The 52947-nt window shown below is 59.6% G+C and carries 65 protein-coding genes (1 of these 65 running past the window's edge); 29 read left to right on the forward strand and 36 right to left on the reverse strand.

What is annotated here, in order from left to right:
* The 9 genes from IE087_RS04905 to IE087_RS04945 all read left to right on the forward strand — a co-directional run.
* A protein-coding gene (locus tag IE087_RS04905) for a benzoate-CoA ligase family protein (RefSeq protein WP_189368142.1) crosses the window boundary here: on the forward strand, window positions 1-339 show its 3' portion. Its footprint begins 1188 nt before the window's first position; 339 of the gene's 1527 nt are visible here — the last part of the coding sequence; its start codon lies off the left edge, out of view; it ends in the stop codon at window positions 337-339.
* Window positions 339-1148: an alpha/beta fold hydrolase gene (locus IE087_RS04910; protein WP_189368143.1), complete on the forward strand. Its 810-nt coding sequence runs from the start codon at window positions 339-341 to the stop codon at window positions 1146-1148. Before IE087_RS04905 ends, IE087_RS04910 begins: the two co-directional genes overlap by 1 nt.
* 99 nt (window positions 1149-1247) lie before the next feature.
* Entirely contained in the window at window positions 1248-2906 is a 1659-nt protein-coding gene (gene boxC, locus IE087_RS04915; protein ID WP_189368144.1) for a 2,3-epoxybenzoyl-CoA dihydrolase, read from the forward strand.
* A gap of 54 nt (window positions 2907-2960) precedes the next feature.
* On the forward strand, window positions 2961-4409 hold the full coding sequence (gene boxB, locus IE087_RS04920) for a benzoyl-CoA 2,3-epoxidase subunit BoxB (RefSeq protein WP_229801264.1): 1449 nt from the start codon (window positions 2961-2963) through the stop codon (window positions 4407-4409).
* An 11-nt stretch (window positions 4410-4420) separates the two neighbouring features.
* Complete coding sequence (locus IE087_RS04925) at window positions 4421-4597, forward strand: hypothetical protein (protein WP_189368145.1); 177 nt, start codon at window positions 4421-4423, stop codon at window positions 4595-4597.
* A 10-nt stretch (window positions 4598-4607) separates the two neighbouring features.
* Window positions 4608-5069, forward strand: a complete 462-nt coding sequence (locus IE087_RS04930; protein WP_189368146.1) for a flavodoxin domain-containing protein — start codon at window positions 4608-4610, stop codon at window positions 5067-5069.
* Window positions 5066-5488: an acyl-CoA thioesterase gene (locus IE087_RS04935; protein ID WP_189368147.1), complete on the forward strand. Its 423-nt coding sequence runs from the start codon at window positions 5066-5068 to the stop codon at window positions 5486-5488. Before IE087_RS04930 ends, IE087_RS04935 begins: the two co-directional genes overlap by 4 nt.
* Before the next feature lie 99 nt (window positions 5489-5587).
* Entirely contained in the window at window positions 5588-6439 is an 852-nt protein-coding gene (locus tag IE087_RS04940; RefSeq protein ID WP_229801265.1) for a helix-turn-helix transcriptional regulator, read from the forward strand.
* Window positions 6436-6903, forward strand: coding sequence for a 3-hydroxyacyl-CoA dehydrogenase family protein (locus IE087_RS04945; RefSeq protein WP_189368149.1), 468 nt, complete (start codon window positions 6436-6438; stop codon window positions 6901-6903). The genes IE087_RS04940 and IE087_RS04945 overlap by 4 nt, the downstream gene beginning before the upstream one ends.
* 115 nt (window positions 6904-7018) lie before the next feature.
* Here IE087_RS04945 and IE087_RS04950 read toward each other — a convergent pair whose 3' ends face one another.
* The 5 genes from IE087_RS04950 to hmgA form a co-directional block, all read right to left on the reverse strand.
* Entirely contained in the window at window positions 7019-8686 is a 1668-nt protein-coding gene (locus tag IE087_RS04950) for an ABC transporter substrate-binding protein (RefSeq protein WP_189368150.1), read from the reverse strand.
* Between the two features lie 360 nt (window positions 8687-9046).
* Window positions 9047-10225 carry an amidohydrolase family protein gene (locus tag IE087_RS04955; RefSeq protein ID WP_229801266.1) on the reverse strand — a complete coding sequence of 393 codons (1179 nt, stop codon included), beginning with the start codon at window positions 10223-10225 and terminating at the stop codon, window positions 9047-9049.
* Between the two features lie 283 nt (window positions 10226-10508).
* A complete protein-coding gene (gene fahA, locus IE087_RS04960) occupies window positions 10509-11765 on the reverse strand; it encodes a fumarylacetoacetase (RefSeq protein ID WP_189368151.1) in 1257 nt (418 codons plus the stop codon).
* 107 nt (window positions 11766-11872) lie between these two features.
* The gene (locus IE087_RS04965) at window positions 11873-12043 is read right to left on the reverse strand and encodes a hypothetical protein (protein ID WP_189368152.1); all 171 of its coding nucleotides are present in this window, start codon (window positions 12041-12043) and stop codon (window positions 11873-11875) included.
* Window positions 12040-13395 carry a homogentisate 1,2-dioxygenase gene (gene hmgA, locus IE087_RS04970; protein WP_189368153.1) on the reverse strand — a complete coding sequence of 452 codons (1356 nt, stop codon included), beginning with the start codon at window positions 13393-13395 and terminating at the stop codon, window positions 12040-12042. The genes IE087_RS04965 and hmgA overlap by 4 nt, the downstream gene beginning before the upstream one ends.
* Window positions 13396-13463: 68 nt before the next feature.
* Between hmgA and IE087_RS04975 the strand changes: the two genes are divergently transcribed.
* The gene (locus tag IE087_RS04975) at window positions 13464-13901 is read left to right on the forward strand and encodes a MarR family winged helix-turn-helix transcriptional regulator (protein WP_189368154.1); all 438 of its coding nucleotides are present in this window, start codon (window positions 13464-13466) and stop codon (window positions 13899-13901) included.
* 2 nt (window positions 13902-13903) lie between these two features.
* On the opposite strand, the gene IE087_RS04980 is transcribed toward IE087_RS04975, so the two are convergent.
* Complete coding sequence (locus IE087_RS04980; RefSeq protein ID WP_189368155.1) at window positions 13904-14713, reverse strand: division plane positioning ATPase MipZ; 810 nt, start codon at window positions 14711-14713, stop codon at window positions 13904-13906.
* A 192-nt stretch (window positions 14714-14905) separates the two neighbouring features.
* Here IE087_RS04980 and edd point away from each other — a divergent pair, with 192 nt between their 5' ends.
* The 4 genes from edd to IE087_RS05000 all read left to right on the forward strand — a co-directional run bounded on the left by edd (window position 14906) and on the right by IE087_RS05000 (window position 19356).
* Window positions 14906-16720, forward strand: a complete 1815-nt coding sequence (gene edd / locus IE087_RS04985) for a phosphogluconate dehydratase (RefSeq protein ID WP_189368156.1) — start codon at window positions 14906-14908, stop codon at window positions 16718-16720.
* Window positions 16721-17365 carry a bifunctional 4-hydroxy-2-oxoglutarate aldolase/2-dehydro-3-deoxy-phosphogluconate aldolase gene (gene eda / locus IE087_RS04990; RefSeq protein WP_189368157.1) on the forward strand — a complete coding sequence of 215 codons (645 nt, stop codon included), beginning with the start codon at window positions 16721-16723 and terminating at the stop codon, window positions 17363-17365.
* A 126-nt stretch (window positions 17366-17491) separates the two neighbouring features.
* Complete coding sequence (locus IE087_RS04995) at window positions 17492-17902, forward strand: c-type cytochrome (RefSeq protein WP_189368158.1); 411 nt, start codon at window positions 17492-17494, stop codon at window positions 17900-17902.
* A 161-nt stretch (window positions 17903-18063) separates the two neighbouring features.
* Window positions 18064-19356: a PQQ-dependent sugar dehydrogenase gene (locus IE087_RS05000; protein WP_189368159.1), complete on the forward strand. Its 1293-nt coding sequence runs from the start codon at window positions 18064-18066 to the stop codon at window positions 19354-19356.
* Here the strand turns inward: IE087_RS05000 and IE087_RS05005 are convergent.
* The 7 genes from IE087_RS05005 to IE087_RS05035 form a co-directional block, all read right to left on the reverse strand.
* Window positions 19353-19739 (reverse strand): hypothetical protein, encoded by a 387-nt coding sequence (locus IE087_RS05005; RefSeq protein ID WP_189368160.1) that lies wholly within the window; start codon window positions 19737-19739, stop codon window positions 19353-19355. The two genes, IE087_RS05000 and IE087_RS05005, sit on opposite strands and share 4 nt — an antisense overlap.
* A gap of 125 nt (window positions 19740-19864) precedes the next feature.
* Window positions 19865-20086, reverse strand: coding sequence for a 50S ribosomal protein L31 (rpmE, locus tag IE087_RS05010; RefSeq protein ID WP_189368161.1), 222 nt, complete (start codon window positions 20084-20086; stop codon window positions 19865-19867).
* The gene (gene rplS, locus IE087_RS05015) at window positions 20083-20472 is read right to left on the reverse strand and encodes a 50S ribosomal protein L19 (protein ID WP_189368162.1); all 390 of its coding nucleotides are present in this window, start codon (window positions 20470-20472) and stop codon (window positions 20083-20085) included. The genes rpmE and rplS overlap by 4 nt, the downstream gene beginning before the upstream one ends.
* A gap of 260 nt (window positions 20473-20732) precedes the next feature.
* Complete coding sequence (locus IE087_RS05020) at window positions 20733-21203, reverse strand: GFA family protein (protein WP_189368163.1); 471 nt, start codon at window positions 21201-21203, stop codon at window positions 20733-20735.
* Window positions 21200-22021 (reverse strand): tRNA (guanosine(37)-N1)-methyltransferase TrmD, encoded by an 822-nt coding sequence (trmD, locus tag IE087_RS05025; RefSeq protein WP_189368164.1) that lies wholly within the window; start codon window positions 22019-22021, stop codon window positions 21200-21202. Before trmD ends, IE087_RS05020 begins: the two co-directional genes overlap by 4 nt.
* A 44-nt stretch (window positions 22022-22065) precedes the next feature.
* The gene (gene rimM / locus IE087_RS05030; protein WP_189368165.1) at window positions 22066-22572 is read right to left on the reverse strand and encodes a ribosome maturation factor RimM; all 507 of its coding nucleotides are present in this window, start codon (window positions 22570-22572) and stop codon (window positions 22066-22068) included.
* Window positions 22565-22702: a hypothetical protein gene (locus IE087_RS05035; protein WP_189368166.1), complete on the reverse strand. Its 138-nt coding sequence runs from the start codon at window positions 22700-22702 to the stop codon at window positions 22565-22567. The genes rimM and IE087_RS05035 overlap by 8 nt, the downstream gene beginning before the upstream one ends.
* A 302-nt stretch (window positions 22703-23004) precedes the next feature.
* Between IE087_RS05035 and IE087_RS05040 the strand changes: the two genes are divergently transcribed.
* Together IE087_RS05040 and IE087_RS05045 are read left to right on the forward strand one after the other, a co-directional pair.
* On the forward strand, window positions 23005-23466 hold the full coding sequence (locus IE087_RS05040) for a GNAT family N-acetyltransferase (RefSeq protein WP_189368167.1): 462 nt from the start codon (window positions 23005-23007) through the stop codon (window positions 23464-23466).
* Window positions 23467-23581: 115 nt separating this feature from the next.
* Entirely contained in the window at window positions 23582-23899 is a 318-nt protein-coding gene (locus IE087_RS05045) for a DMT family transporter (RefSeq protein WP_189368168.1), read from the forward strand.
* Here the strand turns inward: IE087_RS05045 and bluB are convergent.
* From bluB to IE087_RS05105, 12 genes are all read right to left on the reverse strand, one after another.
* The gene (gene bluB / locus IE087_RS05050; RefSeq protein ID WP_189368169.1) at window positions 23896-24522 is read right to left on the reverse strand and encodes a 5,6-dimethylbenzimidazole synthase; all 627 of its coding nucleotides are present in this window, start codon (window positions 24520-24522) and stop codon (window positions 23896-23898) included. The two genes, IE087_RS05045 and bluB, sit on opposite strands and share 4 nt — an antisense overlap.
* A gap of 15 nt (window positions 24523-24537) precedes the next feature.
* Window positions 24538-24927: a 30S ribosomal protein S16 gene (gene rpsP / locus IE087_RS05055; RefSeq protein WP_189368170.1), complete on the reverse strand. Its 390-nt coding sequence runs from the start codon at window positions 24925-24927 to the stop codon at window positions 24538-24540.
* Between the two features lie 41 nt (window positions 24928-24968).
* On the reverse strand, window positions 24969-25265 hold the full coding sequence (locus IE087_RS05060; protein WP_189368171.1) for a chorismate mutase: 297 nt from the start codon (window positions 25263-25265) through the stop codon (window positions 24969-24971).
* A 108-nt stretch (window positions 25266-25373) separates the two neighbouring features.
* Window positions 25374-25976 (reverse strand): GNAT family N-acetyltransferase, encoded by a 603-nt coding sequence (locus IE087_RS05065; RefSeq protein ID WP_189368348.1) that lies wholly within the window; start codon window positions 25974-25976, stop codon window positions 25374-25376.
* A complete protein-coding gene (locus tag IE087_RS05070) occupies window positions 25976-26539 on the reverse strand; it encodes a GNAT family N-acetyltransferase (protein ID WP_189368172.1) in 564 nt (187 codons plus the stop codon). The genes IE087_RS05065 and IE087_RS05070 overlap by 1 nt, the downstream gene beginning before the upstream one ends.
* Window positions 26536-27063, reverse strand: coding sequence for a GNAT family N-acetyltransferase (locus tag IE087_RS05075; RefSeq protein WP_189368173.1), 528 nt, complete (start codon window positions 27061-27063; stop codon window positions 26536-26538). The genes IE087_RS05070 and IE087_RS05075 overlap by 4 nt, the downstream gene beginning before the upstream one ends.
* The gene (locus IE087_RS05080; protein ID WP_189368174.1) at window positions 27060-27581 is read right to left on the reverse strand and encodes a GNAT family N-acetyltransferase; all 522 of its coding nucleotides are present in this window, start codon (window positions 27579-27581) and stop codon (window positions 27060-27062) included. The genes IE087_RS05075 and IE087_RS05080 overlap by 4 nt, the downstream gene beginning before the upstream one ends.
* Window positions 27578-28090: a GNAT family N-acetyltransferase gene (locus IE087_RS05085; protein WP_189368175.1), complete on the reverse strand. Its 513-nt coding sequence runs from the start codon at window positions 28088-28090 to the stop codon at window positions 27578-27580. The genes IE087_RS05080 and IE087_RS05085 overlap by 4 nt, the downstream gene beginning before the upstream one ends.
* On the reverse strand, window positions 28087-28608 hold the full coding sequence (locus tag IE087_RS05090; protein ID WP_189368176.1) for a GNAT family N-acetyltransferase: 522 nt from the start codon (window positions 28606-28608) through the stop codon (window positions 28087-28089). Before IE087_RS05090 ends, IE087_RS05085 begins: the two co-directional genes overlap by 4 nt.
* On the reverse strand, window positions 28605-28937 hold the full coding sequence (locus tag IE087_RS05095; protein ID WP_189368177.1) for an NIPSNAP family protein: 333 nt from the start codon (window positions 28935-28937) through the stop codon (window positions 28605-28607). The genes IE087_RS05090 and IE087_RS05095 overlap by 4 nt, the downstream gene beginning before the upstream one ends.
* Window positions 28934-30433, reverse strand: coding sequence for a signal recognition particle protein (ffh, locus tag IE087_RS05100; protein WP_189368178.1), 1500 nt, complete (start codon window positions 30431-30433; stop codon window positions 28934-28936). The genes IE087_RS05095 and ffh overlap by 4 nt, the downstream gene beginning before the upstream one ends.
* A gap of 678 nt (window positions 30434-31111) precedes the next feature.
* Window positions 31112-31510, reverse strand: a complete 399-nt coding sequence (locus tag IE087_RS05105) for a c-type cytochrome (RefSeq protein ID WP_189368179.1) — start codon at window positions 31508-31510, stop codon at window positions 31112-31114.
* Window positions 31511-31626: 116 nt separating this feature from the next.
* Here IE087_RS05105 and IE087_RS05110 point away from each other — a divergent pair, with 116 nt between their 5' ends.
* Window positions 31627-32187, forward strand: a complete 561-nt coding sequence (locus tag IE087_RS05110) for a DinB family protein (RefSeq protein WP_189368180.1) — start codon at window positions 31627-31629, stop codon at window positions 32185-32187.
* Here IE087_RS05110 and IE087_RS05115 read toward each other — a convergent pair.
* Entirely contained in the window at window positions 32184-32648 is a 465-nt protein-coding gene (locus tag IE087_RS05115) for a hypothetical protein (RefSeq protein WP_189368181.1), read from the reverse strand. The genes IE087_RS05110 and IE087_RS05115 overlap by 4 nt on opposite strands.
* Window positions 32649-32747: 99 nt before the next feature.
* Window positions 32748-33320, reverse strand: coding sequence for an FMN-dependent NADH-azoreductase (locus tag IE087_RS05120; RefSeq protein WP_189368182.1), 573 nt, complete (start codon window positions 33318-33320; stop codon window positions 32748-32750).
* A 122-nt stretch (window positions 33321-33442) separates the two neighbouring features.
* Here IE087_RS05120 and IE087_RS05125 point away from each other — a divergent pair, with 122 nt between their 5' ends.
* Both IE087_RS05125 and IE087_RS05130 read left to right on the forward strand, forming a co-directional pair.
* Entirely contained in the window at window positions 33443-34324 is an 882-nt protein-coding gene (locus IE087_RS05125) for a LysR family transcriptional regulator (RefSeq protein ID WP_189368183.1), read from the forward strand.
* Entirely contained in the window at window positions 34321-35208 is an 888-nt protein-coding gene (locus tag IE087_RS05130; protein WP_189368184.1) for a DMT family transporter, read from the forward strand. Before IE087_RS05125 ends, IE087_RS05130 begins: the two co-directional genes overlap by 4 nt.
* On the opposite strand, the gene IE087_RS05135 is transcribed toward IE087_RS05130, so the two are convergent.
* Window positions 35205-36104 carry a glycosyltransferase family 61 protein gene (locus IE087_RS05135; protein ID WP_189368185.1) on the reverse strand — a complete coding sequence of 300 codons (900 nt, stop codon included), beginning with the start codon at window positions 36102-36104 and terminating at the stop codon, window positions 35205-35207. The two genes, IE087_RS05130 and IE087_RS05135, sit on opposite strands and share 4 nt — an antisense overlap.
* Before the next feature lie 71 nt (window positions 36105-36175).
* A complete protein-coding gene (locus tag IE087_RS05140; protein ID WP_189368186.1) occupies window positions 36176-36511 on the reverse strand; it encodes an ArsR/SmtB family transcription factor in 336 nt (111 codons plus the stop codon).
* A gap of 355 nt (window positions 36512-36866) precedes the next feature.
* Between IE087_RS05140 and IE087_RS05145 the strand changes: the two genes are divergently transcribed.
* The 6 genes from IE087_RS05145 to IE087_RS05170 all read left to right on the forward strand — a co-directional run bounded on the left by IE087_RS05145 (window position 36867) and on the right by IE087_RS05170 (window position 40573).
* Window positions 36867-37769 carry a LysR family transcriptional regulator gene (locus IE087_RS05145; RefSeq protein ID WP_189368187.1) on the forward strand — a complete coding sequence of 301 codons (903 nt, stop codon included), beginning with the start codon at window positions 36867-36869 and terminating at the stop codon, window positions 37767-37769.
* A 186-nt stretch (window positions 37770-37955) separates the two neighbouring features.
* Window positions 37956-38291 carry an AtpZ/AtpI family protein gene (locus tag IE087_RS05150; protein ID WP_189368188.1) on the forward strand — a complete coding sequence of 112 codons (336 nt, stop codon included), beginning with the start codon at window positions 37956-37958 and terminating at the stop codon, window positions 38289-38291.
* 15 nt (window positions 38292-38306) lie between these two features.
* Window positions 38307-39062: a F0F1 ATP synthase subunit A gene (locus IE087_RS05155; RefSeq protein ID WP_189368189.1), complete on the forward strand. Its 756-nt coding sequence runs from the start codon at window positions 38307-38309 to the stop codon at window positions 39060-39062.
* Between the two features lie 58 nt (window positions 39063-39120).
* Entirely contained in the window at window positions 39121-39345 is a 225-nt protein-coding gene (locus IE087_RS05160) for a F0F1 ATP synthase subunit C (RefSeq protein ID WP_015496525.1), read from the forward strand.
* 111 nt (window positions 39346-39456) lie between these two features.
* Window positions 39457-39993: a F0F1 ATP synthase subunit B' gene (locus IE087_RS05165; RefSeq protein WP_189368190.1), complete on the forward strand. Its 537-nt coding sequence runs from the start codon at window positions 39457-39459 to the stop codon at window positions 39991-39993.
* A gap of 4 nt (window positions 39994-39997) precedes the next feature.
* Window positions 39998-40573 (forward strand): F0F1 ATP synthase subunit B, encoded by a 576-nt coding sequence (locus IE087_RS05170; RefSeq protein WP_189368191.1) that lies wholly within the window; start codon window positions 39998-40000, stop codon window positions 40571-40573.
* Window positions 40574-40717: 144 nt separating this feature from the next.
* Here IE087_RS05170 and IE087_RS05175 read toward each other — a convergent pair whose 3' ends face one another.
* The gene (locus IE087_RS05175; protein ID WP_189368192.1) at window positions 40718-41485 is read right to left on the reverse strand and encodes a FadR/GntR family transcriptional regulator; all 768 of its coding nucleotides are present in this window, start codon (window positions 41483-41485) and stop codon (window positions 40718-40720) included.
* Between the two features lie 250 nt (window positions 41486-41735).
* Between IE087_RS05175 and IE087_RS05180 the strand changes: the two genes are divergently transcribed.
* Window positions 41736-42140, forward strand: coding sequence for a hypothetical protein (locus IE087_RS05180; RefSeq protein WP_189368193.1), 405 nt, complete (start codon window positions 41736-41738; stop codon window positions 42138-42140).
* Window positions 42141-42268: 128 nt separating this feature from the next.
* Window positions 42269-45724: a chromosome segregation protein SMC gene (gene smc / locus IE087_RS05185; protein ID WP_189368194.1), complete on the forward strand. Its 3456-nt coding sequence runs from the start codon at window positions 42269-42271 to the stop codon at window positions 45722-45724.
* A 76-nt stretch (window positions 45725-45800) separates the two neighbouring features.
* Here the strand turns inward: smc and IE087_RS05190 are convergent, their stop codons facing one another.
* The 3 genes from IE087_RS05190 to cobD are packed head-to-tail and all read right to left on the reverse strand — an operon-like array spanning window position 45801 to window position 48816.
* Window positions 45801-46973: a lytic murein transglycosylase gene (locus IE087_RS05190; RefSeq protein WP_189368195.1), complete on the reverse strand. Its 1173-nt coding sequence runs from the start codon at window positions 46971-46973 to the stop codon at window positions 45801-45803.
* A complete protein-coding gene (cbiB, locus tag IE087_RS05195) occupies window positions 46961-47881 on the reverse strand; it encodes an adenosylcobinamide-phosphate synthase CbiB (RefSeq protein WP_189368196.1) in 921 nt (306 codons plus the stop codon). The genes IE087_RS05190 and cbiB overlap by 13 nt, the downstream gene beginning before the upstream one ends.
* On the reverse strand, window positions 47878-48816 hold the full coding sequence (gene cobD, locus IE087_RS05200) for a threonine-phosphate decarboxylase CobD (protein ID WP_229801268.1): 939 nt from the start codon (window positions 48814-48816) through the stop codon (window positions 47878-47880). Before cobD ends, cbiB begins: the two co-directional genes overlap by 4 nt.
* Window positions 48817-49001: 185 nt before the next feature.
* Here cobD and IE087_RS05205 point away from each other — a divergent pair, with 185 nt between their 5' ends.
* Window positions 49002-49361 (forward strand): response regulator transcription factor, encoded by a 360-nt coding sequence (locus tag IE087_RS05205; RefSeq protein ID WP_189368198.1) that lies wholly within the window; start codon window positions 49002-49004, stop codon window positions 49359-49361.
* On the opposite strand, the gene IE087_RS05210 is transcribed toward IE087_RS05205, so the two are convergent.
* The gene (locus IE087_RS05210) at window positions 49354-50337 is read right to left on the reverse strand and encodes a glutathione S-transferase family protein (protein WP_189368199.1); all 984 of its coding nucleotides are present in this window, start codon (window positions 50335-50337) and stop codon (window positions 49354-49356) included. The two genes, IE087_RS05205 and IE087_RS05210, sit on opposite strands and share 8 nt — an antisense overlap.
* Window positions 50338-50562: 225 nt before the next feature.
* Between IE087_RS05210 and IE087_RS05215 the strand changes: the two genes are divergently transcribed.
* Window positions 50563-50919 (forward strand): hypothetical protein, encoded by a 357-nt coding sequence (locus IE087_RS05215; RefSeq protein ID WP_189368200.1) that lies wholly within the window; start codon window positions 50563-50565, stop codon window positions 50917-50919.
* Window positions 50920-50994: 75 nt separating this feature from the next.
* On the opposite strand, the gene IE087_RS05220 is transcribed toward IE087_RS05215, so the two are convergent.
* Window positions 50995-51882: a sulfotransferase domain-containing protein gene (locus IE087_RS05220; protein ID WP_189368201.1), complete on the reverse strand. Its 888-nt coding sequence runs from the start codon at window positions 51880-51882 to the stop codon at window positions 50995-50997.
* 117 nt (window positions 51883-51999) lie between these two features.
* A complete protein-coding gene (locus IE087_RS05225; RefSeq protein WP_229801269.1) occupies window positions 52000-52854 on the reverse strand; it encodes a hypothetical protein in 855 nt (284 codons plus the stop codon).
* Window positions 52855-52947: the final 93 nt, after the last annotated feature.

Raw genomic sequence — 52947 nt, forward strand, 5'->3', positions numbered from 1 at the left:
GACGATGGGCGATATGTCTACTGCGGACGGACGGATGACATGTTCAAGGTATCCGGCATCTGGGTCAGCCCCTTCGAAGTGGAGCAGGCCATTACGTCTCATGCGTCCGTGCTGGAATGCGCCGTTGTGGCGATGAAGGATGCAGACGGGTTGGACAAACCCAAGGCCTTTGTGGTGCCGCATGGGCAGCGCCCCGAGGGCTTGGAAGAGGTGCTGAAGGATCATGTGAAGGACCGCGTGGGCAAGTGGAAGTACCCGCGCTGGGTCGAGTGTGTGGACAGCCTGCCCAAGACGGCGACAGGCAAGATCCAACGGTTCAAGTTGCGCGAGGATGTGTGATGGAGTGGTCGGCGGGTACGGTTTCGGTTGCGGGGCAAGTGTTGGACTATGCGTGTTGGGGACCTGCGCCCGGTGACGCACCGACGCTGGTGATGCTGCATGAGGGGCTTGGATCTGTCGGGCTGTGGCGGGGCTGGCCTGCCGAGCTGGCTGCGGCAACCGGCATGGGGGTGCTGGCCTATTCCCGTGCGGGATATGGTAGGTCTTCGACCGTCACTTTGCCGCGCCCGCTGGATTACATGAGCCGCGAGGCGGTGGATGTTCTGGGGCCGCTCATGGATGCCGCCGGGATCGAACACGCGGTGTTGCTGGGCCATTCGGACGGCGCGACAATTGCGGGCATCTATGCTGGCACGGTGTCGGATATGCGCGTGCGGGGACTGATCCTGGTCGCGCCGCACTTCTTTACAGAGCCTGAGGGGTTGGAGGCCATTCGCGCGGCGAAGGTGGCCTATGAAACCGGCGACCTGAAAGACCGGTTGGCGCGCCATCACGATGATCCTTACGTGGCCTTTTACGGGTGGCATGACGCCTGGACGGCTCCCGGCTTTGCCGCTTGGAATGTGGCGGATGCGATTGATCACTGGCGCATTCCGGCGCTGGTCGTGCAGGGGGCCGAGGATGCCTATGGCACGCTTGCGCAGGTGTGGGAGGTTGAGGAACGCGCCTATTCCCCCATTGAGGCGCTGATCGTGGATGGCGCGGGACATGCGCCGCATCAAGATGCGCCCGAGATCGTGACGCCTGCGGTAGCGGGTTTCTGCGAGACGTTGCTCGCACTGGAGGGCGCGCATTCGGAGGCGCACTAAAGTGCATTAAATAGCTGTATGTAGCGGCATATTGTGCATCTTCATCCCATTGCGGTGTAACATACTGCCACTTTCGACCTTGCAAGGCGCATGTGATTCATGACCCAGACCATCGATTTTCGCACTGACCCGTCCCGCTATCGCCATTGGCGTGTGGAGTATGACGGCCCGGTGGCGACCCTGTGGATGGATGTGGATGAAGATGGCGGATTGTTCGATGGGTATCAGTTGAAGCTGAATTCCTACGATCTGGGCGTCGACATCGAGTTGAATGATGTGGTGCAGCGGATGCGCTTCGAGCATCCAGAGGTGAAGGTGGTTGTGATGAAATCCGCCAAGGACCGGGTGTTTTGCGCAGGCGCCAACATCCGGATGCTGGGCGGGGCGGCGCATTCTCACAAGGTGAATTTCTGTAAGTTCACGAACGAGACGCGCAATGCCTATGAGGCGGCGGAGGCCGAGAGTGGGCAGAAATACGTGGCGGCTGTGAAAGGCGCCTGCGCCGGTGGCGGATACGAGCTGGCGTTGGCGTGCAATCACATCATGCTGACGGACGATTCCACGTCGTCCGTGGCATTGCCCGAGGTGCCGCTCCTTGCCGTGTTGCCGGGAACGGGTGGCCTGACCCGCGTGACGGACAAGCGGATGGTGCGGCGGGATCGGGCGGATGTATTCTGTTCGACCGAGGAGGGCGTGAAGGGCAAGCGCGCCGTGCAGTGGAAGCTGGTGGATGAGGCGGTGCCCAATGCCCGCTTTGACGAGGTTGTTGCGGCACGGGCGGCCGAGTTTGCAGAGGCTTCGGACAAGCCGGATGTGGCGCAAGGGATTGCATTGAGACCGATTGAGCGAACCGTGTCTGACGATGGCTCGGTGACCTATGGACTGGTTGAGGTCACGGTGGATCGCGCCGCGCGGCGGGCGGAGATTTTGATCAAGGGGCCGGAAGGCGATGCCCCTGCAGACGTGGATGCCTTGGTGGCTGAAGGTGATCAGTCCTACATCCTGCGGTTGGCGCGTGAGTTGGAGGATGCCATTCTGCACCTGCGCCTCAACGAAATGGAGGCTGGCCTGTGGGTGATTCGCAGCCAAGGCGATCCGGAGGCTGTTCTGGCGCATGAGGCGTTGATCCTGAACAACTCTGACCACTGGCTGGCCAACGAAATCCGGCACTACTGGAAGCGTGTGCTGAAGCGGGTCGATGTGACCTCGCGGTCATTGGTGGCGCTGGTCGAGCATGGGGGTTGCTTTGCCGGTGTGCTGGCCGAGCTGATCTGGGCTGTCGATCGTTCCTACATGATGGAGGACGAGTTCGAGGGAGACAATCGACCCCTTGCCACCATCACCTTGAGCGAAGGGAATTTTGGAGCCTACCCGATGAGCAATGATCTGACCCGATTGCAGACGCGATTCTACGGATCGGACGATGCCGCGGGGCTGCGCGATCAGATTGGTAAGGCGCTTGAGGCCGAGGAGGCTGATGAGACGGGACTGGTGACCGAAATCCTTGATGACATCGATTGGGAGGATGAAATTCGCATCTTCCTTGAAGAACGTGCGAGCTTCTCACCCGATGCCATGACGGGAATGGAGGCGAACCTGCGCTTTGCGGGACCCGAGACAATGGAGACGCGCATCTTTGGCCGTCTTACGGCATGGCAGAACTGGATTTTCAACCGCCCCAATGCGGTTGGCGAAGACGGCGCGTTGCAACGGTACGGGACCGGTGTGCGCGGAGATTTCAATATGGAACGTGTGTAACGGGCCTGAGATTTTTCGTACGAAAAATCTTTGGCTCCCGGAGGATATGAAGACATGACTGTGATGAACGTCAGCTATGACACCCAAATCCCCAACAATGTGGGGCTGAGCCAGGATCGCAAGGTGCTGAAGGCGCTGGAGAAATGGCATCCCGGGTATATCAATTGGTGGAATGACCTGATCCCGCAGAATTTTCAGGAAAGCATGGTTTATCTGCGCACCGCTGTGAGCGTGGATCCGAAGGGATGGGCCAAGTTCGACTATGTGAAGATGCCCGAATATCGCTGGGGTGTCCTATTGGCCCCCGCCGTCGAAGACCGGCGGATTCCCATGGGTGAGCATTACGGCGAACCCGCATGGCAGGAAGTCCCGGGCGAGTACCGTAACATGCTCAAGCGCCTGATCGTGATCCAGGGCGATACTGAGCCGGGGTCGGTCGAGCAGCAGCGCTTTCTTGGGCTGACTGCGCCGTCACTTTATGACATGCGCAACCTGTTTCAGGTGAATGTGGAAGAAGGGCGGCACCTGTGGGCCATGGTGTATTTGCTGCAGAAGTATTTCGGCAAGGACGGGCGTGAGGAGGCGGATGATATGCTGGTGCGCTCGTCCGGTTCGGACGAGGCACCGCGGATGCTGGGCGCGTTCAACGAGGAAACGCCGGACTGGTTGTCCTTCTTCATGTTCACCTATTTCACCGATCGTGACGGCAAGATGCAGTTGGAAAGCCTTGCGCAGTCCGGGTTTGACCCGCTTTCACGCACCTGTCGTTTCATGCTGACCGAAGAAGCACACCACATGTTCGTGGGCGAAACGGGTGTGACCCGGACCATTCAGGCGACCTTGGCCGCGATGCAGGAGAACGGGATCGATGATCCCTATGACATCGACAAAATCCGCGATCTGGGTGTCATTGACCTGCCTACAATCCAGAAAAAGCTGAACCTGCATTACACGCTGAGCCTTGACCTGTTTGGGCAAGAGGTCAGCACCAACGCCGCCAATGCCTTTAATGCCGGTATCAAGGGCCGCTACATGGAGCAGCGGATCGAGGACGATCACAAGCTGACAAATGACACCTACAAGGTGGCGAGCATCGTCGATGGCAAGATCGTCACCGAGGATGTGCCCGCCCTGACAGCCATCAACATGCGCTTGCGCGATGACTATGTGCGCGATGCCTCTGGTGGTTTGCGCCGTTGGAACAAGCAGATTTCGCGCACGGGCATCGACTTTGAATTGAAGCTGCCGCATGAGGGATTCCACCGGAAGATCGGCGTTTTTGCAAACCAGCCGATCACGCCGGAAGGCCGTTTTATCACTCAGGAAGAGTGGGATGCGCGTGCGCCTGAGTGGCTGCCGACCAAAGAAGACGGCGCCTTTATCCAGTCATTGATGAAGCCGTGCTATGAGCCTGGAAAATACGCAAGCTGGATTTCGCCGCCCCGTGTGGGAATCGACAACAAGCCAGGGGATTTCGAGTATGTTAAGCTGCATATGGCCTGATGGAGGATGTTATGCAGATCGACAGAACAGCCCTTACAGACGATGCACCGGTCCAGCGCCCGTTTTGCGCACTGGAATGCGACGGATGCACCGGAATGTGCCTTGCGCTTTACATGATGCTGACGCGGGACGAGCAAGACGAAATGTGCCGTCGGTACAAAGCCGCGGAACCCGAACGCGTGCATTAGGGAGCGTTGAATGAAAGTTGGAATTTACTACGGGTCCGAAACGGGCAATTCCGAGATGTTGTGCGAAGACATCGAGGCGGAACTGGGGGAAGGGTTCGACTGCGATATCCAGAGCCTTGCTGATGTGGACCCGGCGGCGATGGAGAAGGACACGTTCTACCTCATCGTCACCTCGACTTATGGCAATGGTGATCTGCCATCCACTGCGTTGCCTTTCGAAGAGGCCTTGAACGAAGGCAAGCCCGACCTGAGTGGCGTGCGTTTTGCGATCTTCGGTTTGGGCGACATGGTGTTCGCCGAGACGTTCAATCATGGCTCCATGAAGCTGAGCGAAATGCTGAAAGCACAGGGTGCTGTTCAGGTGGGCGAACGTGGTCTGCATGATGCGTCGGGTTTTGACATGCCCGAGGATGTGGCCTTGCCCTGGGTGCAGGGGATCATGGGCCTGATGGCAGCGGACAAGGCTGCTTGAGCGCAGCTTTCCAACATGAAACCCGGGTCACATGGGGCGATTGTGATCCGGCCAAGATTGCCTATACCGGTCGCTTACCGTGGTTTGCGCTCGACGCCATAAACGCGTGGTGGGAGGCTCATCTGGGCGGGGATGGCTGGTATCAGCTTGAGCTGGATCGCAATATTGGCACGCCATTTGTCCATATGAGCATGGATTTTCGGTCGCCCGTTACACCCCGTCACCGGTTGATTTGTTCTGTTTGGCCCAGCCGTTTGGGCGAAAAATCCGTGACGTTTCGTGTGGATGGACATCAAGATGGGGTGCTGTGCTTTGAGGGCACGTTCACGTGTGTTTTTGTTGTCGCTGACCAATTCAAGAGCTGTTCCCCGCCCCCGGCGCTGCGTGAAGTGATTGCCCCGCACATATGCGACGTTTGAATAGTTGATCAGTTGGGAATGCGCCCTACAACGTCCTGATAAGACCAAAAAAACGTGCGCATGACATCACCACGACCCATACCCGACGGAGCTGTTCCGATGATTGCCCGCCTTGCGACCCGCGTTCGTGCGGCACGTGAGGCGTTGGGCTTGCCGCGACGTGCATTGTCTGAACGCTCGGGCGTGTCCCCACGGTATCTGGCGCAGCTTGAGGCCGGCGAAGGAAACATCTCGGTTATTTTGTTGGACCGTGTCGCAACCGCTCTGAATCTTCGGATCGAGGATTTGTTATCGGAATCTCCGCCTATGGATGGGGACGTGGCGCGGGTGGCGCGTTTGTATCAAGCAGCGCCTGCGCAGGTGCAGGGTCGCGTGCGTGCTTTGCTTGCGCCGCAAAACCCCATGGCGTTACGCGCTCAGCGTATTTGCTTGGTTGGTTTGCGCGGGGCGGGGAAATCGACTTTGGGCCGTTTGGCCGCGGACAAACTGAAGATACCGTTCGTCGAGTTGAATCAAGAGATTGAAGCCAAGGCCGGTATGCCGTTGTCCGAGGTCATGGGCCTGTATGGGCAAGACGGATACCGCGCGCTGGAAGCTGAGGCCGTATCGCAAGTGGTGGCCCGGCATGACAAGCTGATCCTTGCCGTGGCCGGTGGGATAGTGGGGGACAAGGTGACCTATGACATGGTTCTGGAACGCTTTCACACCATTTGGGTGCGTACCAGCGCGGGCGAACATATGGCACGTGTGCGCGCACAGGGTGATCTGCGGCCTATGGAGGGCAACCCGGCGGCCATGGAGCAACTGAAAGCGCTCTTGACCACGCGCACGCCGGCCTATGAACGGGCCTTGGCGCAGGTCGACACGTCATCCAAGCCTGTATCCATGTCAGTGAACGAGTTGCTGGCCATCATCGCCAAGCATCGTTTCCTAGAAGGTTTGGGGGCGTGAGCGCAGTTGTCACGCCGTTACAAGATACATTCTGGCGGGTTTGCGAGCGGTTGCTGTATCGGCACACGACACCCTGGGAACTTGACGAGGCGCTGGTGGATTGGGGGTATCGTCTTGGCCCATGCGAAGCGCAAGATCTGATTGGCCTTGACGCTGTACTGCACGTCCGGGATGGGGCTGATGTGACACCGGTGTTGCCGCGTATGGTCGCCGAAGGGCGCATGGGAAAGCGGTTTGGCTGGGGATACTATCGGTATCCCGGTGGCGGAGGTGCAGTCACCGACCCGTTGATCGAGGATTTGATCTGCGAAGAGGCATGGTTCGCGAAAGCTGAGCGTACAGAGTTGAGTGCGGACGCCTTGGTCTTCCGACTGCATGAAGAGATGCGGGATGCAGTGCGTGCGGATATGGATGCCGCCGTGCGGCTCTTGCATTTTCCTGCGGATCGGTTGGCGGTGATCTGAGGACGCCGTGCGGACGCTGTTTGGCAGCGCCAAATGCGCCCCGCCCACCGTCCCTCTTTTCAATAAGAAAAGGGCCGCGCGATGGCGGCCCCTTTCCGTTCCTTGATCCTGCGGATCAGGTCCATGCGACCTGTGCCGGGCGGAATTCATAGGTGATGTGATGCCCCGCACCGACCAGACCTTCCTTGGTGTGGTTGGTCAGTGATCGCCAGTAGGGCTGGATCGTGACGCCAGCGTCCTGGATCATCTTCTGGCCAATAGCCATCAGCTTGCGGCGCTCTTCCACATCCGCCGTGGCCAGTGCCTTTTTCAGGTTCTCGTCGAACTCGGGGTTGGACCAGCCAAATTCGTTCCACGCTTCGCCGGAGCGGTAGGCCAGCGCCCAGATCTGGACACCGAGCGGACGGTGGTTCCAGTTGGTCGAGCTGAACGGGTACTTTGCCCAGTCGTTCCAGAAGGTTGACCCGGGCAGAACCGTCCGTTTGACATTGATACCTGCGTCGCGCAGTTGGGCTGCGACCGCGTCGGTGGTGTCCTTGCGGTAGCCATCGTCGATCGAGATCAGTTCGTGTTCGAAGTCGCCCATACCGGCTTCGTCCATCAGCGCCTTGGCGCCTGCAGGGTCCAGTTCCTGCGCGGGCAGCTCGGCGTATTCAGGGTGGAACGGGGCCACGTGGTGGTTTTCAGCCACTTCGCCCCGGCCACCGATGCCCAGTTCGAGCAGGATGTTGTTATCAACCGCCATGGTGATGGCGCGGCGCACGCGCTCGTCCTCGTAGGGGCGCTTGCCATCGACTTCGGCCAGCTGGTTAGGCCGGATCACGACGGTGGCAGCGGTCACGATGTCGTTCTGCACCATACCGTCGATGGACGAGATGAGATCAACGAAATCACCATCGACCGAGTAGTTCATGTCGACTTCATCCGCTTCCGATGCGGCCATCCAGGCTGCGGGGTCGGTGCCGTAGTCGATATACTCGATCCGCTCCATGTAGGGACCGCCATAAACCTCGGTGCCCCACCAGGTGTGATCCGTGTTCTTGACCAACACACCCTTTACACCCACCTCGAGCGACTCAGGCAGATAGGGCCCTGTGCCAATTGGGTTGCTGAGTGCAGTATCTGCTGTGTACGAGCTGTGCACGATGGCGGCCGGATAATCTGCCATGCCTGCAATCAACGAGATATCGGAGGCGGGCAGGTTCAGTTTGATAGTATGGCTGTCGACCACTTCGATTGCGCCATCGAGGGCCTTGTTCGTATCGGCGTCGATCAGGGTGTTGAAGCGACCGGCCATCGAGTTGCCTTCGAGGTCTTTTTCACACCAACCCGCGATGTTGCGCGCGACGTCCTCAGCGGTGAAGTCCTCGCCGTTGTTCCACTTGACACCCTTGCGGACGTTCAGGGTGTAGACGGTGGCGTCGTCATTGATTTCCCAGCTTTCAAGAAGCGAGGGCTTGAAGGTGCCGTCGTTTTCGTAGGTGACCAGATACTCCAGCCAGCCGCGTGAGAAGTTGGCGATCTGTGACCAGTCGTAAGTGCGCGGATCCTTGAGTGCGCGGACTTCGATCTGGTAGCGGAGCGTGCCACCCACCTTGTGCCCTGCGGCCTTGGCAGCGGGCGCGGTCAGGCCGAGCATGCCGTAAGCAACGGCGGCCGTGGCACCAAAGCTGCTGGCTGTTGCAAGGAATTCGCGGCGGTTGATTGGATCGGTGCCGACTTTACCAGCCGAATCCACGATGGATTTCGGCAGCGGCTTGCCGGTACGTGTTACAAAAGTCATGTTCTTCCTCTCTGTTGGCGTCGCGAACAGATGTTCGCGTCCTTATGTGGTCAGGGTGAGTGCCCGACCCTTTGGTGTTGCAGTTTCTCTGCGTTTTTTCGCCACCCCTTCCCGGGAGACGCCCGAAGTTCAAACGATCAGGCGTATGGCGTCAACCCCATCCTCGGGGGCCGTACCCATAGAAATAGTCGACAAGATTCCGATGTTTTTGTGATTCCACGTCGTTCTCGAGCCCAAAACCGCCTTTTGACTGAATATGAGTACGTTATTGGACGCTTCGTGGTCGAGTACGCGGACCGTCGCCAGGTATTGTTTGTTGTTGCGAGCGGGTTTGTGCTTGTCCACCGAGTGCGGTGTCGCTCACATGAGTGTGTCAGGCGCCGCACGAAGCGGTACACGACCAGACAGCAGATTGGCGGTATGCGTGACGTCGCATGTCAGCATGTCTGCCAAGTGAGCACCATCAACTGTAGCAGCGGTCGCCCCAAGAGCGCGTGCCGCATCCGTCGTAATGGCAGGAAGCCAATCGCCCATAGGTGGATCCAGATGTGCGGCGACGCATGCAAGTGCCAATGCGGCACGAGGATCATGCGCGCCAACAGGGCAGAAGGCGTCTGCGACATTATCGGAACCTACGACGACGGGTACGCCCGCGTCCCGCAGTTCTTTGAGCCGGGTGATCCCGCGCCGGTCTGGTGTGCCATCGGTGCGACCTTGCAGGTAGAGGTTGGTCATGGGCAGTGCACAAACGGTGATGTGCGCGCGGACGAGTTTGTCTGCGATGCGTTGTACCTCGTGCGACGGCTTGTCTATCAGGCTCACGCAGTGGCCACATAGGATTGGACGGTCAAAGCCTGTTTCCAGGGCGACATCGGCGATTTGTTCAAGGCCATGAAGCGCACCGAGCCCTTCATCCACGTGGAAATCCAGCATTAGATTGTGACGGATAGCGGTCGCAAAAAGAGCCTCCAGCCCAGCGCGTGTTTTTTCATGTCCGTGAACAAATGCGCCCAGAACGCCATCAGTAAATTCCAGAACCTTGCCAACCGTTTCGGAAAATTCCGGGTGGATCCACTGTTCAATGCTGGTCAGCGCCGATAGCTGAAGGCCGGAGTGGTCTTCGGCCAGTTCGACCAATACCGACCAAGAGAGTGGCGGTGCGGGTTCGTCGCCCCAGTCCACATGGCTTCTTATCAGTCCGCAGCCGTTCTCATGTGCTTCTTTCAGCCCTTTGGATGCGCGCGCGCGGATATCATCTTCGTCCCAGTGGACTTTATCAGCCCGCTGACTGGCCAGAGCGTGGTGCAAGTCGCCGCCAACATTTTTGAGCCGTTGGACAGTGTGGCATTTGTCGAGATGGCAATGCGGTTCAACAAGCCGGGGCAGCACCATCTTGGTTGCGGTCTGCGTTGGCGCATCAAGGGCGATCAATTGACCGTCCTTTACAATCGGTGTGCCATGCACGCAGTCACCGTGATCCACCCCGCCAAATCGATGCGGGTCCGAAATCATGGATTTGGGAACGAGAACGTCAGTCATGCACGTCAGATGATTTCAATCGTGACTGCACGTGTCGAACGTTGGACAAACAGGCTTGTCGATCGGTTCATACTCGGAGGCGTAACGGTGGCCCCGGCAAAAATACACGTGTTCATATCCGTCTCAGTCCACGCAATGGATACCCACAGCCCATGTCAGCGCACGCGCCAGGGTTGCACCGGGACGGTTTCAAATTTCGAACAACTGTTCAAGTGCGTCGGCGCCAAAAAGCAGTCGACACATCAGGTCATCAAGCGGGGGCTTTCACGCTGAACAGCAACCTTCAACATTTGTAGGGATCATCCAGCGCGGCAAGGATTGTTCCGCTGCAAGTGCCAAAGCCGACCCTGTATCCGTCACCTTTTGCGTGGCCGGTCAGTGTCAGCCTATCGTCGTCTTCGAGGAAGGTACGCGTATCGCCGGTGTCGAGCGTGACCGGCTCTTTGCCGCCCCAGCTGAGTTCCAGCAGGCTCCCGCGTTCAGATTTCGTGGGGCCAGAGATGGTGCCAGACCCCAAAAGGTCCCCCACATTCATCGGGCAGCCGGACGTGCTGTGATGTGCCAGTTGCTGGGCCGAAGAGTAGTACATCTCGCGGTAGTTGGTTTGAGCGATTGTTGTTGCTGTCTTTCCCTCGGGCGCAAGCGTGACGCTCAGATCTATGTCATAGAGCATCGGGCCGGTGTCCTTGAGATGGTCGAGCAGCTCAAATTCGCGGTCGGGCGTGGACGTGCGGAAGGGTTCCAGCGCCGCCTTGGTTACGATCCACGGGCTGATGGACGTTGCCGTTGCCTTGGCCTGGAAGGGGCCGAGCGGTTGGTACTCCCACGCCTGAATGTCGCGTGCGGACCAGTCGTTCAGCAGCACATAGCCAAAGATTGCGGCATCAGCCTCGTCCACAGTGATGGGGCCGTCCGAGGCCATGCCGACAATGGCACCCATTTCCAGCTCAAGATCGAAGCGCCGCGATGGCAGGAAGGCAGGCAGGTCGTGATCCGGCGACTTCAATTGCCCCCAAGGGCGGCGGATGTCGGTGCCTGAAACAACCACGGAAGAGGCGCGTCCATTGTAACCGATGGGGATATGCAGCCAGTTCGGCGGCAGTGCATTTTCTGGCCCCCGGAACATGGTGCCCACATTTGTCGCGTGGTGACGGCCCGCGTAGAAGTCGGTGAATTCGGACACGACCAGTGGCATATGCAGAGTGGCGTTCGCCATGGGGACAAGCAGCGGTTCGACAAGTGCTTGATCCTTGGACCCCTCAGCCAGCAGGTCAGTGAGCCGGTTGCGCAAGGCCGTCCAGACGGCGGGCCCTTGCTCCATCAATTCGTTCCAGAAGGGTACGTCGAACAAAGGTTCGTCCGTGAGGTCGATGATCCCCTGTTCCTCGGCTGCGTACATGTCAAAGATCATGTCCCCGATGGCCACGCCACAGCGAGCATCGAGCGTGTCGGTCGAGAAGACGCCGTAGGGCAGGTTGTTCAGCGGGAAGTCGGTCTCAGCACTGTTCGCACTGCTCACCCATGAAGAATTCAGCGGCATCGTAAGGTCCTACGTGAAATCAGGAATTGAAAGAGTTGAAGTTTGGGCGGGCGCGGTCAGTCCGAAGTGCAGCCAACCTGTTGACGAATGAGAAGACGGGCAGGCAATCAATCCGATCCGCCCCCGGCAACGTGATCCGATCCTTCGAGGCGTCGACCCGGTTGGGCGCGGGTGTGATCCAGTGGAACGATGTGATCCTTCTTGGATCGCCACGACCAAATGACGCCACCGACAAGACCCACAAAGACAGCAATAGCAATAAGGCCGGGGTCAATCATTTCTTGCCCGGCGTCCCATCGAACTTCTTCTCAATATCCGTCCAACAGTCGATATAATCGTCCTGCAGCGGTGCCTCTTGCGCCGCAAACAGGGTCAGGTGCTGTGGAAAGCGTGTTTCGAACATGAAGGACATCGTGTTGTCGAGCTTGTGTGGTTCAAGCTCTGCATTGCTGGCCCCTTCGAACGCGTTTTTGTCCGGCCCATGCGGCAGCATCATGTTGTGCAGGGACATGCCGCCGGGCACGAACCCTTTCGGTTTGGCATCGTACTGGCCGTAAATGTTGCCCATCAGCTCCGACATGATGTTCTTGTGATACCACGGCGGGCGGAACGTGTCTTCCGCTACCATCCAGCGTTCGCGGAACAACACAAAGTCGATATTGGCGACGCCCGGCTGGCCGGAGGGCGCGGTCAGCACGGTGAAGATCGACGGGTCGGGGTGGTCAAACAGAATGGCGCCCACAGGGCAGTAGGTTTTCAGGTCGTATTTCAGTGGCGCATAGTTGCCGTGCCATGCCACCACATCCAGCGGTGAGTGCCCGAGGTCTGTTTCATGGAACTGGCCGCACCATTTGATCGTGAGGGTCGAGGGGACCTCTCGGTCCTCGAAGGCCGCGACCGGGGCTTTGAAGTCACGCGGGTTTGCCATGCAGTTGGCACCGATGGGGCCGCGCCCGGGCAATTCAAACTTCGCGCCATAGTTTTCGCAGACAAAGCCACGTGCGGGGCCTTCAAGAACTTCGACCCGGTACACAAGACCACGGGGCAGGATTGCGATGTCCTGCGGCTCCACATCGATGATCCCCAATTCGGTGCAAAAGCGCAGCCGCCCTTCCTGCGGAACCACCAGAAGCTCACTGTCGGCCGAGAAAAAGTAGGCGTCCTTCATCGACGCGGTCACCAAGTAGATATGGCTGGCCATGCCCACCTGTGTGTTCACATCGCCCGCTGTCGTCATGGTGCGCATGCCGGTCAGCCATGTCAGATCCTGATCGGTGTGTGGCACGGGATCCCAGCGGTATTGACCCAGGCTGGTCACATCCTCCGGGATGTGCGGCGCGGATTTCCAATAGGGCAGGTCAATGCGGTTGTAGCGTCCGGAATGTTTGACCGAGGGGCGGATGCGGTAGCACCATGTCCGCTCGGGCCGCACATCCGTAAAGGCGGTGCCACTCAGTTGCTCACCATAAAGTCCGTAATTGCATTTCTGAGGTGAATTCATCCCCTCGGGCAGGGCGCCCGGCAGCGCTTCGGTTTCGAAATCATTGCCGAAGCCCGGCATGTACCCTTCGGTGATACCGGCCCCGGACGGGGCCTGGATCATGGAATGCGGCGCGGATTGGCGGTTCATGGCGATCCCTCTTGCGGAATTGGTTGCCGATGTAATAGTTGTTTTTGTAACTAACAAGCGATGTGCCCATGAAAACGACCAAAGACTTCGATGTCCGCCAGTTCCTGCCCTATCTGCTGAACCAGGCGGCCGAGGCGTCGAGCCTTGAGTTCCAGAAAGTCTACAAAGACAAGTATGGCATGTTGCGAAACGAATGGCGGGTGCTGTTCCACCTGGGCATCTATGGCCGCATGACGGCCAGTGACATCGGGGCGCGGGCGCAGATGCACAAGACCAAGATCAGCCGCGCAGTGCAAAGGCTGGCAGAGCGTCGATACCTGACCCGCACGCGCGCAGATACGGATCGACGCGTGGAATATCTGACACTGACATCGGCCGGGCAGCAGGTCTATCGCGACTTGAAAGGCATCGCGCAGGACTACGATGCCGCCCTGACAGACGGTATTTCAGCTGAAGAAGCGAAGATGTTGCGCGGCTTGCTGTTGCGTCTGGCGCAGCGAGACTAAGATCAGAAGTCGACCTCGATCTCGGGCAGGTTCAGGGCCTTGATCAGATCCCGCAACTCTTGTCGCGCCGCAACATTCGAGATGTTGAGTTGCTTGACCCCGATGTCTTTGAGATCGAGCAGGGTCAGCCCACGCGGGAACAACTCGCGGAAGATGACGCGTTCGGAAAAGCCGGGCGCGATGCGGAAGCCGATACGCTTGGCCAGCATCTTGATGGCGCGTTCCATCTTTTCCTTGTTGACCATGCGCTGGGCACCCATGCGGTTGCGCAGCACGATCCAGTCGATGGGCTTCAGGCCCGCTTGGGCGCGCAACTGGCGGGCGTTCCACACCATCTCGGAATAGACCGAGGGGCCAAGGATCTTCTCACCCGTTGAATCGATACGTGCCAGCAGGTCGAAATCGACAAAGCTGTCATTTAGCGGCGTGATCAACGTGTCGGCCAGCGAATGGGCCACTTGGCTGAGCCGGGTGTGAGAGCCGGGGCAATCGATCAGGATAAAGTCGTTGTCAGGTTCCAGCGTTGCAACGGCGGCGCTGAGCCTGTGGTCATAGATGTTTTCACCGGGCTTGAGTTGCGCAGCGTCAATTTCGGGCAAGTCGTGCACATCGGGTGATGGCAGGTCGAGGTCAGCTGACGCCAGAAAACTGCGGCGGTTTTCGACATAACGTCCGAATGTCCGCTGCCGCAGGTCAAGATCAAGTGCGCTGACTTTCTTGCCCGCACGTGCCAGTGCCGTGGCCACATGCATCGACACGGTGGACTTGCCAGCCCCGCCCTTTTCGTTGCCGACAACAATGATATGCGCCATGATTGTCCCCTTACCGCACATCCGCTTTGCGAATTTTGGGCCACTATATGTTGTGTTCACACCCATTGAAAGCGGGCAAGGAAACTTTCCTGCGGCACCGTGGCGCGGTGATTGCACATCGAAGTTGTTAGCGCTATCAGGCGCCGTGTGATAAGCTATGGCCAAACCGAGATGAGGAGATAGGAGAGCAAGATGCCCCTGCACTCTACACTTGAGCGCGTGACAGAGCGCGTGATCGAACGCAGCGCACCGACACGGCGTCGCTATCTGGATCGTATGGCCACTGCCAAGTCCCAAGGTCCGGCCCGCGCGCACCTGTCCTGCAGTGGTCAGGCCCATGCGTTTGCGGCCGCTGGCCCTGACCAGTCCCGACTGGCCGAAGCCAGCGTTGGCAATCTTGGGATTGTCACGGCTTACAATGACATGCTCTCGGCGCACCAGCCGTTCGAGACCTATCCGACCCTGATCCGCGACGCGATCCGGGCGGAGGGCGGAACCGCGCAAGTGGCAGGCGGCGTGCCGGCCATGTGCGACGGCGTGACCCAAGGCGAGGCAGGCATGGAGCTGAGCCTGTTTTCCCGCGATGTGATTGCGATGGCGACGGGCGTGGCGTTGTCACACAACGTGTTTGATGCTGCCGTCTTTCTGGGCGTTTGTGACAAGATCGTGCCGGGCCTGATCATTGGGGCGCAATCATTCGGCCATATGCCAGCCGTGTTCTTGCCTGCGGGTCCGATGACAAGCGGCTTGTCCAACGATGAAAAGGCTAAGGTGCGCCAGAAGTTTGCTGCGGGTGAAGCCACGCGCGAAGAGCTGCTTGCCTCGGAAATGGCTGCCTACCATGGCCCGGGTACGTGCACGTTCTACGGGACAGCCAACACCAACCAGATGCTGATGGAATTCATGGGCCTGCACTTGCCCGGTTCGTCCTTCGTCAATCCCAACACCCCACTGCGTGACGCGCTGACTGTTGAAGGGGCCAAGCGCGCGTTGTCCTTGTCAGCCTTGGGAAACAATTACACGCCAGTCTGCAATATCCTCGATGAGAAGGCGTTTGTGAACGGGATTGTCGGTCTGAATGCAACCGGCGGATCCACCAACCTGTTGATCCACTTGATAGCCATGGCGCGGGCCGGGGGCATTGTGCTGGATTGGGAAGACTTCTGTGACCTGTCCGAAGTGACGCCGCTGATTGCGCGCGTTTATCCCAACGGCCTTGCGGACGTGAACCATTTCCACGCAGCGGGCGGCCTTGGCTTCATGATTGGCGAGCTGTTGGGCGCAGGTCTGCTGCACGAAGACACACAAACCGTCGCGGGTGAGGGGTTGGAGAACTACACCCAGGAACCCAAGCTGATCGACGGCGCGCTGACTTGGAAGCCGGGTGCGGGCAAAAGCCTGAATGAAAAGATTGTGCGCCCGGCATCTGATCCATTCCAGAAAACTGGCGGGATCAGCCGCCTTGTGGGGAACTTGGGAACCGGTGTCATGAAAATCTCCGCCGTTGCACCGGAACACCGGATCGTCGAAGCCCCGGCGCGTGTGTTCCATGAGCAGGATGACGTGAAGGCTGCCTTCAAGGCGGGCGAGTTCAACGAGGGCGATTTTGTGATCGTCGTTCGGTTCCAGGGGCCGAAAGCCAATGGGATGCCGGAACTGCACAGCCTGACGCCGATACTGGGTATCATGCAGGGCCGCGGGCAGAAGGTGGCATTGGTCACCGATGGCCGCATGTCCGGCGCTTCAGGCAAGGTGCCGTCGGCTATCCACGTCTGCCCAGAAGCGCTGGATGGTGGTGTGATTGCGCAAGTGCAGGACGGCGATCTGATCCGTGTTGATGCCGAAGCCGGGCAGCTTGGAATTCTGACTGAAGGTGTGCTTGACCGTCCCCACGCCACCGCCGATCTTTCGGCCAATCATTGGGGGGTGGGTCGCGACATGTTCCATGCCTTCCGCAATACCGTCGGGTCCGCCAATACTGGCGCAACCGTATTTGGAGACTTTTGAATGCTGACTGCCAAAGCCGCTGCCGTGCGTGCCCGTGAAATCTGTGACCTTGCGCCGATTGTGCCTGTGCTTGTGGTGGACGATGTCGCCCATGCCCAACCCCTGGCCGAGGCATTGGTGGCAGGTGGATTGCCCGCGCTTGAAGTGACCTTGCGCACGCCAGCTGCATTGGACGTGATTTCAGCGATGTCCAAAGTGCCGGGTGGGGTTGTCGGCGCCGGCACGCTGGTCACGCCGGACGATGTGAAGGCGGCCAAGGAGGCCGGTGCGCAATTCGGGGTGTCCCCGGGCGCCACCGAGGCACTGATTGCTGCCTGTGAGGCCGAGGAATTGCCCTTGCTGCCGGGCGCCGCCACCGCGTCCGAGGCGATGGGGCTGTTCGAGCGTGGATATGACATGCTCAAGTTTTTCCCTGCCGAGGCTTCGGGCGGTGCGCCTGCCTTGAAGGCCATTGGTGCGCCTTTGCCGCAGATCTCATTCTGCCCGACCGGGGGGGTGAGCATGGCCAATGCCAACAGCTACCTGAGCCTTCCAAATGTGGTCTGTGCTGGCGGATCATGGGTGGCGCCCAAAGATAAGGTTGTGGCCGGAGACTGGGCCGGCATCGAGGCCTTGGCGAAAGAAGCTGCAGTCTTGTCCCGCTAGGAATAGCTGCGCTCAGGGTGATGTTCCTGATGTCGTGCAGCTTGTATAGCCTGTAGAAAATCGACGCTCCACCTATCTAAGCGCACGGCACACACCATCCGAACACGTTTCGGGCATGGCACGGAATTGGACGAACCACGCTTTACTCTCTACTACTGGGGGAGTGGTGGGCTGGGTGAGGAGACCGTGTCGATGTTCAAATGTTGCCTTTTGACCGTTGTGACAAGTGTTTGGACGGGTGCTCTTTGGGCGGACACCACGGATGAAAGCAGCGTTAGTGCGACGATTGATGTCGAAGCGGCAGAGGCGATCTTCCGAAAATCGTGCCGCGCCTGCCATGGCAACAAGGCGCAAGGCGCCTCCAGCTATCCTGCACTTGCTGATCTGGAGCCGGCTTACATCGCCACACAGCTTGAACGGTATCGCGCGGGTGAAAAGATCGGACCCAATTCGATCCTGATGATCTCTCACGCCAAGAGGCTATCTGACGAAGATATTGCCAATATCTCGGTCTATGTGGCGACGGCATTTGACTGAGCATACGTATACGAATGTCGCGTCGGCATAAAGTTGCCCTAACGTAAGTCAAACATTGACCGGCGTATGGTACCACCATACCGTGAAGGTCTGGCTTGTCCGGACATAAAAATAAAGAGCACCCCCCGGATGGCGAATGATACCATTTAAGGGAGGAAACTATGTCCGGATTTACCACACATTCCAAACTATCGGTCATTGCATCACTGCTTGCGGCGACGGCCATTTCATCCTTGCCGCTGCTGGCCCAGAGCGGCATGAACACCACCAGTCTGACGCACGAGGTTGTGCTGGACGGCCTTGATAATCCTTGGGACATGGCGTTCCTGGATGATGGCACGATGCTGTTTACCGAAAAGTGCAAGGGGTTGTCCGTGCGGATGCCGGATGGAACGGTGAATGCCCTCTATGGCGTTGCCGAAACAGCTGGATATGCTGCCAATGGCGCTGACCTGTTTTGCGAAGGGCAGGCGGGCATGATGGGTGTCGCCTTTGACCCCGACTTTGCTAACAACCGGGGCATCTATGTCTATTCCACATCAAACATGTCGGACCCGCACACCAACCGGCTGATGCGCTTTACGGTCAGCGATGATTTCGCCAGCGTATCTGACCGGACAGATATCATTGACGATGTGCCCTATAAGATGGCCGCGTCCGATCATCCGTTTGGTGGCCCCGGTGCCCATAACGGAGGTCGGGTGCGGTTTAGCGCGGATGGTGCGTTGTGGCTGACCACAGGCGACACCCATAATGGCGAGGTGCCGCAGAGCCCGACAATGATGGGATCGAAAGTGATCCGGATCGATACCGACGGCAATGCCCACGCTGACAACACCCCGCCCGAAGGCTTTGATGCACGGACCTATACCTATGGGCACCGCAACGTGCAGGGCATCGCGTTCCACCCCGTGACGGGACAGGCCATCACGGCAGAACATGGGCCGTGGCATTCGGACGAAATCACCATTCTGGAAAACGGGGGCAATGCCGGGTGGGATCCGCGCCCGAACATGGCTGGACGTGCCGATTGCCCGGACAACTACTGCGGTTATAGCCCCAATCAGGAGGAAGGCATGAACCGGTACGAACGTGCGGCTTTCATGCCGATGACTGATTTCGACACATATCCGGACGCCATGCCCCCGGTCTGGAACAACAATGGCTGGTCACAGGGCATGTCCTCGGCTGCATTCCTGGATGGGGACGCTTGGGGCGAATGGAATGGCGCGATGGTTGTCGGCATCATGGGGATCGGATTTGGCGGCACACCCATCGGCCAGCGCCTTGACGTGATCCATTTCAACGAAGATGTCACGGATGTGGAGGATGTGACCGAGATGACCCTGCCCATGGAGTCAGGTCGGTTCCGGTCGGTCGTGATGGGGCCGGATGGCAGCCTGTACACGTCCATTGACGAAGGTACGATCTACAAGCTGACACCCGGCGGCTAATCCGGGAAGACCAGCGTTTCGGGCAGTTCGAAGCGCTGGTCGTCTACGCGGATGTGGTAAGTGCCATTGGTCAGTTGCCATTCGGTATCCGTGCCGACCCCTGACATTGTCGCATTGCCGCGCAGGAATGCGCCGTCCGAGAATGTCAGGATGCGCGCAAAGCTGTTGGGAAAGGTCACAACCACTGCTGTCGATCCCGCGACGCGGGCGACGGAGGCGTCACAGGTGCCAAGAGCCTGTCCGACCTCTTGTGCACAGCGCACCTCGCCTTGTGCATCGAATTGACCGGACTTGGCCCGTTTGATGGCAGTTTTGCCGTCCGCTTGGGTCACGACCGGAGCGACCGCGATCAAGAGTGCAGCGATGAGTGGTGCGCGGCGCATCTTCGTCCCCCTGATGGATCGGGATACTATCGCGACCGCAGTGCCGTGCGGCAAGATGCCTTGGCGTGGTACGAAAAAAGCCGCCCCGGTTGGAGCGGCTTTGTCTTTTGCGTAGTGTGTGAGCTTTAGAAGCCCAGACCAGCGTATTTGTTCTTGAACTTGGACACGCGGCCGCCGGTGTCCATCAGGCGGGACGATCCGCCGGTCCATGCGGGGTGCACGGAGGGGTCGATGTCGAGCGACAGCTGGTCGCCTTCCTTGCCCCATGTGGATTTCATTTGAACCACAGTTCCGTCCGTCATCTTGACGTCGATGATGTGGTAGTCGGGATGCGTGTCGGCTTTCATGCTTCCGCTCCTTCGGACTTCTTGGGTTTGTAGTTAGAGACTTCCGCGATCCGGGCCGATTTGCCGCGGCGGGTGCGGAGGTAGTACAGTTTGGCGCGACGCACGCGACCGCGGCGAACCACGGTGATGCTGTCGATGTTGGTGGAAAACAGCGGGAACACACGTTCCACGCCTTCACCAAAGGAAATCTTGCGAACGGTGAACGAACCGGCAATGCCCGAGCCGTTGTTGCGGGCGATGCAGACGCCTTCGTAGTTCTGCACACGGGTACGCGTGCCTTCGGTCACCTTGTAGCCGACGCGGATGGTGTCACCGGCTTTGAAGTCGGGGATGTCTTTCCCCAGGGCGGCAATCTGTTCCGCCTCTAGCTGTGCGATCAGGTCCATTGACCATCACTCCTATCATGCTCGTGGTTTGCCCACGAAGGTTTGTCGCGCCTCAGAGCTCTGCGTCTTCACCGGGTCCGCCATTGCGCCCGCCAGAGGTCAGGTCATCATTCCTTGTCTCAACTCTGTTTGCCTTGCGATAAAGCGCCGAAGAAAGTGCCACAAGCCAAACACCCGATCAGGAAACCCTGAGTCGGAATGAGCGGTGTATAGGCGGGGCGTCGGGTTGGATCAAGGGGACAATGCCGTGACATGCGGCCTTAGCCGCGTCGATGAACCATTCCACGTATCAGTGCTGCACCAAAGGCGATCTGGCTCTGCATATAGCCACTGTAATTCGGTACGTCGTCATACATGTCGCGAACCCGTTTGTCATAAAAGATATGCAAGCCGGCGTCCGGCAAAGCCGAATGGTCAGTCAGATTTCGAGTGGGCACAATTGTCAGTTTGGGCATCAACGGCATGCTTACCTGCTCAATTGCCGGGAGCGTGCACACCGAACATTGGCCGCGCATGACAATAGCCGGTTTTTTGTGTGCCGTGTAGGTGACGTTTTTGTCGTCCTTTACCTCTACATCTTTGCGGTAAAAAACGGTCACGTCTGCAAAGTCGCTTTGGTTGAACCGTTGGCAGATGGTGCAGTGGCATATCGCGCGCACCAACGGCACACCTTTGGCCGCAAAGCGAGAGGAACCACAGCTACAGGTTATAGCGGTGCTTGCTTGCATCATTTGCCTTGATTGTCAGTGCGGTCTTTGTTCCGTCGCGTCTGATAGGCAGCCCACAAGTCGGGGCGACGGGTTTCGGTGAGGCGCTCAGCCATGGCATAACGCCATTCGGCGATCTTGCCGTGGTTTCCGGACATCAGCACCTCGGGAATGTCGCGTCCTTCCCATGTCGCCGGTCGTGTGTATTGCGGGTGTTCCAGAAGGTCGTTTGAATGGCTTTCCTCGACTGCGCTTTCCGCGTTGCCCAGAACGCCGGGCAAGAGCCGCACGGTGGCGTCGAGCATGGCCTGCGCCGCAATCTCTCCCCCGGTCATCACAAAATCGCCAAGAGACACTTCGGTGATCCCCCAGTGCTCAAGCACCCGCTCGTCGACTCCTTCGAACCGGCCACAGAGCATCGTGACGCCGTCGCAGCGCGCAAGATCGCGTGCCATGGTCTGATCAAACCGTTGTCCCCGCGGGGACATGTAGAGGATTGGCCATCGCCCGCGGGCGTGGACCTGTGCCTCGGTCAGTGCCGCGCTGACCACATCCGCGCGCAGCACCATGCCGGCGCCGCCGCCAGCGGGTGTGTCATCGACATTGCGGTGTTTGCCCACCCCATGCGCGCGCAGGTCGTGGGTGTGCAGTTGCCATTTGCCGTCCTGCAGTGCCTTGCCCGTCAGCGAAGCGCCCAGCACGCCGGGGAAGGTCTCGGGGAACAGGGTGACAATCCGGGCCTGCCAGACACCGACAAGATCGGGGGCTTCGTCCATCAGGGAAGACGGTTTCAGCGTTGGTCGGATGGCCTTGCGGCCATGGGATTTTGGTGGCGTGGACATAGCTGTCTGTTAAGCGATCCGGGCGGCAAGGGAAATGCCCGGTGTCAGAACAGCCCTTCGGGTGGGTCCGCCACGATGCGGCCCGCAGCCAGATCCACGGTTGGTACCGCGGCTTTGGTGAAGGGCAAAAGGACGGTTGTCGTCGCCCCCGGCATGTGCACCTCAAGCAGGTCACTGGCGCCGTGGTTCTGCACAGCTTTCACGAGACCCAAGGATGTGCCGCCTGTGTCGAACACGTCGAGTCCGACCAAATCGGTATAGTAGAATTCATCATCCGGCAGGTGCGGGAGCTGGTCGCGGCGGGCAAAGAGCTGTGTACCCTTGAGCGTGTCGGCCTCTTCCTTGGTTGCGACCTCGGCGATCCGGGCGACAAAGCCGTTTTTCATGGGACGTATGAGCGCAAGGGCAAAGGAGCGCTTACCATCTTCCGTCGTAAGAGGGCTGTAGGTTTCGATGTCCTCGGGCAGGGCGCAGAACGATTTCACCCGGACCTCACCATGTACACCGTAGGCACCGCTGATGGCGCCGACACAGATCAGGTCGTCACTCATTCCAACACACTCCATCACGCATCACGCCGCCTTGCTCTGTACATGCCTCTGCTCCCTGGCTGCGTTCGAACATCAGGCCCGCCACAAACGCGATCAGGATAAGGATGGGTGTGCGGATCAATCCGAACATGGGGCTCACTTTCTGCGGGGCGCTGGGCCGTTCAGGGCATTTGCGACACGTTGCCGTGTTTTGTCCAGTCCGCGCTTGCTTTGACGGCGTCTGGGCGGCTAGGTGCAGGGCATCCGTGCCAAGAGGCGCGGGAATGGAGATTTTATGCCGGTATAAACGGGCACATGCCCATGGCGTCGTGCAAACGATGCAAGCAGAAACACATCCGTCGCTTTCGCGGCGCCGTTGGCCTGTGCCCTGCCTTTCGTGTTCACGTGGTGTGAACCCTCTCAAATCATTCAATTCTTGACGAAAGGATGGCTATGCCAGACCTCTTTCAAACGCGCCCTGCGCGCGATACCGACATCCCTTTTCTTGCCCCCATTGCGGAGGCCACGCTGTTTCCGGGTGACATGTTGCTGGACATGATGGCCCCCGGCCTGAGTGGCGACAGCGATGACCTTTGGTGTGTGGTCGAACAGGATGGCGAGCCGGTCGGCTTTGCCTTTGTGCAAAGCGAGGCACTGACGGATCGCACGTGGAACCTGCGCGCGATTGCGACGGCCCCTGATCTGCATGGCAAAGGGGCAGGAACGGTATTGATACACGCCGTTGAAGCAGCCTTGGCCGATGCGCGGATGCTGGTGATCGACACCACCCAGACGCCGGACCAAGACCGTGCGCGCCGCTTCTACAACGCGCGTGGATACGATCATGTGGCGACTATTCCGGCGTTCTTTGGGCCGGATGAAGACAAGGTCACGTTTACCAAGATGCTGGCCTGACGGTTGGCATGGCATGCGCTGCGCTGTCTGCCCATGCCAATTCACTTTTCCCCTTGCATCTCGAAGGTGGTGATCTAGATTTGGAACCAATCAGTTCCAAAATAGGATGTTCGGAATGGCGTGGTTCTACCTTGGTCTGGCGGCCATTTTCGAAGTGACCTTTGCGATGAGCATGAAGTATGCGGATGGGTTCACAAATGCGCGGGCTTCCGTGTTGACCGTGGTGGCGGTGATCGCAGGGATCGGATTTCTAACTCTTGCCCTGCACGATCTGCCCGTCAGTGTGGCCTATCCGATCTGGACCGCTGTAGGGACGCTTGGAACCGTCGCCTTGGGCTATACGTTTCTGGGAGAGGCGCTCACGCCGCTCAAGGTGATTTCGGCCCTTGCCATTGTTGCCGGCGTTGCGGGGCTGAAAATCTCGGCTGGCTAGCGCGTCTCTATAATCAGGTTGTGCCGGTGTTCCCATCCGGCGCGTTCGAGTTCGGGCGTGTCGGATTGTTCCTCTGGCCAGCCGACACACATGTAGGCAACGAGTGACCAGCCCGTAGGAACGTTGAGATCGCGGCACAATTGATCGGGATCGAGGATCGACACCCAACCCATGCCCAACCCTTCTGACCGGGCCGCAAGCCACATGAGTGTGACGGCCCCGACCACCGAATAGCGGCGTGTCTCGGGCATGGTGGCAGCGCCCAACCCGTGGCCTTGCGCCGTGCGATCATCACAGAAAATAGCGAGGTGTTCAGGGGCTTCAACCATGCCAGACAGTTTGAGCTGGCTGTAGCTGGCCGCCTGATCGCCGTCATACCCGGCGAGGGCCTGGGCGTTGGCGACCTTGTAGTTTTCGAGAGCGGACGCGCGGGCCGCTTCGCTTTGCACGCGGATGATGCGCCAGGGTTCGGACAGCCCCACGGAAGGGGCCAGCCGAAAGGTGTCGAGGCAGCGCATCAGCACTGCCTCATCCACGGGATCGGTGCGGAAGCGGCGCACATCACGCCGCCACGCCATCAGGTTCAGAAGTTGGTCGCGAAACTCATTCGGGAATGTGTCCACGCGCCAACCCCCTGATTACTCTTCTGTTTCTTCAGCGGCGGCTTCTTCGGCAGGCGCTTCGGATGCTTCAGCGGCCTTGGCTGCTTTTTCTTCTGCGCGCTCTTTGGCTTTGGCGCCGGGTTCACCCTTGTTGGGGTTGTTGCGCTCTTTTTTCTCGAGCACGCCTGCGGCTTCCAGCATACGGCTGATGCGATCTGTGGGCTGTGCACCCTCACCCAGCCAGTACTGAACGCGTTCCATGTTCATTTTCACGCGCTCTTCGCTGTCCTTGGGCAGCAGCGGGTTATAGGTGCCCAGCTTTTCGATGTAGCGGCCGTCGCGTGGCATGCGGCTGTCAGCAGCCACGATGCGGTAGAAGGGACGCTTTTTCGAGCCACCACGGGCAAGACGGATTTTCATGGCCATTGTTTGTTTCTCCTTTAATGGCGGTCGCGGGCAAGTGCCCGTTATTCTTGAGCTTTCTTATGGTGCTGAATGACTTCAGCGATGATGAAGTTCAGGAACTTCTTGGCGAATTCGGGGTCCAGATCGGCCCGGTTTGCCAAATCTTCGAGCCGAGCGATCTGCGCGGCTTCGCGCGTGGGATCGGAAGGCGGAAGGTCGTGTGTGGCCTTGAGTTTCCCCACGGCCTGCGTGTGTTTGAACCGCTCGCCCAGGGTATAGACGAGGATGGCATCGAGCCGGTCAATGCTGGCGCGGTGGTCGGCAAGCACCTCGGCGGCGCGGGTAACAGCATCAGTCATGAGCGGTCCTTTCCGGGCCCAAAATGGCCGACAAACAGGGTGTCACCCCCGGTGCACCATCCGTACACCCCGTGTGCACCCCCACCGCGCAGGTGGTGTAAGGTTTCGTTAATCAAGTGCCCATCCTTTCGGCTTGAACATTGGGTCGGCGTAGTGGCCGATTTCCATTTCGATCCCGTGCGCCAGTTGCGTGCCATCAAGGGCGTCAGGCGAGGGGTGGCGGTAGACGGCGTCGGAGCCGTCGATGGTTTGCGCGGTCTTGTCCTTGGTCGCACCAAGCCGCTCGGCCAGCCGGATGCTGTCGAGGTTCATCGGGTCGAGGTAGCTGACTGCCCCGTCCCATCCGTTCGCGTAGTAGTGCGCGCGCACCGCGTGCGTGGCTTCGAGCGCGTAGCCCTTACCCGCCTTGTCGGGCCAGATGATCCAGGCGATCTCGCGTTCTGGCCAGCCAGCGGGCTGCCAGCCGCCAGCCATGCCGTAGGTGTCGTCGCTGTCCTTGTCGTGGATCATCCACATGCCGAAGCCGCGGATGTCCCAATGTCCGATCTCGGCGGCGTAGAGCATCCACGCCTCGTACGGATTGAGCGGTCCGCCCATGAAGCGGGAGCGGTAGGAGGCGAAGGTGGCCTTGAAGTTCGGGTAATCCTCGGGCTGGGGGCCGCGCAGGACAAGCCGCTGTGTTTCGATGGTGGGGATGGTTGTGTGGGACATCACATCACCTCCCGCACATAGCGGTAGATCAGCGTCGTTTCGCCATCTTCCGTGATTTCGCCATCAGGCAGGCCGCCAAGGCGCCTTGCCAGTTTGATGGAGCGCGCGTTGTCGGGGTCGATGTAGCTGACCAATGTGGACCAGCCGAGCGTGTCGAAGGCATAGGTGAGCGCTGCCTGTGCGGCTTCAAACCCAATCCCAACACCTTCGGCTTTTTGGGTGAGCACAAAGCCGAGTTCCGGTTCCTGGTCACCAGCTTCAAATCCCAGCAAGGCAAAGCCTGCAATGTCGCCCGCATGACCGATGGTCCAGAGGCCGTGGCCATGCAGAAGCCACGTGGAGGTCATCTGGGAGAAGTCGGTCCATGCGTCTTCGCGGCTCATTGGGCCGCCGATATGCTGACCCCGGTCGGAACAGGCGATCTGCGCATAAGTGTCGAAATCGGTGACGCGGGGCGCACGCAGAAGCAGCCGTTCGGTTGATAGCGTGGGCAGTTGGCCTTGCAGGGCGATGGCAAACAGGGCCGCCGGCCCGTCGCGTGGTGTTTCGCAGGGAAAAGTCATCCGCACGCCTCCGGTCCCGGGTGGCGCCACACCTGCATGTCACCAAAACGCTCATGCGTGAAATCACGGTCGTAGCTTGCACCCAGCCGTTCGGCCACACGGCGCGAGCCGTCGTTGCCCACGGCGATCAGGCTGGTGAGCGTTGTCCAGCCAAGCGTGCCATAGGCATAGTCGCGTGCCGCGCGCCCGGCCTCGGTTGCGTAACCTTTGCCCGTTGCGCCGTCGAACAGGTCCCAGCCCAGTTCGTTTTCCGGGAAACCCTCGGGATGCCAGAGGCCGACGATGCCCACGGTCGCCTTTGTCTCTTTCTCGATCACCGTCCAGCGGCCAAAGCCGCGCAGCACCCAATGTCCGGCTTCCAGTGCAAGCGAGCGCCAGCTGAGTTCACGGCTGAGCGGTCCGCCGACAAAACTGGCGCGGGGGGATGCGTAGAAGGCCGCAAAGGCGTCAAAATCCGACAGGTCCGGCGCGCGCAGGATCAGACGTTCGGTTTCGAGTTCAGGAGCTGAGAAGGTGACTGTCATGCCGCGGGCCTCGGGTGGCGGTAGACATAGGCCTCCTTGCCGGGATCTTCGGCTGTCTCATCGCGCAAAGCGCCCAGACGTTCTGCAAGCGCGACCGAGGCGTCGTTGCCGTGGGCGATGTAGCTGACGATGGTGTCCCATTTCAGTGTGTGCCACGCATGGTCGATACAGGCCCTTGCCGCTTCGAATGCGATGCCTTTGCCTTCGTGCTTGGCGTCGAAGAGGACCCAGCCGACTTCCTTTTCCGGCCATGTGTTCGGGTACCAGTGGCCCACGATGCCGAGGGGTGTATCGTCATCGTGATAGGTCACTACGAACATGCCAAAGCCATTCATCACCCAGTGGCCGATTTCCGTGCAGAAGAAATTCCAACCCTGTCGGTCGTTCATGGGGCCGCCCACGAATTGGGACCGGTCGGTCTTGTAGAACTCGATAAAGGTCGGCGCGTCCTGCGGTTGCGGGGCGCGCAGGGTCAGCCGCTCGGTTCTGAGGGTCGGGGTGCCGGTCAGGGTGATCATATCGCTACCTCTTGGGCGAGCTGGTAAACCACTGCGCCTTCGTACCAAGCGGGGGCTTGGACATCGGTTCGGATGGCCCCAATCCGCTCGGCAATGCCGATGGATCCGCTGTTGTCAGGCATGATATGTATGACCACTTGCGGCCAGCCGAGGTCGCCCAGCACGTGGTTGCGAACTCGATTTGCAGCTTCGGTTGCAAAGCCTTGGCCCTCATATGCGCCATCCCAGAGTGTCCAGGTGAGTTCGGGCGGCTGTGTATCATCCAGCTGCATGGGTCCGACATGACCGATGGGTGCCCCGTCTCGTTCCATGATATAGCGGCCGAAACCGCGCAGGGTCCAATGACCGGCGATGGCCGCCAACTTGTCGAAGGCTTTGGCCTGATCGAAAGGCCCCCCGACGAATTTCGTGCGGTCGGAGGCGCAATAGGTCGCATAGACCGACAAGTCGCCGGCTTGCGGCTGGCGCAGGGTTAACCGATCAGTACGGAGCGTAGGGGCAGCTTTCATGCACCCCTCCGATGACGGAAAACCGCCGTGTCTTGGGACGTTTCACCAGTGGGCAGGGGGGCATCCGGGTCATGGGTTGCGCCGAGTTTGGCTGCGAGTGCTTCGGAGCGGGTGTTGCCGGGTGTGATGTAGCTGACGACGCTTTCGGCGTTGGTATTCGACCAAAACCAGTTGCGTGCAAGAGTGGCCGCTTCGGCAGCATAGCCGTGCCCTTCGAATTCTTCGAGCAGAACCCAGCCCAGTTCCGGTTCGGGGAAGTGGTGCGGTTGGTTGATGCCGATCTGGCCCATGAACGCGCCATCGCTGTTGCGTTCAAGTCCCCAGCTGCCAAAGCCCTTGAGTTGCCAACTGCCTACTTCCGCGGCGATCCAGTACCACATCTGTTTGGCTGCAACTGGGCCACCCATGTACTGCGCGCGGTCAGATGCGAAGAGCGCGTAGAGCGGTTCGAAGTCCGACATCACGTGCGCGCGCAATGTCAGGCGGTCAGTCTTGAGGGTGGGGGCAAGGGGTGTCATAGGCCCAACTCCTGCAACGATGCGCCGTCGAGTACGGGGCGGGTGAAGGTGCGGTCGAAGCTGAGGATGCAGCCGGTGTCTTGCGCGTGTTTGTAGGCGCGTTGGCATTCGCCGTCCTGCGCCATTTCGGTGCGGTAGGCTTCGTAGGCCGCAAGCGATGGGAACGAGAACATCGCCCATGCTTTGTTGTTGGCCCCTTCGGAGGGCAGGAAATAGCCGTGATGCGTGCCGCCCATGCGGTTCACGAGGTGAATCCACGCACGCGCGTAGACCTCGAACGCATCGACCTTTTGAGGGTCGATCACATATGTGATCAGGGCGGTTATCATTTCTTCTTGCCGAACCCGCTCAGGCCCGGGGGCAGGGGCATACCGCCGCCAAGGCCCGGCAGACCGCCGGGCATCTTGCCGCCGAGTTGCTTGGCTGCCGCCTCAAGCTGGGCCTGATCCATGTTGCCCATGTCGGGCATGCCGCCGCCTTTGCCCATCATAGCCTGCATGGCTTTTTTCATCATGCCGCCTTTGCCCTTGCCGAGCTTTTTCATCATGTCGGACATCTGGCGGTGCATCTTGAGCAGCTTGTTGAGGTCAGAGACCTGCATACCCGAGCCTGCTGCGATGCGTTTCTTCCGGCTGGCCTGCAGGATTTGCGGGGCCGCGCGCTCTTTCTTGGTCATGGACTGGATCATGGCGATCTGCTGCTTGAGGATCTTGTCGTCGAAGCCCGCGTCCTGCACCTGTTTGGCCATCTTACCCATGCCGGGCATCATGCCCATCATGCCTTCCATGCCGCCCATCTTGATCATCTGTTCAAGCTGCATCTTCAGGTCGTTCATGTTGAACTGACCCTTGGCCATGCGCTTCATCATCTTTTCGGCCTGTTCGGCCTCGATGGTTTCCTGCGCTTTTTCGACAAGGCTAACGATGTCGCCCATGCCGAGGATGCGGCCCGCGATGCGTTCCGGCTCGAAGGTTTCGAGCGCGTCCATCTTTTCGCCTAGACCAACGAACTTGATGGGCTTGCCGGTGACGGCGCGCATGGACAAGGCGGCACCGCCGCGCCCGTCGCCGTCCATCCGGGTCAGGACCACGCCCGAGATGCCGATGCGGTCATCAAAGTTTTGTGCCGTGTTCACGGCGTCCTGGCCGGTCAGGCCGTCGACCACGAGGATGGTTTCGCGCGGGGTCGCCACGTCGCGGACCTGTTCGACCTGCGTCATCAATTCTTCGTCGATCGAGAGGCGACCGGCAGTGTCGAGCATGTAGACGTCGTAGCCACCCATGCTGGCTTGGGTCTTGGCCCGTTTGGCGATGGCGACAGGGTCTTCGCCCTTCACAATCGGCAGGGTGTCGACGCCAATTTGCGCGCCGAGGATGGCGAGCTGTTCCATGGCCGCCGGCCGGTTCACGTCGAGCGAGGCCATGAGCACCCGCTTGCCATCGCGTTCGGTCAGGCGTTTCGCCAGCTTGGCGGTCGTCGTTGTTTTACCGCCACCTTGCAGACCAACCATCAGGATCGGGGCAGGGGGGCTGTCGATTTTCAGCGCGCCGGGTTCGCCTTCGCCCTTGAGCGTGTCGACCAGCGCATCGTGCACGATCTTGACGACTTGCTGGCCGGGTGTGACGGATTTGGTGACGGCCTGACCGGTCGCCTGTTCCTGTACCGCTTTGACGAAGTCGCGTGCGACTGGCAGCGATACGTCAGCTTCAAGCAGGGCCACGCGGACCTCGCGCAGGGCGGTTTTGACGTCTTCTTCGCTCAGCGCACCCTGTTTGGTCAGCCGGTCGAAGACACTGGAGAGGCGTTCGGATAGATTTTCAAACATGGGCCTTCATCCTTTCGACCGTTGACGTTTGCCTGACAGGTAAGTGCAGGCGGTGCAGACCCCAAGGAAATGATCCAAACGAAAAGCACCCCCGTGGGCGCAACGCGCTGACGGAGGGCGATCCCGGGATATCCCAAGGGACCGGAAGTTTACAGACTCCCGGGTGTTGCGGGGGCAATAGGCTGCAAGTTGCAGTGAGTCAAGCTTTGCCGGGTCAGAACGGCGCAGTTCAGCAGGCGCGCTTTGCCTGTCTTTTTGCATTTCGACAGGTTGTCTGTGGTTTCGGCAGTCTTCTGGGCGTTTCGTCGCCGTTTGATCGCTGAACAGGTCTTTTGTTTGCCGGTGTTTTGCCAAGTTTGCTATGCGCGATCTTGGTTCAAAGTGGAATAGTACCGTGCCACCGTTCCGTTCGGGAAGCGATCTGCGTTGATTAAAGAAGCACAGCAGGTTCGACCACACCGTAAGCTGACGCCAGACAACGCGATCGAGGCGACGGCATGGGCGGTGCACAAACAAAAGAGGTTTCGCACGCGTGTTGGACCGCTTGCCAGCAGGTGCGATTAAATTTTGCCACATGGAGGTAGATGATCCGAGCGAGTTAGAGCAACGGATCATGTGGCGGATGTTCAGTCTTTGACGTCGAACCGATGCCACTCCTTAGCAAACGGGGCACACCCACTATTCCTGAATACTTTCCAGATATGCCATCAGGTCCACGATGGGTTGGCTGGTCAGGATCGGTTGGCCTGTTTCGGCTTTTATGGCTGTGTCTTCTCCTTCGAAATACCAGCCATAGACCGGCATAGGGGAGCCGTGGCTGACCAGCGGGTCGCGCCCGTCAATTCGCGACACCACACGTATGATGGGGAACGTACCGTCGTTGCGCGCGGCCAGGTCACGCAGGCTGGGCGGTTGCAGGAGGAGGGCCGGACGCATGGGGCCTTTGCCATCCGCATCGACCCCGTGACACGTTGCACAGTGGCGCTGGTAGAGCGTTGCACCTGTGCTTATGTCCTGAGCAATCGCGGTCAGTGGTGCAATGCATATAAAGGCGAAGGTGGCGATGAGGTGTTTCATGGTCCGTCTCCTGTCTGGTACTCTACTCAGGATAGGGGTCGGCTGAGTCTGCGCCGTGATCTCGATCAATTTTTTACAGAGTCTGCCAAGGCAGAGCTGGAAATGGACATTGCCAAATGACACCACTTTTTGCACCGCAAGCTTACAACAACGCATGGTCGAATTACCGCCTTCATCGCGCGTGTGCAGTTCTGGATATAAAGGAGCTGGAGGCCCGTCGTCCTTCCTTCTTTGGGTCCATCATAGCGACGCTGAATCACATACTGATTGTCGATCAGTTCTATGTATCGGCGCTTGAAGGCGCTTGCGTTGGCCCTGCCGCCTTTGCCGAGGAGGTGCCGTATCGCGACATGCCTGTCTTGCGCGCGGCGCAGCGTGACGTGGATCGGCGCCTGATTGCTGTAACCGAGGATGCAACATTGTCGGATCCGACACGCAGCGTTCAGATGGCCCGTGATCGTGGTGTTCAGGAGGAACGATTTGATCGCACCTTTCTGCATTTGATCCAGCACCAGATTCATCATCGTGGGCAGGTCCACGCTCTTTTGAGCATGACGACCGTTCCACCGCCGCAGTTGGATGAGTTTTATATGGCCTGGGCCGACGACGCGCGGCGCCGGGCGCCGGACTTGAATGATATGGGGTTGAGCGAAGCTGATATTTGGGGCGGACGCTAGGGAATACGTCGGTAGGATTTGAGCCAGCTGTTGATTGCATCTGCCGCTCGGTGTGGGCCATTGCCGGAGTTGTAGGCCTCGACCAGCGGATAGGGCGGGTGGGCATCATGGAATGTCAGGATCGCGCGGGCCGTGTCCGAGACATTGTCGATATCGGCACGGCGTACTGTATCAAGCTTGTAAACAGCGTTTTGGTATTTGAAGACTGTGCGGCGCTGAACTGTGACGGTTCCAGAATGTACGTCAAAGATGACTTGATCGCGCTTGATGGCTATTGCGAAAATCCCCAGCGGTACACCTGCACCCAATAGCACAATCAGTAAGCCGCTGCGTTCTCCGGCAGTTATAAGGACAAGACCTGCCGCCGCGCAGGCGACGATGCAGATAATCAATCCGCCGCCAAGCAGCCAGGGTGCATGTGCCAGAATCAGTTGCGTGGGTATGTTGCGTACGATGACCATATCGTGACGCTATCTGCACCGTCATGTGGTGGACAATGGGTGAACCCGCCCTGCTGCTGATACGTAGGGGCGGGTGAATGGCAAACAGGCGCCTCGTCTCTAGGCCGCGAGCCTTTCGATCTCGGCTTTGGCGTCTTTGACCGCCTCCTCGCCTTGCGCCATGACACGGTCTGCGGCGATCACTTCAACATCATGGATGCCTATGAATCCCAGGACGTGTTTCAGGTGGCCTGTGGCAAAGTCAATCTCGCTGCCAACGGCTGTGCCGCCTGTGGCTACGGCGATGATAGCACGCTTGCCCTCAAGCAGGCCGACCGGGCCGGTTTCGCTGTATTTGAAGGTCAGTCCGGCCCGCGCGACCAAATCAACCCATGCTTTGAGTGCTGCAGGAATCCCGAAGTTGTAAACAGGTGTGCCGATGACGATGATGTCTGCGGCCTTCAGCTCATCGACGAGGCTGTCGGAGAGAGCAAGCGTGTCGCGTTGGGCCGCGTCCCGATCATCGGCGGGGGTGAAATTGGCGTTAACCCAGCTTTCCGTGATCTGTGGCAGGGCTTCGATCAGGTCGCGGCGGATGACATCACCACCCAGTTTCGCAACGATGTCGGTTGTCAAGTCACGGGTCACGGAGCCTTGAGTGCGGGCGGAGCTGTCAATATGCAAGATGGTCATTGGTCGGGTCCTCTTATGGGATGTGAATGTCGTGTGCCGTTAGAATTGGCTCTTGCAAATTCGAACGCAATTCCTGAAACTCAACAGCATCTGTTAGGATTTGCACAAAGAGCTTTTGACCGATGGACAATTGGGACGAGATCAAGACCGCCTATCAAGTGGCCCGCATGGGCACGGTTAGCGGGGCGGCCGAAGTTCTGGGCGTTCATCATGCGACCGTCATCCGTCATATTGATGCACTTGAAGGGCGGCTTGGCGTCAAACTGTTTCAACGCCATGCGCGGGGTTATACCCCCACCGAGGCGGGTGATGATCTGTTTCGTGTAGCGCAAGCCACGGATGACCAGTTCAGTCAGCTGGTCGGACGTATCAAGGGGCGTGGCACCGAAGTGTCGGGCGAACTGGTGGTGACGTCCTTGGTCACGATGGCACCGCGGATGGCACCTGTCTTGACCGAGTTCCAGCAAAAGCACCCCGATGTTGTCGTGCGCTATCTGACGGGTGAGCGGCTGTTTCGCCTTGAATATGGTGAGGCGCATGTAGCAATCCGCGCGGGCAACGCTCCAGACCAGCCGGATAATGTCGTGCAGCCCTTTGTGCGGCAGTCGATGGGCCTCTATGCCACAAGGTCATACATATCCGAACATGGGCATCCCGAAGATATTGGATCGGCCGATGGCCACCGTTTCGTCAGCCATGACGCTGCTGACAATCGTGCACCTTTTCACAAATGGTTGCGCAGCCAGGTGAAAGAGGATGACATCACCTTCCGGTCTACTGATGTTCGTGCGCTGGAACAGGCCGTTCTCGCGGGGGCTGGCATAGGGTTTCTTCCGGTGATGGAGGCGCGGGCAAACCCCGATCTGGTTGAGATTGTAACCCCGCGAGAGGATTGGTCATCACCGTTGTGGCTGGTGACACATGTTGACCTGCATCGCACGAACAAGGTGCAAGCCTTCCTCACGTTCCTCAAGGAAAAGTCAAAGGACTGGCACGTCTTGTGAGCGCCGGACTGCGCGGCCATGCGGCCATGTTGCTGTTTTCGGCGCTGGTTGCCGGATCGTTTTCGCTGGGCGCCATGGCGGCCAATGAAATCGCGCCCGCCGCCCTAAATGCGGCGCGCTTCTGGATCGCGGCCCTTGTCATTGGTGTCGCCGTGGTGATGCGGGGTGGTGTGCCACGATCCGCCTTGCAGGCACCGTGGCGCTATGCGCTGTTGGGCGGGCTTTTTGCCATATATTTCGTACTCATGTTCGAGGGGCTGAAGACTGCGGCACCTGTCAGTGCAGCGGCTGTCTTTACGCTTACCCCGGTCATGTCGGGCGTCTTTGGCTATGTTCTGTTGCGCCAGGTCACGACACCCCGTATGGCGTTTGCCCTTGCTGTTGGGGCTGCCGGTGCGCTTTGGGTGATTTTTCGAGCTGACCTGTCGGCGTTTTTGGCCTTCGACGTTGGCCGTGGCGAGATCATCTATTTCTTCGGCTGTGTAAGTCACGCGATCTACACCCCGATGGTCCGCAAGATGAACCGGGGTGAACCGGCGGTCGTGTTTACCTTTGGCATGTTGATTGCGGGGGCCGTGTTGCTGACGCTGTGGGGGTGGCGCGATCTGATGGCGACGCCATGGGCGGATTTGCCGAGGATCGTTTGGATTACGCTTCTATACGTGTCTGTCTTTGCTTCAGCTGCAACGTTTGTCCTGCTCCAATTTGCGACGCTGCGCCTGCCGTCTGCCAAGGTCATGGCCTATACCTACCTGACCCCCAGCTGGGTCATTTTGTGGGAGGTTACGCTTGGCAACGGTGTCCCACCAGGCATTGTGTGGGCGGGCGTTGGCCTAACTATTTTAGCGTTGTCCTTGCTGTTGAGGGACGAAGAACGCGCTTAGAGAAATCCGTTGTCTGTCAGCATGGTCCGAAGTTCGTCCAATGACAGAGGGGCGGGGGTTTCACCGGTCAACGGGCGTTGACGCGGATCGATCAAAAGTGGTGACGGACCCGCAAAGCTTTTTATCTGGGTGGAGAGGTGCCGCAACATCTCGGGCCGGTTGCGGCGCATAAAGATCGCCACACTCGCATCCGACCGCATCACAAAGGACGCAAGGTGAAACGCTGACCCGTCCGAGCCAACGATGGTTCTTGCGGCGCGCAGGATCCCGAGCTGAACTTCAAGGTGGTGGTCTTGAGGGTGGAAAATGAAGTAGCCCGCATCTTCCATCATCGCCTCGATCTCGTCTTCGCGGTCGACGCGCTGGTGTCCGCGCTTCAAACCCCTGCGTGAGACATAGAGCTTTTCCGGCCCGTCTACTTTTACTCTTGCGAACCTCTTTTGGGTGTAGGCACGGAACTCTGGTGTACCGTTCAGCCATGGTCCATGTCCAAACCCGGCTGTGGGCAAAACCAGCCTGTCGACCCGTGTTGGCGCCCTTATGACCCTTAAGGGAACCCCATCGCAGAACCGGTCAACCACCGGCGCGAGGCTGTTTTCCAGAGCTGGTTCCATGTACATGTGCGCTCGTGTGGGGATGACCAAGCCGTCCAGTGGAGTTTCGAGATGGTCGAGCGCCCACAGACGCACGAGGCTTTCCAGCATGAAATGGCCAAAATGCGAATGCCCAAATCCAGCATAAAGATGTGTGCCGGGCAGGTGTTCCGTCGCCTGCTCTCGATTGGGGGCTATGCTCAGCCGTCGCCGAGACAGCCGTGCCTGCGACAAGGGTAAGAAGGAGCCACGTCTGTCAAAAACGCCGTGGGGTGCATTGTCTCCTGCAGCGGCGTTGGGCATGACAATGGCACTTCTGACAATGCGTATGCGCGCAGGTGGAAGTGTGTCCGGCAGTTTCGTTGCAACATCGATCAGAGCGGATCACCCTCTGATAACTCCGCCGCCAGAAACCGCTCGAATGCATCCATGTTCACAGGCTCGAACTGGCCAAATCCCTGCATCCAGACCGACGCCCCACGCATCGCGTCCGGGTCCAGCTTGCACCATTTCACGCGCCCGCGCTTTTCCTGCTGGATCAGTCCGGCGCGTGTCAGGATGGTCAGGTGCTTGGAAATTGCAGCAAGCGACATCTCGAACGGTTCGGCCACGTCGGTGACGGCCATGTCGTCCTCGAGCAACATCGTCAGGATCGCCCGCCGCGTGGGGTCGGCAAGTGCGGAAAAGACGGTGTCGAGCGGATCGGCCATGGCCTGTCATACCGGGCGCCGGGGCCAAGGGGAAGCGATCAGAGGTACGGATGCCTGCTTTCGCGGGACGGCCAGCGATGGGACATGATTGCGCGTTGATGCGGTGTAAGCCCGATATCCCGCGCAATCTGATCGGTCATTGGGGGCAACGCGGTGCCCTTGGTTGGCCTTATCTTGTGCTTGGGTTGCATGAAATTTGCACAAGTTGAGAGTGCGCGCAAAAGCGCGTTTCGACGAATGGTAAGCATGAAGAGCCTCGTGTGTTGAGGAATGCTTGCAGTTTGCCCGAACTTCGGCATTGCCACAAACAGAGTTCCCTGACATCACTTGTGCAGTTTTTGCACAGGTCAGCGCCATGTCCCGTACTTTGCCCCCGCTGAACGCGTTGCGCGCATTCGAAGCAGCCGCCCGCCATGAGAGCTTCAGCCGTGCGGCAGAAGAGTTGGGGGTGAGCCATTCTGCCATCAGCCGCCATGTCCGTGGTTTGGAAGCACGGCTTGGTGTTCAACTGTTCCGGGACGCCTCACGTGGTGTCGCGCTGACGGCTGAGGGTGGGCACTACATGCAGCGCATCCGTCCGGCTTTTGATGTGATTGCAGAAGCGACCGAGGGCCTGGCGGATACGCCAACTGGGCGCGTCGTGGTCAACAGTGAACCACTGTTTGCAACCAAAGTGATCGCGCCGCTGATGCGAAAGCTGCAGAAAGATCTGCCCGAGATCGAGTTACGTTTAATTGCCTCGGATCAATTGGCGGATTTGGACAGGTTCGAGGCGGATATGGCTATTCGCTTTGCCCACAAGGGCGTTTTGGACGTGCCATCGGACTTGATCAGTGATGCAAAGCTGTTTCCCTACGCCGCCCCGGGGCTTGTCCCCGGCAATCGCATCCGCACTGAACACTTGGGCCAGTATCAACTGTTCAGAGATCGGCACGAACTTGTCTGGTCAAAATGGTGTTCCATCGCAGGGTTTGATCCCACTCTTGTCAACGAAGGGGAATGGCGCGCGCGCATGCCTCTTGCGTTTGAGGCGGCGATACACGGCGCAGGTCTGTATATGGGGTCTGCGGATTGTGCCGCGGTCGAGGTGGCGGCCGGGCGTCTGGTTCGCTTGTCTGATGTCGGTTTCAGAATGGGGTCTTTCCATCTTCTGACCAGTGGGCAAGCCGGGCGTCGCAAGGCTGTCAGATCCGTGCGTACATGGCTGCTTGATCACACACGAGCGCTGCGCTCAGATGAAAATCAACCAAATGGTTGAATGACGGAATTGGCTCAATTCACTAGTTTCGGAAGGTGCGGCGGGTTGTCCTGTGTCGAATGGAATCCAAAAATATGCAATTAAAACAAAGGTTAGCGCAGAGTTTTCAGCACGCTCGCCCTGCGTTGACTCACGTCGCCCCGCGCCATATCCAACCCTCGAACCAAATGACGGGATGAAAGGCGCGTGACCGACCCCGAAGACGCAGATCGACTGAAGGCCCTGAGCGCCAAAATCGACGCTGTTAAGGAAGAGCACGCCCCGAAACCCCGCACACCGGATCATCACTCTCAGGCACAACTGGCCTGGCGCATGGTGATCGAGTTGGTGGCCGGTCTGGTGATCGGGTTTGGCATGGGATACGGGCTGGACGCGCTGTTCGGCACTTCTCCGTTTCTCATGATCATATTTATCTTTCTGGGCCTCGCGGCCGGCATCCAGACGATGATGCGCAGCGCGAAAGAGGTTCAGAGCATGCGAGAGGCCGAAGAGGCCGACAAGGATGACGCCCCGCGGGGCTAGGACGGAGAAAGCCGGATGGCAGACGAAGCGCACGGTGAAGGTGGTGGCCTTTCATTCCACCCGATGGATCAGTTCGAAGTCAAACCGTTGTTCGGTGGCTACGACGTGCATTGGTACACCATCACCAACGTGACACTGTGGTTGGCACTGGCGATCCTTGCGATCATCGGCCTGATGGTTCTGACCACGTCCAAGCGCGCCACCGTTCCGGGCCGCGGCCAATCCATCGCCGAGCTGATGTATGGCTTTGTCTACAAGATGGTCGAAGATGTGACGGGCAAGGACGGGATCAAGTATTTCCCTTACATCATGACGTTGTTCATGTTCATCCTCTGCGCCAACTTCCTTGGCCTGATCCCTATGTCGTTCACCACGACCTCGCATATCGCCGTGACTGCGATCCTTGGCTTCGGCGTGTTCATCGCTGTGACCGTTCTGGGCTTTGTTAAAAACGGTGCTTCGTTCCTCGGCTTGTTCTGGGTGTCGAGCGCGCCACTGCCACTGCGTCCCGTTCTGGCGATCATCGAGATCATTTCGTATTTCGTGCGCCCCGTCAGCCACTCCATTCGTCTGGCAGGCAACATGATGGCGGGCCATGCGGTTCTGAAGGTGTTCGCTGGCTTTGCTCAGGTGGCAGCCATTGCACCGGTCGCCATCATCGGCGTCATGGCGATCTACGGGCTCGAAGTGCTGGTGTCGGCCATTCAGGCCTACGTCTTCACAATCCTCACATGCGTGTACCTCAAGGACGCACTGCACCCGCATCACTAATGTTTGGTGGGCAAGACCGCCCATCCTACGCAAACTTCCAATCGTAAGGAGAATTCTCATGGAAGGTGAACTCGCACACATCGGCGCAGGCCTGGCAGCAATCGGTTCCGGCGCAGCCGCTATCGGTGTGGGCCACGTCGCTGGCAACTTCCTCGCCGGCGCCCTGCGCAACCCATCGGCAGCTGCCGGTCAAACCGCGACCCTGTTCATCGGCATCGCCTTTGCAGAAGCCCTGGGGATCTTCTCGTTCCTCGTCGCTCTGCTGCTGATGTTCGCCGTCTAAGCTTCTCTGGCGACATTCCTTACGGTCGGGCGGCGTGATACAGTCACGCTGCCCGATGTATGGCTCGCAATTCGGCCCTGATCGCAGGGCTACCTCAGGGGAACGACTGTTATGGCAGACAACACCAATGCGGCAGCCGAAGTGGCCGCAGGCACACAGGCGGGTATGCCGCAACTGAACGTGGGTACGTTCGACAACCAGATCTTCTGGTTGCTTGTGACCCTCGTCGTTATCTATTTCGTGCTGTCGCGCGTGGCCCTGCCGCGGATCGCAGCCATCCTTGCCGAACGGCAGGGGACCATTACGAATGACATCGCCGCGGCTGAAGATCTGAAGGCCAAGGCGGAGGCCGCCGAGGCGGCCTATGACAAGGCGCTGGCAGACGCTCGTGCCGAGGCGCAGCGCATCGCGGGCGAGACCAAGGCGGCCATTCAGGCCGATCTGGACGTTGCCATCGAAAAAGCGGATGCCGAGATTGCAGCCAAAGCCGCCGAGAGCGAAAAGGCGATTGCCGACATTCGCGCAGGTGCGCAGGACGCCGTCAAAGAAGTGGCCAAGGACGCTGCCAAGGACATCGTCGCCCTCATGGGTGGCAAGGCAGATGCCAAGTCCATCACGGCGGCTGTGACAGCCCGGATGAAAGGTTAAGATCATGCGTTATCTCACCCTGACATCACTGGCTGTTCTGGCTGCTGGTCCGGCCATGGCCGCATCCAAAAACCCGTTCTCGGCAGACTTCTGGAAGCTGAGCAACACGGACTTCATCGTCCTGGTTGCCTTCATCCTGTTCATTGCCGTTCTGTTCTACTTCAAAGTGCCTGGCATGATCTCGAAAATGCTGGACGACCGCGCAAGCGGCATCCAGTCGGAGCTCGACGAAGCCCGCGCCCTGCGCGAAGAGGCGCAGACGCTGCTGGCCTCTTACGAGCGCAAACAGAAGGAAGTGCAAGGTCAGGCTGACAAGATTGTCGAACAGGCCAAGAAGGACGCGGAAGCGGCCGCCGAACAGGCGCGCGCTGACCTGAAAACGTCCATCGAACGCCGCCTTGCTGCTGCCAACGATCAGATCGCTTCCGCCGAAGCAGGCGCCGTGAAAGAGGTGCGCGACACCGCTGCCATGGTCGCCGTACAAGCGGCCCGCGATGTGATCGCAAAACAGATGACGGCAACGGACGGCAACAAGCTGATCGACGACGCCATCACCGAGGTCGACGCACGCCTGCACTGATTGATCAGACGTGCAACCAATTGAAAACCCCGGGCATTTGCACCGGGGTTTTTTGTTTCTTCTGACCTGAAATACCACGGGGGAGGCGCGGATGCGCCGGGGGCAGCGCCCCCTGGTAAATGTCGTCGCGCAGCGACCTTGGGATCAACGCCGGGTCTCGTGATCCAGCCGTTGGCGTGCGATCTCTTCGTTATGCTCCGCTTTTTGCTGATCGCGCAGCGCCCGCTCCACATAGTCCAGATGGGCGTGCACAGCCGCTCTGGCTGCGTCCGGGTCGCGGCTTTGCAGGGCCTCGTTGATCTGGCGGTGTTGGTCCAGCAGCGCCTGTCGTGTTGTGCGTTGCTTGAACATGACCTGTCGGTTGTAGAAAACACCATCCCGCAGCAGTTGGTACATTGACCGCATCATGTGCAGCATGATGACATTGTGGCTGGCCTCGATAATCGCCATGTGGAACTGCGCATCAAGCTGTGCTTCTTCTTCGCCATTGCGCTTGGGATGGGCGGCTTCCATCTTTTCGAACACCTTTTGCACAACGGCCAGATCGGTGTCCGAGGCGAGACGTGCGGCGCGTTCTGCAGCCAGCCCTTCCATGTCCCTGCGGAAGCTGAGGTAGTCGAAGACCGCTTCGTCGTGGCGAGCAAAAAGTTCTGTCAAAGCAGGTGCAAAGGCCGATCCCAGCACGTCGGCGACGTAGACACCTGCGCCCGGTTTCGCCACCAGCAGGCCCGTCTCTTGCAGCGTGCCAATGGCATCGCGCAGGGAAGGTCGAGAGACACCCATGCGCTCGGCAAGCTCACGTTCAGGGGGCAGCCGTTCGCCGGGCCGCAGGATGCCGCGCAGGATCAGTTGCTCGATCTGCCGGATCACGGCGGCGGACAGTTTGTCGGGTTGGACGGGGCGAAAGGGCATGAAGACTCCGGTCGAATTGGTAAAATCATATGACCAATGACCCTGGCGTGCAATTGTGCGAATGGCCTCTGAGTAGATGGGCGCATTCACCTTGTTTTCATAGAGATTGACGCCGAACACAGGGTGTCACCCCCCGTGCACCATCCGTACACCCCCTGTACACCCCCAACGGACGCAGAAGCGGTGGTTAACGCAACGCACGCAGCATGCGTTAATCCATTCTTAACCGTGGGCCTGCTCATGTGCGCATATGCGTTGGATACTGCCCTTGCTGATGGTGTTGGCCGCCTGCAACACGCCCGGCCCCCATTTTCGCGGCTTGCCAGCCACGACAGTGACGGTAGATGGATCAACTTTTGACGTGCGCGTCAGGGGACGTTTGGCCGAGGCACTGCGCACCAACATGGAATACGCCCCGCGCTTTGGCCCCATCCGCCAACGCGCTGCCATGGCGATGGAGATTGTGAGCGGCTGCAAGGTCAAGGAGGTGCGGGGTGATCAGGCCCTTGCCACTGGCATCCTTGACTGTGGCAAGGGCGGACCAGCCATTGATCGATCCCTGCCGCATGACGAGCTGAGCTGCTACACGCTGGACAGTTACATCAGCCCCGCCACGGGTGAATTGGTGCTGGATGTCGATTGCACCCCGATCTGAAGCTGCAAACCGCAATATCTTGTGGATAACCTGCGGCTTCCCGCACATTCTGGGGTGTTGGCGTTGACAGGGCTGCGGAACACCGTCCACGATACCAGTCCAGTGAGACTCAGGCCAGAGGTGCGCGCTTGCGCTTTTCGAAACTCAGACTGACGGGCTTTAAGTCCTTTGTGGATCCCACCGATTTGATCATCGCGGATGGGCTGACCGGCGTTGTAGGGCCGAATGGCTGCGGCAAGTCGAACCTGCTCGAAGCGCTGCGCTGGGTGATGGGTGAAAACCGCCCCACGGCGATGCGCGGTGGCGGGATGGAGGATGTGATCTTTGCGGGGGCCTCGACCCGTCCAGCCCGCAACTTTGCTGAGGTCAGCCTGCATATCGACAACTCGGAGCGTCTGGCCCCTGCGGGGTTCAACGATCAGGATGCGCTTGAGATCGTGCGCCGCATCACGCGGGATGTGGGCAGCGCCTATAAAACCAATGGCAAGGATGTGCGGGCGCGCGATGTGCAGATGCTGTTTGCTGATGCGTCCACCGGTGCGCACTCGCCCGCGCTTGTGCGGCAGGGGCAGATTGCGGAGCTGATCAACGCCAAGCCCAAGAACCGGCGCCGCATATTGGAAGAGGCGGCGGGCATCTCGGGCCTGTATCAGCGTCGGCACGAGGCCGAGTTGAAGCTGAAGGGTGCAGAACAGAACCTGGCCCGCGTTGATGATGTGATTGAGCAATTGGCAGCGCAATTGGCACAACTTGCCCGTCAGGCCCGTCAGGCCGCCCGCTATCGCGAGATTGGCGACAGCCTGCGCAAGGCCGAAGGTCAGTTGCTGTATCGCCGTTGGCGCGAGGCGGACGATGCGCGCGCCGCTGCGGATGAGGAATTGAAGGGCCGGACCACTGCGGCTGCGCAGGCGCAGGGCGCTGTGCAGGTGTCGGCCAAGGCGCGGGCTGCGGCCGAAGATGCGTTACCTCCCTTGCGCGAGGAAGACGCAATTGCGGCGGCTGTTTTGCAGCGTTTGGCTGTTCAGCGCGACACGCTGTCGGATCAGGAGCAGCAGGCGGAGCAGGCCATTGAGACCCTTGAAAGCCGGATTGCGCAGCTTGCCCGCGACATCGAGCGTGAGGGCGGGCTGAACAAGGATGCGGGCGAGACCATTGAGCGTCTTGAGTGGGAAGCGGCCGAGATCGCCAAGGCCAGTGAGGGCCACGAAGGCGTGTTGGCGGCGGCCGCTGAGGCTGCGCGCGAGGCCGGGCAGGTGTTGCAGGCTCGCGAAGGCGATCAGTCCGACAAGACCGAGGATGTGGCGCGTTTGGCAGCCCGCCATGGCTCTGCCCAGCGTTTGCTGGAGGACAGCCGAAAGGTTGAAGCCAAATCCGAGGCCGAAGCCGAGAAGGCGCGCGCCGCGGTAGCGACCAGCCGCGCGGCACTGGACAAGGCAGGTGCGGATTTCGAGGCGGCACAGGTTGCCGCGACCGAGGCCGAGGCCACAGCGAAACGTGCCGATGCCGCCCTGATTTCAGCCGAGGAAGCGCGCGCTGAGACCCAGTCGCGTGAGGCGGATGCTCGGGCAGAACGGTCCGAAGCCGAAGGCGAGATGAACGCCTTGCGCGCCGAGGCCGGTGCCTTGGCCAAGTTGGTGGAGCGCGACACGGCGGAGGGGGGCCAGATTCTCGACCGCTTGCAGGTGCAGCAGGGCTTTGAAAAGGCGCTGGGTGCGGCGTTGGCCGACGATCTGCGCGCACCTGAGGTCGATGCGGATGGCCCGTCGGGCTGGGCCGTCTTGCCGCCCTATGACACGGATCAGCCTTTGCCTGATGGCGTGACGGCCCTGACCCAGCACGTGTCTGTGCCGGATGTTCTGGTCCGCCGGATGTCGCAGATCGGTCTTGTCGATGCCGATGACGCGGCCCGTTTGCAGCCCTTGTTGAAACCCGGTCAGCGTCTGGTGTCTCAGGAAGGTGACGTGTGGCGCTGGGATGGGTTCCGTGCCTGGGCCGAGGATGCGCCAAGTGCGGCGGCCCTGCGCTTGCAGCAGTTGAACCGGTTGGAAGAGCTGAAACAGTCCTTGGAGCGAGCCACGTCCCGTGCGGACGGGGCGCGGCAGGCGCATGAGGCGTTGACCTCGCGCATGGCCGAGCTGACCGAGGCCGACAAGCAGGCTCGCAATGCCCGCCGCGAGGCGGACCGGATGGTTGCGGATGCCGCCCGTGCCCTGAGTCGGGCCGAGGCCGATCGCAATCTGGCAGAGGGGCGGTTGGAGTCCCTTGGTTTGGCGGTGACCCGCCATGAAGAAGATGCGATGGCGGCGCGTGCCCGTGTGTCCGAGGCCGAGACCGCGCTGGCTGATCTGCCCGATCTGGAGGCGGCCCGGGCCGAGGTCGAGGATCTGCGGATGACCGTCGAGGCGGCCCGCATCACCATGATGTCCCGCCGGTCGGCCCATGACGATCTGCGCCGCACAGGAGAGGCGCGTGTGAAGCGGGCGCAGGAGATCACCAAGGAAGTGAGCGGCTGGAAGCACCGTCTTGAAACAGCCGAGCGCCGCACGGCAGAGCTGGTGGACCGGAAGGTCACGTCTGAGGCGGACTTGAAGACGGCGCAAGCGGCGCCTGCCGAGTTGGCCGCCAAGCGCGAGGCGTTGAGCGAAGAGATTGCCCGGGCTGAGGCGCGCAAGGCGGAAGCGGCCAATACGTTGTCGGAGGGTGAAGGTCGTTTGCGTGATGCTACGCTGGCGGAGCGTGAGGCGGAACGGTTGGCGTCTGAGGCGCGTGAGGCCCGCGCCCGATCCGAGGCGCGGGCGGAGGCGGCGCGCGAGACCGTATCCTATGCCGCCGAGCGGATTGCCGAAGAGCAGCAGATGACCCCGAACCAGTTGCTGACGGCACTGGATGTCTCGCCTGACCAGATGCCGGGAGCCGAGGCGTTGGAAACCGAGGTCGGTCGCCTGAAGCGTCAGCGTGATGCGCTGGGTGCCGTGAACCTGCGGGCCGAGGAAGATGCCAAGGAAGTGCAGGAAGAGCACGATACGCTGGTGGGGGAAAAGGCGGACCTTGAGGAAGCCATCAAGACCCTGCGCAGCGGCATTGCCAGCCTCAACCGGGAAGGGCGCGAGCGGTTGCTGACCGCCTTTGAGCAGGTGAATTCGAACTTCTCGCTGCTCTTTACCCACCTTTTTGGGGGCGGTGAGGCGAACCTGGTTATGGTCGAAAGTGAGGACCCGCTTGAGGCGGGGCTTGAGATTATGTGCCAGCCGCCGGGCAAGAAGCTGTCGACCCTTAGCCTGTTGTCTGGTGGTGAGCAGACGCTGACCGCCATGGCGCTGATCTTTGCCGTGTTCCTGGCCAATCCGGCGCCGATCTGTGTGCTGGACGAGGTGGACGCGCCGCTCGACGATGCGAACGTGACCCGCTTCTGCGACCTGCTGGACGAGATGTGCCGCCGCACCGACACACGATTCCTGATTATCACGCACCACGCGGTTACGATGGCGCGGATGGACCGGTTGTTTGGTGTGACCATGGCCGAGCAGGGTGTAAGCCAGCTGGTGTCTGTGGACCTGAAGAAGGCTGAGACACTGGTTGCGTAATGGGGTGCGCTGTGCGCGTACCCATTCGACTTTGAACTGGGCTTTGGCTATGGCCTCAAATGTAGACCATTGGCAGTCAGAGCCGGTCCAGCAACGCTGGCGTTGGCCAAGCGTCAGCAGGTAGCCCCAACCGCGCCTGCTCAGCCTGTACCGCGGCGCGTGTGCCGGCGCCAAGGATGCCGTCGATCTTGCCCACATCGTAGCCACGCGCCTGCAATTTGGTCTGCAACCGCTTCATCTGGTCCGCCCCAAGCCCAGGCTCAGGATTGCCCGCGTCATAGACCTGTGCGCCGCCCAGCCGCGTTGCGAAGTAAGCTGCGGTCAAGACGTAGGTGAAGGACTGGTTCCATTCAAAATAAACATCGAAGTTCGGATAGGCGAGGAAGGCAGGCCCCTTGCGCCCTTGCGGCAGGATCAGGGAGGCTGGCAGGTCGCTCAGAGCGCCGCTGCGCGCCTCGACGCCCATGGCTTGCCATTGTGCAACGCTTTGCGGTTTGCCTGCCCCGCTCAGGCTCCAATCCATGTCGGCGGGTACGGTGACTTCTTGCAGCCAAGCCTCACCCGCACGCCAGCCGAAATGCTTGAGCATCTTGCCGCCGGACAGCAGGGCATCCGGTGCGGAGGACTTGAGCCGTACGGCCCCGTCGCCATCACCATCCACGCCGTTTTCGATGATGTCGGCGGGTAGCATTTGCACCATGCCAATCTCTCCTGCCCAAGCACCTGTCGTGCGTTGCGGGTCAAAGTCGCCCTGCGCAAACAACTCCATGCCTGCGAATACTTGCGGGCGGAATAGCTCGGGTCTGCGGCAGTCATGGGCCAGTGTGACCAGTGCGTTGGCGGTGTTGAAGTCGCCCTGAAACGCGCCGTAGTCTGTCTCAAACGCCCAGAAGGCCAGAAGGACGTTGCGGTCCACGCCATGGTCCTGTTCGACCCGGTCAAAGACAGAGTCCCATTGTTCGGCCTTGGCCTTGCCCGCGTTGATGCGGTTTTGCGAAATCAGACGACGGGAAAAGTCGATGAACGGACGCTGGAAGACGCCTTGCGCGCGATCGGCACGCAGCACTGCCGGGTCCTGACGGACAGAAGCAAGGAAACGATCCGCTGTTTCGGCTGAGATACCGCGTGATACGGCTTCGGATTTCAGGCCGTCCTTGAAGGCAGAGAAGGAGCCGCCACAGCTGGCTGTTGCCAGCCCCGGCAGTGCGCTCACTGCGGCCACAGCCATGATATGTTTCAGAATATGCATATGAAAATTCCCAGAAGAAAAAGAAGGCCTGTAACAAGACCCCACGTTTTCCACACCATAGATATGGCGGTGTCAATGTCGGTCGGGGTCAGGTCGCGCCGTCCCCCGCCATTGACCCATGCCAGGTCTTCGACCTGTCCGTGGTAGCTGCGCGGTCCGGCCAGCGCGATGTTCAGGGTGCGGGCCATGGCGGCCTCTGGCCAGCCTGCATTCGGTGATCGGTGAAGGCGCGCGTCCGATTTGATCATGTGCCACTGCGCCCCGGCAGCCCCTACAAGCGTGATCAGCGCGCCTGTCAGGCGCGCGGGTATCCAGTTCAGCACATCATCCAGACGCGCAGCGGCCCAGCCGAATTCTGCATGGCGCGGGGTCAGATAGCCCACCATGCTGTCCGCCGTATTGACCACCTTGTAAATCAGGATGCCGGGAACACCTGCGATTAGGAACCAGAAGGCCGGGGCGATCACGCCGTCGCTGAAGTTTTCGGACAGGCTTTCAATCCCGGCGCGGGTGACTTGCGAGGATGAAGACGTACTGACATCGCGGCTGACGATCATGCGGATGGCGCGGCGGCCTTCGGCAACGGACTGTCGAAGCCCGTGCGCAACAGTGGCCACATGCGCGACAAGGGATCGGTGCGCGAGCAGGATGGCGGTGATGAGCAGTTCGGCCATCCAGCCAATTTGGATGACCGCCCACCCGACAGCGGCGGCGACGATGACCAGCAGGGCGATGGCCAAGATACCTTTGGCACGTGCGCGTGGTTCCTGGTTCCACCTTGTGTCCAAGGCGCCTATCGCCCGGCCCATCAGCACCGCCGGGTGTGGCAAACGCGACCAGAGCCAGCGCGGCTCACCCGCGATGGCGTCGAGGCTCATGGCGAGCGCGAGGACGAGCAGGCCGTTCAAAGCGCGGCCTCGACCCGTGCCCAGTCTTGCGCCGCAGGCAGTCCAAGGCGCAGCCAGCGGGTGCTGTAGGGGAAGATGCGGCTCCAGATATGCGCGCGTGCCAAGTGCTGTTGGAAGGCTGCCGCGTCTCCCACATCGTAGAGCCGGAACAGGGATGTCCCGCCAACAAAGTCGGCGCCTCGCGCTGTCATCAGCGTGTCGAGCCGCGCCGCGTCGGCGGACAGCCTCGCGCGGGTTTCTGCGGCCCAGTCCGTATCCTCGAGCGCTGCCGCCCCGATGTCGAGCGCGATGCCCGATACGGGCCAGGGCCCCAGCATCTCTGCAAGTCGTTTGATCAGCGCAGGATCCCCGATGGCAAAGCCCAGTCGCAAACCAGCGAGCCCCCAGAACTTGCCAAAACTCTTGAGGACAAGCGTGCCGGGTTGTGTTGCTTGGTTGATCAGGCTGGCGTCCGGGGTCACGTCACAAAAGCTTTCGTCGATCACCGTCAGCTTGGCGTTGGCATCCGGTGCGGTCCAGAGATGCCCGTCCGGATTGTTTGGGTGCACCAGCACGCATGCATCTGCCTGCGCGTCGTTGCAAACGGTCCAACCATGACCGGCAAAGGCGGCGGCATGTTCGTTGTATGTCGGCGGTTTGATGCGAACCGTGCCAACAGATGCAAGGCGGGGAATTTGCGCAATGATTGCGGATGCGCCCGGTGTAGCAAGCACGTCTGCTCCGTTCGGAATTGACCAGAACCGGCGCGCAGCCTTCGTCAATCGCGTCGCTGCCCCAGTGTCGGGCAGAGCCGTCCATGCATCTTGTGCGACTGGCGGTACTGGATATGCTTGCGGGTTTATACCTGTTGACAGGTCGATCCAGCCACTACGCTGTCCACCGTACTGAGCAATTGCCTCGTCCAGCCCACCTCCGTGGTCTCTCACCTGCTGCAAGATGCAAGCCTCCTGTGCCCTTGACGCCGATCTCGGCGGCATCCAGCCCGCAAAAAGCGGAATGCTGCGCAGTTTTCAAGTGAATGTGATGGTGTTAACAAATTTTAGGAAACGTTAACTGATTGTTAAGACAAACTTGGCCAGTAGTTTCAGACGGGGCCGCGTTGGGGTGGCTCGGAGTGAATATGAATGTATTGATTGTAGAGAGCCGACCGGAGTTGGGGGTGTTGTGGCAGCGGCACCTTGAGCGTCAGGGCGCCGTTGTGTCTCTTGTTCAGGGACAGAACGAAGCCGTGGAACACCTGTCGGAGCATGCGGCCGACATTATTGTTTTGGACCTTGTTCTCGGGGAAGGCAGCGCGCTGGCTGTGGCGGATTTTGCAAGCTACCGGCATCCCAATGCGCGCGTTATCTTTGTGACCGACACATCCTTTTTCTCGGACGGGTCGATCTTCAACCATTCCAGCAATGCCTGCGCCTTTGTCCCCGCCGGGACACCGCCAGAGGATCTGGCGGCGATGGTGGAGCACTACGGGGTCAGCTGACCGCGTCACGCCCGTGAGGGGCATCAAAATCAATGGCAGGATTGATTGGCACGATCCGGTGCGGATTGATGCTTTCGTGGCTGTAGTGATAGTGGCGCACGATGTGATCCATGTTCACCGTCTCCGCCACGCCCGGCACCTGATAAAGCTCGCGCGTGTAGGCCCAGAGATTGGGGTAGTCCATCAGCCGTTTGCGGTTGCACTTGAAGTGCAGGTGGTAGACCGGATCGAACCGCACCAGCGTGGTAAAGAGCCGCCAGTCCGTCTCGGTGATCCGGTCGCCCATCAGGTAGCGTGACCCGGTTAACCGTTCCTCCAACCAGTCGAGCGTGTCAAAAAGTGGATGAACCGCGTCGTCGTAAGCGTCTTGCGTGGTGGCGAAGCCGGATTTGTAGACGCCGTTGTTCAGCGTGTCATAGATACGGTCGTTCACGGGGGCGATGGCGTCCCGCAGCTCCTGTGGCCAGAAATCCCGGGTGTTGCCTGTGATCCCGTCAAAGGCCGAGTTGAACATGCGGATGATCTCGGAGCTTTCGTTGCTCACGATGGTTTCGCGCTGTTTGTCCCAAAGGATCGGCACGGTGACACGACCGGAAAACTGCGGATCAGCCTTGGTATAGATGTCGCGGGCAAAGGGCACACCATAGAGCGTGTCACCTGTGGCGCCGTTGTCGTCCGTCTCGAACGTCCAGCCATCGGACAGCATGTCCGGATGCACTGCCGAGATGCTGATGTGATCGGTCAGGTCCTTGAGCTGGCGGAAGATCAACGCCCGGTGCGCCCATGGGCAGGCATAGGAGACATAGAGATGATAGCGCCCGCTTTCGGCCGGAAAGCCATCCGTCCCCGAAGGTCCCGCGCTGCCGTCGGCGGTGATCCAGTTGCGGAACTTGGCCTGGCTGCGCTGAAACTTCCCGCCGCTCGATTTCGTGTCGTACCACTGGTCGTGCCAGACGCCGTCCACCAAAAGACCCATGTCGCTTCTCCCGCTTGTGCTGGGTTTGATGTAGACGGCGTGCTTTGGCACGCAAAGCTGTGGGCGCGCGCATTGCGCCTGCGTTTGCGCACACACATATAAGAAATGCCAGAGTCACAGGAAAGCCACATTCCGAAAAGACTCGGAGTATGTCATTGGAATTTAACTGAAACGACTCACTTAGCTGGTCATCTTTTGACGTGGGGACTGAAAGGAAAGACTGCCATGTCCACATTCGTACCGAAGGAAGTGCAAGCCGGTCTTGATAGTGCGCGGCTGCAATCATTGAAAAAGGCATCGCGCCTGCGCCTTGCCGTTGACGGTGTGACCTACCCCGTTCTGCGCATGTGGAAGACCGGGTTTTCCATGCAGGCAGAGGCAGCGCCTTATCTGCGTGGGTACGTTGATTTGTATGACGGTGCGATCCATCTGTTCCAATGCCTGATTGTGGCCTCCGACGAAGAGACGGGCGAGATGCGGTACGAGTTCAAGCGCCTGACGGCCGTGGCCGAAAAGCCCGCGCTGGATTTTGTTCGAGCGGAAGATGCGCCGGTGGCGTTGCTGGCCAACAAGGTCGACTGACCCACGGTATCGGATGCGTCGGTGTCCGAGCGCTTTTGCAAACAGACTAATACAAATATTCTGAGGGGAAATCTGCTAGGGGGTGCCCCTCAATTCAGACCCATTCTCGAGCCATGCGCGGTCTTCTGGCGCCAAATGGGCATTCATTGTGGCGTCATAGGCGGCGAGCTCGTCATCTGTCAGATGACCCTGCCATTTTCCGCTGGTGCCGCTGTGAAAGAACGCCGCGTCCGACTTGAAAAATCCCTTCCCTCCTGACGGTGCATAGCGCTCCGCGTTCTGTCGCATATTGTCGAATGTTGCCGCCGCAACAAGCTGTTGCATGACAGCCTCTGAATACGGTTTGTCCAGCAACGCCGACAGCTCAGCGAAGACGCCGGTCAAGTCCCGTTTCATATCCGCGTAGTGGAAAAGCGATACGTTCGGTCGGTCGGCAAGCGCCTTTGCAGCTTGGTAGTGCCGCAGGATATGCGCGAGGGGCATGGCATCGGCATCGAACCCCTCGGCCCCACCATCCAGAAAGCGGCGAAATGCGATGCCGTCCTCATCGTCCTCGGGATACCAGTGATTGAACCAGGGCATCGGGATGTTGCGCATGTGTTGTCGCATCGAGAAATGCGCATCAAGTGGGTGGCGGAACACGCAAATGTAGTGCGCTTGATCGTCCAAAGGCAGTCCATCCATTGGCGTATGGCTTTTCATGCTGCGGCGTTGCGCCATGGCATCGAGCCGTTCAGCCACTTCCGCCATTTCCCGGATGCGGATATCGACCCAAGGCATCTTTACGGATAGTTCCGTCTCGACCTCGGGGTCGCCGGACAACAGCAGCGCCACGATTGTCTGCATCCACGTTGTCCCGCATTTGGGAGGCGTGACAACAAACACGTCGTCGGGCCGGATGTTGACCATGTCCCAACGCCTGTTGTCGGTCAGCGGACCAAGGTACAGCTTTCGGTTCGTCATGGCTGACCTCCTCGTGATTGCGGACGTGCTCAGAAAAAGTGGAGTACGACGGAAACACAACAAAAAAGCGCGGTTGGCAGGAATGGAGCAATAATGGCCGCCAGCGGCTGTTTGGTATCAGGGGCGGTTTGAAACGCTCCGGTTTTTCTGCTCTGCCGGTTCGGCAACCGGTATCTCGAATCGTAGCTGACCTTCGATGCCCGAAATACGCATTGAAATCACCAGATCCCACCATCTGTCCTGCGCATCATCGCGCCATGATGTTGTGGGACTGGATTTGGGAATATCGACGGTAATTCTTGCCGTGCCTTCGCCCAGATCGTCAACATGGCCGGGCAACTTGCGGTCCATGACCTTTTCGAAACTCACCCCGTCGCTTTCCTCATGGCGTACGACCTTAGTGTGTTCCAACCACGCGCTGATCTTGTCCGCTTGCTGTCCGGTCGTTGTGTTCACAAGGGCCGAAAATGTCTGTCCGATCCAGGCGGGACGGGCTTCACTGGTGAGCGATACATGTCGTTCGAGACGTAATGCCCGCCACGCCACAACTGAATTCCGCAAGAAATAGGCGGTGGCGACCATGGGAATGATGTTCAGCAGAACCCACAGGTTACCCTCGGGTAGGCCGTGCAGCATTGACGCCACGCCGATGAAGGCAAACACTGCCAGGATGACGGTAAAGGCCAAAGTGCCCCACAGTTCGGATTTGCTGCGGGATGTCATGGTGTCGGACTGCCATCTTTCATCCCACATCCATGGTTCATCGGGATGGGTGCTGATGGATGCGCGGCGAAATCTGTCTTTTCGGTAGTTCAGGACGCATAGAGCCAAAACGCCCGAAAAGAGTGTTCCGAACAAGAGGATGAATGGGACAACCCACCAGCCAAAGTCCTGATCTGCGACGGCTGCGATCATGATTGCAATCAGGCAAAGTGTGCCTGTTGCGATTGCCCCGTTGGTTCCGATGCGCACTTGAGTCAACTCCATTTGCCTGTCGGTGGTAAGGCCGTGCCGAGGGCGCTAACGGATATTCGGAAAGTGGCCGTCGGGCAACAGCGGTGCAAT

It is taken from the genome of Tateyamaria omphalii, assembly GCF_014651375.1.
Taxonomy (GTDB): Bacteria; Pseudomonadota; Alphaproteobacteria; order Rhodobacterales; family Rhodobacteraceae; genus Tateyamaria; species Tateyamaria omphalii.

What these genes read in the sequence shown, in the direction of transcription:
- IE087_RS04910 (WP_189368143.1), top strand. Translation starts at nt 339, where the DNA reads ATGGAGTGGTCGGCGGGTACGGTTTCGGTTGCGGGGCAAGTGTTGGAC.
- boxC (WP_189368144.1), top strand. Translation starts at nt 1,248, where the DNA reads ATGACCCAGACCATCGATTTTCGCACTGACCCGTCCCGCTATCGCCAT.
- boxB (WP_229801264.1), top strand. Translation starts at nt 2,961, where the DNA reads ATGACTGTGATGAACGTCAGCTATGACACCCAAATCCCCAACAATGTG.
- IE087_RS04925 (WP_189368145.1), top strand. Translation starts at nt 4,421, where the DNA reads ATGCAGATCGACAGAACAGCCCTTACAGACGATGCACCGGTCCAGCGC.
- IE087_RS04930 (WP_189368146.1), top strand. Translation starts at nt 4,608, where the DNA reads ATGAAAGTTGGAATTTACTACGGGTCCGAAACGGGCAATTCCGAGATG.
- IE087_RS04940 (WP_229801265.1), top strand. Translation starts at nt 5,588, where the DNA reads ATGATTGCCCGCCTTGCGACCCGCGTTCGTGCGGCACGTGAGGCGTTG.
- IE087_RS04950 (WP_189368150.1), bottom strand. Translation starts at nt 8,686, where the DNA reads ATGACTTTTGTAACACGTACCGGCAAGCCGCTGCCGAAATCCATCGTG.
- IE087_RS04955 (WP_229801266.1), bottom strand. Translation starts at nt 10,225, where the DNA reads ATGACTGACGTTCTCGTTCCCAAATCCATGATTTCGGACCCGCATCGA.
- fahA (WP_189368151.1), bottom strand. Translation starts at nt 11,765, where the DNA reads ATGCCGCTGAATTCTTCATGGGTGAGCAGTGCGAACAGTGCTGAGACC.
- IE087_RS04965 (WP_189368152.1), bottom strand. Translation starts at nt 12,043, where the DNA reads ATGATTGACCCCGGCCTTATTGCTATTGCTGTCTTTGTGGGTCTTGTC.
- hmgA (WP_189368153.1), bottom strand. Translation starts at nt 13,395, where the DNA reads ATGAACCGCCAATCCGCGCCGCATTCCATGATCCAGGCCCCGTCCGGG.
- IE087_RS04975 (WP_189368154.1), top strand. Translation starts at nt 13,464, where the DNA reads ATGAAAACGACCAAAGACTTCGATGTCCGCCAGTTCCTGCCCTATCTG.
- IE087_RS04980 (WP_189368155.1), bottom strand. Translation starts at nt 14,713, where the DNA reads ATGGCGCATATCATTGTTGTCGGCAACGAAAAGGGCGGGGCTGGCAAG.
- edd (WP_189368156.1), top strand. Translation starts at nt 14,906, where the DNA reads ATGCCCCTGCACTCTACACTTGAGCGCGTGACAGAGCGCGTGATCGAA.
- eda (WP_189368157.1), top strand. Translation starts at nt 16,721, where the DNA reads ATGCTGACTGCCAAAGCCGCTGCCGTGCGTGCCCGTGAAATCTGTGAC.
- IE087_RS05000 (WP_189368159.1), top strand. Translation starts at nt 18,064, where the DNA reads ATGTCCGGATTTACCACACATTCCAAACTATCGGTCATTGCATCACTG.
- IE087_RS05005 (WP_189368160.1), bottom strand. Translation starts at nt 19,739, where the DNA reads ATGCGCCGCGCACCACTCATCGCTGCACTCTTGATCGCGGTCGCTCCG.
- rpmE (WP_189368161.1), bottom strand. Translation starts at nt 20,086, where the DNA reads ATGAAAGCCGACACGCATCCCGACTACCACATCATCGACGTCAAGATG.
- rplS (WP_189368162.1), bottom strand. Translation starts at nt 20,472, where the DNA reads ATGGACCTGATCGCACAGCTAGAGGCGGAACAGATTGCCGCCCTGGGG.
- IE087_RS05020 (WP_189368163.1), bottom strand. Translation starts at nt 21,203, where the DNA reads ATGATGCAAGCAAGCACCGCTATAACCTGTAGCTGTGGTTCCTCTCGC.
- trmD (WP_189368164.1), bottom strand. Translation starts at nt 22,021, where the DNA reads ATGTCCACGCCACCAAAATCCCATGGCCGCAAGGCCATCCGACCAACG.
- rimM (WP_189368165.1), bottom strand. Translation starts at nt 22,572, where the DNA reads ATGAGTGACGACCTGATCTGTGTCGGCGCCATCAGCGGTGCCTACGGT.
- IE087_RS05035 (WP_189368166.1), bottom strand. Translation starts at nt 22,702, where the DNA reads ATGTTCGGATTGATCCGCACACCCATCCTTATCCTGATCGCGTTTGTG.
- IE087_RS05040 (WP_189368167.1), top strand. Translation starts at nt 23,005, where the DNA reads ATGCCAGACCTCTTTCAAACGCGCCCTGCGCGCGATACCGACATCCCT.
- IE087_RS05045 (WP_189368168.1), top strand. Translation starts at nt 23,582, where the DNA reads ATGGCGTGGTTCTACCTTGGTCTGGCGGCCATTTTCGAAGTGACCTTT.
- rpsP (WP_189368170.1), bottom strand. Translation starts at nt 24,927, where the DNA reads ATGGCCATGAAAATCCGTCTTGCCCGTGGTGGCTCGAAAAAGCGTCCC.
- IE087_RS05060 (WP_189368171.1), bottom strand. Translation starts at nt 25,265, where the DNA reads ATGACTGATGCTGTTACCCGCGCCGCCGAGGTGCTTGCCGACCACCGC.
- IE087_RS05065 (WP_189368348.1), bottom strand. Translation starts at nt 25,976, where the DNA reads ATGTCCCACACAACCATCCCCACCATCGAAACACAGCGGCTTGTCCTG.
- IE087_RS05070 (WP_189368172.1), bottom strand. Translation starts at nt 26,539, where the DNA reads ATGACTTTTCCCTGCGAAACACCACGCGACGGGCCGGCGGCCCTGTTT.
- IE087_RS05075 (WP_189368173.1), bottom strand. Translation starts at nt 27,063, where the DNA reads ATGACAGTCACCTTCTCAGCTCCTGAACTCGAAACCGAACGTCTGATC.
- IE087_RS05080 (WP_189368174.1), bottom strand. Translation starts at nt 27,581, where the DNA reads ATGATCACCCTGACCGGCACCCCGACCCTCAGAACCGAGCGGCTGACC.
- IE087_RS05085 (WP_189368175.1), bottom strand. Translation starts at nt 28,090, where the DNA reads ATGAAAGCTGCCCCTACGCTCCGTACTGATCGGTTAACCCTGCGCCAG.
- IE087_RS05090 (WP_189368176.1), bottom strand. Translation starts at nt 28,608, where the DNA reads ATGACACCCCTTGCCCCCACCCTCAAGACTGACCGCCTGACATTGCGC.
- IE087_RS05095 (WP_189368177.1), bottom strand. Translation starts at nt 28,937, where the DNA reads ATGATAACCGCCCTGATCACATATGTGATCGACCCTCAAAAGGTCGAT.
- ffh (WP_189368178.1), bottom strand. Translation starts at nt 30,433, where the DNA reads ATGTTTGAAAATCTATCCGAACGCCTCTCCAGTGTCTTCGACCGGCTG.
- IE087_RS05105 (WP_189368179.1), bottom strand. Translation starts at nt 31,510, where the DNA reads ATGAAACACCTCATCGCCACCTTCGCCTTTATATGCATTGCACCACTG.
- IE087_RS05110 (WP_189368180.1), top strand. Translation starts at nt 31,627, where the DNA reads ATGACACCACTTTTTGCACCGCAAGCTTACAACAACGCATGGTCGAAT.
- IE087_RS05115 (WP_189368181.1), bottom strand. Translation starts at nt 32,648, where the DNA reads ATGGTCATCGTACGCAACATACCCACGCAACTGATTCTGGCACATGCA.
- IE087_RS05120 (WP_189368182.1), bottom strand. Translation starts at nt 33,320, where the DNA reads ATGACCATCTTGCATATTGACAGCTCCGCCCGCACTCAAGGCTCCGTG.
- IE087_RS05125 (WP_189368183.1), top strand. Translation starts at nt 33,443, where the DNA reads ATGGACAATTGGGACGAGATCAAGACCGCCTATCAAGTGGCCCGCATG.
- IE087_RS05135 (WP_189368185.1), bottom strand. Translation starts at nt 36,104, where the DNA reads ATGCCCAACGCCGCTGCAGGAGACAATGCACCCCACGGCGTTTTTGAC.
- IE087_RS05140 (WP_189368186.1), bottom strand. Translation starts at nt 36,511, where the DNA reads ATGGCCGATCCGCTCGACACCGTCTTTTCCGCACTTGCCGACCCCACG.
- IE087_RS05145 (WP_189368187.1), top strand. Translation starts at nt 36,867, where the DNA reads ATGTCCCGTACTTTGCCCCCGCTGAACGCGTTGCGCGCATTCGAAGCA.
- IE087_RS05155 (WP_189368189.1), top strand. Translation starts at nt 38,307, where the DNA reads ATGGCAGACGAAGCGCACGGTGAAGGTGGTGGCCTTTCATTCCACCCG.
- IE087_RS05160 (WP_015496525.1), top strand. Translation starts at nt 39,121, where the DNA reads ATGGAAGGTGAACTCGCACACATCGGCGCAGGCCTGGCAGCAATCGGT.
- IE087_RS05165 (WP_189368190.1), top strand. Translation starts at nt 39,457, where the DNA reads ATGGCAGACAACACCAATGCGGCAGCCGAAGTGGCCGCAGGCACACAG.
- IE087_RS05170 (WP_189368191.1), top strand. Translation starts at nt 39,998, where the DNA reads ATGCGTTATCTCACCCTGACATCACTGGCTGTTCTGGCTGCTGGTCCG.
- IE087_RS05175 (WP_189368192.1), bottom strand. Translation starts at nt 41,485, where the DNA reads ATGCCCTTTCGCCCCGTCCAACCCGACAAACTGTCCGCCGCCGTGATC.
- IE087_RS05180 (WP_189368193.1), top strand. Translation starts at nt 41,736, where the DNA reads ATGCGTTGGATACTGCCCTTGCTGATGGTGTTGGCCGCCTGCAACACG.
- IE087_RS05190 (WP_189368195.1), bottom strand. Translation starts at nt 46,973, where the DNA reads ATGCATATTCTGAAACATATCATGGCTGTGGCCGCAGTGAGCGCACTG.
- IE087_RS05205 (WP_189368198.1), top strand. Translation starts at nt 49,002, where the DNA reads ATGAATGTATTGATTGTAGAGAGCCGACCGGAGTTGGGGGTGTTGTGG.
- IE087_RS05210 (WP_189368199.1), bottom strand. Translation starts at nt 50,337, where the DNA reads ATGGGTCTTTTGGTGGACGGCGTCTGGCACGACCAGTGGTACGACACG.
- IE087_RS05215 (WP_189368200.1), top strand. Translation starts at nt 50,563, where the DNA reads ATGTCCACATTCGTACCGAAGGAAGTGCAAGCCGGTCTTGATAGTGCG.
- IE087_RS05220 (WP_189368201.1), bottom strand. Translation starts at nt 51,882, where the DNA reads ATGACGAACCGAAAGCTGTACCTTGGTCCGCTGACCGACAACAGGCGT.